This window comes from Microcoleus sp. Pol1C5, from assembly GCF_036701115.1.
Lineage (GTDB): Bacteria > Cyanobacteriota > Cyanobacteriia > Cyanobacteriales > Microcoleaceae > Microcoleus.
Genome location: NZ_JAUBQE010000047.1, coordinates 1 through 57,671, shown reverse-complemented (window position 1 = coordinate 57,671; position 57,671 = coordinate 1). Strand labels below are relative to the sequence as shown.

Sequence of the window (57,671 nt, the reverse complement as noted above, 5' to 3'; positions counted from 1 at the left end):
GTTGCGGCCCATTTTGAGCGGGAGTTCGATCGGCTTTACAAAGGTGCAATCTTGGGAATTCCCGCCCGAATTAAACAGAGAATTGATGCTAAGAAAAAAGAGTGCGATTCACTACAAGCAGCATCAAAATCTCCGAGTGCTAAACCTGAAATTGCTGCGGGTAAAAAATTAGTTAATTTAAATGCAGCGACTCAGGAAGAATTAGAAACTTTACCAGGGGTAGGCCCGAAGTTAGCTGAGAGAATTATTGCAGCGCGACAACAGCAACCTTTCACTTCTTTGGAGGATGTGGGACGGGTACAGGGAGTTGGGGACAAGATTTTAGAGAGATGGCGCGATCGAGTAACTTGGTAGTTAATTTAGGAGTCAGGACTCCCTTGCTGACATTATAAAGTTCGCACTCATGACTTCCGTCCTTCTTTTGGCAACTCAGGATCCAAGACTCAAGCCCTCACTAGAAACCTATTCGATCTACTTTGACAACACCTCAGATCGCAAGTTAAAATAACTCCTAAACAAAATGCTATCTATTCACATTAGAGGTAGAGAGAGATGGAACACGCCAAATTTCTTACGGGGAGGCAACAAATCAAATTTCTAGCTATTTTTATGGGAGCAATTTTTTTGACAATAGCAGCTTTTACAGTCAGCGCTCAGCAGACTGGCGAAGCACAATTTAGGGTCAAAAACGAAAACACTTTTAATATTAATTTGATTCAATTTAAGCGCATTGAATATGTAGGTTCATGTGCAGGTACTGTCTTCTCTCCTGATTCGCAAAGCGCTCGATTTGTTTCCAGCAAGACTCCCCCCGGCCCTAACAGGAGGGTGATAATTAAAAATGTGACTGAGGGAATGGAAACTAACCCATATCCTTACACAGACAGAGGTTACGACAAAGGTGAGTTTTCCGAGGATTTTGGATTTAAGTTGGGTAACAGTCACAAAACAAGAACTTTTTCGGTTTTAGAGGGAGAAAATAAGTTTCTCTATGAAATTAAAGAAAATGACCAAGTTATAGAACAGGGTGCGCTTACTGCTGAAGTTTCTATACAAAACTTAGGTACTTTTCCCCGTCAGCAAATTTGTGAAGATAAGGTCGAATGTCGGGATACTGCTGATTGTCGCGACCGTAAAGGCAGAAAAAGAAGTTGCAGACGAGAGTGTTTTCCTGTTCAACAGTGTCGCTGTCCGTAGCTACTTTCTGTCATCAAATTATTTGCTTTAATTAACGGCTGAAGAGACAGAGCAATAACAAACAAGAACAAAGAGAAGTTATTTTCCGGTGAAAAGGGGCAACCACAGGAGAGTGCCCCTCCAACAAAATTATTGGTTTAAGTAATCGGGTGAAAGTAAAATGCGGCTCCTAAGACGGTGTATGTTGCTAAAAGCAGCACTCCTTCGAGCCAATTCGAGCGGCCGTCGAGACTAATTAGATTAGCAATTGTCACGGCAATGGCAACTGCAACTACTTCAAATGGATTGAAGTTTAAATCCATCGGCTGGTGAATCACCAATCCGATAATCACCAACACCGGCGCTACCAGCAAAGCAACTAGCAAACTCGAACCCATCGCGACAGAAACTGACAAATCCATATTGTTTTTCATCGCAACTCCCACCGCAGTTACATATTCGGCTGCGCCGCCAACAATCGGCAACAGAATTACCCCTGTAAACAGCGGCGTCAATCCCAATCCTTTGGTAGTTTCTTCCACAACACCAACGAAAATTTCTGATTCAAAAGCAACGGCAACAGTTGAGGCAACTAGCACTCCTATCCACAGCCACAAATTCGGTTTGTGGGTCGTAGATTCCTCTTTGGTATTTTGAGGATTTTCTGACTCTAGTTCGAGTAACCCAACATCGTAAAGATAGCTGTGAGTTTTTAATGAAAATAGCAGAGTTAGAGCGTAAACTGCAATTAGGACGATCGCAGTTATTAAGGAAAGATTCTGAATGGCTGCGGGTTCTACTCCATTGGAGGTGTAAATTACCATTGTCGGCAGCAGGATTGCAATCACTGCTAGAGTCATTGTGGAACCGTTTACCCGCGCGATTATTGGCTTAAACTCCTGTTCTTTGTAGCGGATTCCTCCTAACAGCATGGAAAATCCCATGACTAAGAGCAAGTTGCTGATAATTGTACCGGTTATGCTGGCTTTCACAATGTCAATTAAGCCAGCTTTCAGAGCAACTATTGCAATAATTAATTCCGTAGCATTGCCGAAGACTGCATTTAATAAGCCGCCTATGGAGGGGCCTGTAACGATCGCCACTTCTTCTGTTGCGGTGCTCAACCAAATAGCCAGAGGTATAATGCCTAAAGCGGATGTGATGAAAACTGCGAGGGAACCCCAGTGCAAATACTCAGCGGCGATGGAAATGGGGATGAAAATTAACAGCGCTATGGAAAGAATCTTTTTGATTGACATAGGAACTCGGATGGTATATGGAAGGGTGAGGTCGAGTTGTCGGAGCGATCGTTAAGTTGATTTTACATTATTTAACTGTACTCTGACACCCAAATACGGATACAATCCCCGGACTTGAGTTGTTGAGATCAATCATGGTTTAGACAACAGTTCTAGCCGCCAGCGAGTGGCTGTGGAGTCCATCTAAAATCTAAAATCTAAAATTTTAACTCCACTGAATGTTGTCTATCTGAGAAAAATTGCGCCGTCATTCCGAATCCTTAAAGATGTTTTATCCAAACCTAAATCATTTGTCTCGTCTAATCTTACCTCTACTGTTCCTTCGCCACTAGGTTTCAAACTGGGTTTCAATAACGCACCATCTAGTCGCCTAAATACAATTGAGGCGGGTAATGTCAATGCTGGCAGCGCGACTGTTGCATTTTCCGCTAAACTCTGGCGGTTAGTCTGTCCAACCACCTGAAAAAATAGTCGATCGTTGGTTTTATTGGTTAATCTAACATTGACTTTGCCATTAACGGGAACTATCTTGCCGTCAGGAGCTCTTTCTGGTTCGTTAGTTTGAGATATTTGGCCAGCAAAACTCGCATCGTGGGTAAAAAGCAAAAAGCTGTTGCTTGCTACGGCTAAGCTGACCGCCAGTAGACTTACCACCCAGGTTTTATCGATCGCTAATTTGCACATTTATTTTGTTGACTTTTGATCTAAAAATTATCACAAGCGATTTTACCTGATCCTGCTATTTTCTGACAAGTTGCCTAGGAAGTAAATCCGAGCTTTTTATAGCTGATACATTTACGGTGAAGAGGAAAGTGAATATAATATTATGAAGTTATAGAGATATGGCAAATGTATGTCTTAGTCTGTAGTTCCAGTTGTTGAATAAAAGTAAGTGGATAAGTCGCCCAAATTAACTTTTTAATCGTACCTATTCTCTCAAAGTAATTTTTATCAAAAATACAAAGTATATATAAAGCTCTCTTAATCACCTGCCCACAGCAACAGTTTTATATAAAAATTTGCGATTATTTAGTTGACAAGTGGCAGCTTTATCCAGCAGCATACAATCTTGACTTATTAGTTTTCCCATCTGACATGATCGGTGGATGAAATACGGACTCTGCCATTAGTTGAAGAGTTGATGAAAGAAGAAAAAGCTCGGTTTCAGGACAGGAATAGGAATCAGGAAGAAGTAAGTTCGACAACGAAGCCGTGTAGGAGATTTAACGGCTCGAAGTTGAGGGAAGAAAGAACATTTTCTCAACTTCCCCACTCTCCTCCTCCCGCCGCAACTATTCAACCCAACGCACCCGAACAAAATGAGCTTCGCGTCCCCAGAAGTCGTGACTTACAGTAATATCAACAACACTCAAATTAAACGGAATAGCAGTTGTGACGTAACGCTGAGCCAGAGATCCCACATCAGGAGCTAACTGAGCCGCAGCAGCCGCCGCTGCACCCAAACCTAAAAGTTGCAGAATGGGCCCCCGGGGCAGGGCTAAATTGATGCCAACAGCAAGTCCAGCCGTTAGCAGCATTGCCACCGACAAATTCGTGCCACAGCGGGGATGTACAGCTAAATCCCACTCTCCGCTGCCAATCCGATGCAAAGCCTCGCGTACTGCCTGACGCAACTGTGCAATGTTAACGCGACCGTAAAGATAAAATCCTTGGTCTGTGGACATCCCGCCCAACAACTCATTATCGGTTCTTGCTGTGGCCTCGCCGCCAGATTGGCCCAGTACCCAAACAGTAGCGTGTTCCAAAGCATGAACTTGCCGCAAAGCCAATATTTCCTTCAAGCCGGGTACAAAACCGAGTTGTCGCAACAAATCAGCATCTTGAGTCCGCTGCGGGGCAAATTCGAAGGGAAACTGGCCGGTGCGGCCGGAAGCAGAAGCAGTAGTTGTCATATCAAAACGCCTCCATTAACTCCATTAAGTGGATATTTAACATTAGCAATTCCCTTGAGAAAAAGCCGGGCATAAATTATCAATAGTTTTGACTTTAAAACCTAGCAATGGCAGGTTTTGTGCAAAAAATATTAGCCGTCAACCTGCCCTTACTAACAGATCGCACTTATTCCCAGTTTATTGCTCTACCCGCTGGCCGTCCCGGAACACCCCCGGAAGTCGGCGGCCTCTAGTATCGATAATTGTGCCTTTGCCGTGAGGCAATCCCTTGCGTAACTCTCCCTGATAGCGGATACCGTTGGAGAACGAACAGTTACCCCTGCCATCAAGTTCTTGAGTATAGAACTGTCCCGAACACCGACTGCCGTCAGCCCGGGTGAACGCTCCCGTACCTAATGGCTTGCCCCCTAAAAATTGACCCACAAAGCGATCGCCATTAGCAAAAATGAATTGCCCTTGTCCCGTGGGAACTCCTACTTTTTGATCGAGAGAAAACGACCCTATATAGCGATCGCCATTAGTAAAAATAGCAGTCCCGGAACTAACTTTGCCATCTCGGAATATGCCCTCCACGCGGGCGTCGTCCTTAAATATAAATTGTCCTCGACCATTTGGTTTGCCCAGACGGAACTGCCCCTCATAGCGATCGCCGTTGGAATATACGTATACCCCACTGCCACTGGGCAAACCGTTAACGAACTGTCCGATGTAGCTATCACCGCTGTCATAATCGCATCTAACTCTACCTGTAGCTATAGCTGGCACGCAGCGACCGGTTCTAGCTTCTGTTCCTTGCGCCATTGAGGGAAAGGGATAAGTCGCGTAACTACCAATTAACACTGATGCAACTAATAGAGGGATTCCACTGGTTTTTAAACGGGAAATCATTAACTAAGTCTCTCCTATGCGCTTCTGGATATTATTTTCCTTCGTCATTTGTCTTTTGTCCGATTGCTGGTCAAAAGTTGCCTGAAAACCTCAATTTATCCTTTAGGAAACTCCGGGTTTGCCGTTGCGAAATACCCCCGGAAAGCGCCTACCGCTAGCATCGATCATCGTCCCGACACCGTGAGGTACTCCCTTTCGCAATTCTCCTTCATAGCGCGTACCGTTGGGGAAAGTGCAGGTGACACTAGCGTCAAGTTCTTGATTAAAAAATCTGCCGGAACAGCGAGTGCCGTCTACCCGAACCAATACCCCAGGACCAAAGGGTGAGCCTGCAAAGAATTGTCCTTCATAGCGATCGCCATTGGTATAAAAAAATTGACCCCGCCCTGAGGGTTGGCTGCTAATGGCATCAGTCTGAACGTTTCTGACGACTGCGAAGTTTCCGACATAGCGCTCGCCGTTGGCAAAAATGACCGTCCCCGATCTCATGGTGCCGTCTTGGAACACGCCTGTGTAGCGGGCATCATCTTTAAAAATGAATGTCCCTCTACCATTTGGCACTCCATTGCGAAATTGTCCTTCGTAGCGATCGCCATTAGCGTAGACGTAGACCCCACTGCCGTCTGGCAGGCCGTTAACGAAATTTCCCTCGTAATTATCGCCTCCCTCGTAATTGCATTTTACTCTTCCCGTAGGAGGGTTTCCTTGGCAGAAGGGAGAGCGTTTTCCTTCTTCGGGTTTTGGATCGGGTGTTGCTTGAGCCATTGATGGCTGGGGATTCAAGAGATTAGTAGCGCTGCCGATACAAGAAGCAACTAATATCACCATCCCTAATTTTTGAATTGAACCGAGCATGATCGATCTCCTTTAACTTCAATTACTAATAGGGATTTTCTAGAAGCTAATACTCGCTGAAAAGTCGTCTATTTTTTAATCCCTGTACTAATTTTACCTTCAGGTTTGAGATCTGCCCTAAATGCAAAAAGGCAAAAATTAGAGTTTTTGCCTTTAGCATTTTTCCTGCTTTACTGTCAATTTTTAGCGTCGCGTTGAGCTATTCGGATTTGGGAGACGGCTAATAACTGCATTGGCGGGTTGTGGTTGGCGACTGGCGGGTTTTTCGCCAACAGCTTTGGCTACCTCAACGCCGTTTTCCTCGAGAATCACGATCGGATCGGCTCCTTGCTTGAGATCGACCCGCTTCACCAACACTTGCCCGTTAGACAGACGCTGCCCGACTTTGACATATCGGCTGGTTGGTTCATTCGGTACTTTGACAATCACTTGCGTCTCGTTCCCGACTTTTACCACCCCGCTGACTTCAGTACCCGTAGCGAGGTCAGTAGAAGGCGGTGGCGGAACTACTGGGATGACAGGAGGTGGCGGCGGATTTGGGTCTACCCACTGAGGCGGGCGTTTGTCTACTGGCAGTTCCGGCAGATCCGGTACTCCTATAGGTCTAGCTGCTATTGGCTGGGGCGGGCGCGGGGGTGCTGGACGGCGAGTCTGGGGATTCCGCGCATCTTGGGGTCTATTTGCTATTGGCCCAGTAGTTCCAGGAGGGCGGGTGCCAGTACCTCTTCTGACCCTGGCATTGGGGTCTCTCCATTGGGGGGGGCGCTTGTCTACTGGCAGTTCCGGCAGATCCGGGACTCCTATGGGTCTAGCTGCAATGGGTTCGAGTCCAGGCGGGGATGTACGAGTACGACCTAACTGAGGAGGAGTGAGCCCCGGAACTTGGGGTGGCAAGCCAATTTGTCCCCCGGTGCCTCCGGGTAAGGAACCATTGCTGCCACCGCCACCTAACCGAGGAGTAGTTAGCCCTGGAACCTGGGGCGGCAAGCCAATTTGCCCCCCATCACCTCCGGGAAGTAAAGGACCTCCCGATCGACCTCGTAGTTGCTGAGTGCCTCCTCGACCGCCCGTGGGTGACCTGGGGATAGTCACCGTCTGATTAGGCCTGTTAAGTGGGGGGGGAGCCAATAACTCGGGAAGCTCGGGTAGCACGGCAACTTGTCGCTGTGGCAGTTTGGGAAGTTCTGAGGTAGTCCCACCCGCTCCGTTGGCTCCTGGAGGGATTTGTAATACGATCGGCGGCAGCGGCCCAAAGGGGTCTAACTGAGAAGGATTCGCTGTCACAGGGCCTTGGGGTACTGGCTGAAGCGGAAGCGTTGGATTCCTGTCCCTTTTGTTGCCGATTCCTGTTTGAGCCTGTCTTGCTCGTTCGTCTGGGTTGGTCGATCGAATTAACCCTGGAGGTTGGGCGGCTACTATTGGAGACGGGAAATTCTGAGTTGCTGGGGTGGGGCTGGCAGAGGCTGCCGGAGACGGAGAGGCTGCACTAGGGCTGGGGCTGGGGCTGGCTGTGTTGGTGCCTTCGTCGCCACCGCATCCTCCGATCGAGAAAGCTAGTAGTCCTATAGTCGCAAAATATAAAAGTTTGTGCATTGCCGATCGCCCCTAAATGCTTAATTTCAAGATCTCCAACAAGGCTCTGCAATTACAGCCTGTTGCCGTTTATCAGTTTATCTGTGTTCGATGTTATGCGATCGCTTGAAAATTGCCAAGTTTTCCTGACGATCCGATCTGGGGATCGGGCGATCGGTTTTTGGGAGCGGGTTAGGATATCAGTGGCGGTTGTTGTTCGACATATTGAATCAATTAAGGTATTTAGATTATGGCAAAAGTGATTCTCAAGCCAATTTGGCGATCGACCTTGGTTTGTGCGAGCGTTTTGGTTGGTCTGGGATCGGTGGGGGGCAGCCAGGTGTATTCTCATTCACATCAGCCAGAAACCCAGGTGATGACATTGGTGCCCGATGTGAGTTCCCAGCGGCTCGTGAAGCGGAGCTATCCCGAAGGGAATCGCACTATAACGGGATCGGGATTGACAACTGGAGAATTGTACTCTCAGTTTTGGAACCCGTCAAATTCTGGTGCCAAACCGCGAGCAAATCAACCGACGAAGCCACGGGGGAATCCACAGGTATTTCAAGCTAAAATCAAGCGTCGCGCTGGCGGGACGCCGGTGATTGATGTGGTATTTAACGGCAACAAGACTTTTGAGATGATTCTCGATACCGGGGCAAGTGGCACTTTGATTTCTCAGCGGATGGCTACTGCACTGGGAGTGAGGCCGGTGCGTACCGTGAGAGCGGGGATCGCTGACGGTAGCGTTGTCGAGTTCCCGATCGGCGTAGTGCGATCGATTCGGGTTGGGGGTGTTGCGATCCAAAATGTTGAAGTGGCGATCGCCAGACAAATGCCAATAGGTCTGCTCGGTCACGATTTCTTTGGCAATTACGATGTCAAAATTAAAAAAGATGTTGTAGAATTTTATATCCGCTGAAAGAGAGCGGAGTAGACAAGCGATTTTTGCTCAACTCGTATCCTATAAAGTTATTCGCAGCCCGGTCAAGGCTTTTCAAATTATTGGTTGAGGCGGTAGCAAAATGCAACCAAGTGTGGTATTGTTCTTAGTGTTTCAAGAGCCACCGACGGTTAAACTATCCGTGAAATCCGGCCACAAAAGCACGGCTGCTGTTGGTGAGATCGGTAACAGTCTCCGACAACGATTCACAGTACAAGCCAAGGCAATCAATTAAACAATTCGCCAAGCCGGTCGAAATAAGTTCCCAAAATGCTGGGGCTGAGGGAATTTTGGTTTGCCTTGTTCAGCCGGAGCTGAGAAAGTATGTAAACTGATTAGCGGCAGATGTTCCGCAAAATCGGAAATCATGACGATCGAGAAATTAATTATTGTAAATAAGGTATTCACATGGCACAAGCGTCTGTATCTCCTGTAGTGCTGATTATTCTAGACGGCTGGGGTTATCGTGAAGAACAAGACGGAAATGCGATCGCCGCTGCGAAAACACCCGTGATGGACAGTCTCTGGGCTGCTTATCCCAGAACTCTGATTAAAACATCGGGGCGGGCGGTAGGGCTGCCAGACGGGCAAATGGGTAACTCAGAGGTTGGTCACTTGAATCTGGGCGCGGGCCGCGTGGTTCCTCAAGAGTTGGTGCGGATCTCGGATGCAGTGGAAGATGGTTCTTTGCTCAACAACCGCGCGCTGGTTGGGCTTTGCGAGAAAGTCCGCGCCACCGGCGGCAAGTTGCACCTGACTGGTCTTTGTTCTGAAGGTGGGGTTCATTCCCATCTCAGTCATATTAAGGGTTTGCTGCAATTAGCAAAGGCACAGGGAATTTCTGAGGTTTGCATTCACGCGATTACAGACGGTCGTGATACTACTCCGAAAGAGGGTGTCGAAGCTCTAACAAAGATTGAAAGTTATATCGCAGAGGTAGGGGTCGGTCGGATTGCGACCATCAGCGGCCGCTACTACGCGATGGACAGGGACAAGCGCTGGGATCGGGTGCAGCGTGCTTACGAGGTGATGACGACTGAGGGTGCGCCTGACGGTCGATCGGCTGTGGATGTGTTGCAGGCCTCTTATGCTGAAGGAGTGACCGACGAGTTTGCTGTTCCGACTCGGATTTCTCCGGGGGCGGTGGCATCGGGGGATGGGGTAATTTTCTTTAATTTTCGCCCGGACAGGGCTAGAGAATTGACTCAGGCTTTTGTATCTCCCGATTTTAAGGGGTTTGAACGGCAGTTAATTGAGCCGCTGGCGTTTGCGACTTTTACTCAGTACGACCCGAAACTGTCGGTAATGGTGGCTTTTGAACCCCAGAATTTGAACAATATTCTGGGCGAGGTGATTTCTAAGCACGGTTTGCAGCAGTTGCGGACGGCGGAAACTGAAAAGTACGCTCATGTGACTTATTTTTTTAATGGGGGTCTGGAAGAGCCTTTTATCGGGGAACACCGGGAGTTGGTGCAGAGCCCGATGGTGGCGACTTACGATGAGGCGCCCCAGATGTCGGCGGACTTGGTGACGGATGGGGTGGTGACGGCTTTGGAAAAAGGCATCTATTCGTTTATGGTGATTAACTACGCTAACCCGGATATGGTTGGTCATACGGGGATGATGGATGCGACGATAATTGCGATCGAAACTGTGGATAAATGTTTGGGGCGGCTGTTGAGCGCCATTAGTAAAGCTGGGGGAACGGCAATTATTATTGCCGACCACGGAAATGCTGAGCAGATGTTTGACGAGGACGGGAATCCGTGGACGGCTCACACTACTAACCCGGTGCCTTTTATTCTGGTAGAAGGCGAAGGTCGGAAGATTCCGGGTCACGGAACGGATGTTCCTCTGAGGGCGGACGGTTGTTTGGCGGATATTGCGCCGACAATTCTGGAGCTGTTGAGGTTGCCTCAGCCCCCGGAGATGACGGGACGCTCTATGATCCGATCGGCTGAGTTTGAAGTTCGTGCCAATCGCACTCCGGTGCGAGTCCGATTGTAGTAGGGACGCAGCATTAGGGACAAAGGCTTTCGCCCTTGTTCGTGTCAATTTAACGTCAAACCCAGTCACAGAATGCTGTTTGACTATTAAGCCTAGATCCCCCCTAGCCCCCCTTAAGAAGGGGGGAACCGGAAATGGATCAAAGTCCCCCTTTTTAAGGGGGATTTAGGGGCTTCTGAACTCAGGTAAAAACGAGATTTATCAAGGCTTTCAGGCTTAAGTTGAGACCAATGGACTCTTGGAATGTCTCGGCATAAATTGTGTGAGACCGACCGAATTTGATATGATAATAAATTACCGATTACTAATTACCAATTACTCCAGATTATGAATATTGTTTCTGTGTTACAAGTTATCTGGTCTTTGTCTGCTTTAGGACTTGTGGTTTTTGTGTTGCTGCACAGTCCTAAAGGCGATGGTATTGGCGGGATTGGCGGACAAGCTCAATTGTTTACCAGCGCCAAGAGTGCAGAAACGAGTCTGAACCGGATTACTTGGGGTCTGTCTATTGTTTTTATGGGTTTGACTGTGATTTTGAGTGCCGGTTGGTTGGCGCCTAAGTTATAAGATTTGGATTTTTAACCGCAGATGAACGCAGATAGACGCAGATAATCTCAAGTTCATCTGCGTTTATTTGTGTCTATCTGCGGTTGCAAAAATGCGGTTGTGGAAAGTTACAGTAAAATCTCGATTGCTGGCTGGTTTGGGATTGGCTTTATGTTGTTTTAGCCTGATAATTTTTACTCAGGTTAATACTCCGGCGGCGAGTCTTTCTTCTCTCCCTAATAGTTTGCCGCATCCACAGGTTCACCCTTTGCCGCCAACGCTAGCGAATTGGCAAGATTCCACGGATAGTGGTGATTATTTTGACCAGGTTAAGCCACCGAATTTCGGTCATTTGCTATGGTCTAAGTTTCCGATTCAGGTTTATGTTGAGCGTCCAGTTGATGCTAATAAGTCTGAAGAATGGGTGGCGGCTGTGTTGGATGTTGTCCGGGAATGGGGGGTTTATTTGCCTTTGGAAGTGGTGGATAGTTCGGAGGTGGCTGATATTAGGATTTTACGTCGGGCTCCGCCTTTGCGTCAAGGGATTTTGCGATCGCGCTCTGGAGAGGCTACCTATGAATTGTACGCCCGTCGGGATGGGAATAAAACTGTGTTATCTCATCGGTTTTCGGTTTATTTGAATCCGAATCAAGTGGGTAAGTATATTCCGGCGACGGCGCGGCACGAGTTGGGTCACGCTTTGGGAATTTGGGGCCACAGTTTGATGGAAACTGATGTGCTTTATTTTTCTCAGGTGAGAAATCCTCCGCCTATTTCAGCGAGGGATGTTAATACTTTGAAGCGGGTTTATGAACAGCAGACTCGCTTGGGGTGGGAAATTAAGAGACTCGGCGATTGAAATCGCATCTACACCAATTTTAGTTCGCTTACGCGGACTAAAAAGACCTAATACTTAATAGGAAATATCACAACAATGAAAGATGAATGTTTTGGAATTGTGCCGATTTTTTCTCCTACTGAAGCTGATACTTTGTTTTTGTTGATTCAGCATCAAGCCGGACATTGGGCGTTTCCGAAAGGTCATGCGAATCCGGGGGAATCTCCTGCGGAAACGGCTAGGCGGGAATTTCTGGAGGAAACTGGTATATCGGATTTTGAAATGCTGGATGAGCCGAGTTTTACCGAACACTATTCTTTTGTTAAGGATGGGGAGCCGATTGAAAAGACTGTGACTTATTTTTTAGGTTTTGTCAATTCGATGGAAGTTGTTTTGCAAGAGGAGGAAGTTCAAAATTCTGCTTGGCTTGCTTTTGAGGAAGCGGTTAAACGGATTACTTTTGATGCAAATCGCCAAATGTTTGGGGAAGTTAAGGCATATTTGGATGGTAGGAAGTTAAGAGTCGGCGGTTGAAACCGCTACTAGACAAACGAGGTCACCCTGTAAGAGACTAAGAAAATTGAGGCAGGATTTGGTATAAGTCAATATGGTTCAGTTAAGCTCGATCCCCCCTAGCACCCCTTAAGAAGGGGGGGACAAAAAGTTACTCAAAGTCCCCCTTCTTAAGGGGGATTTAGGGGGATCTCCGGGGAATAAACAGTTTTAACCCAAGCGTATTGGGGTATAAGTTCTGATAGAAAAACCCGGTAACTTTTGCGATACCGGGTTTATTAAGTGTCAGATTTTATGGGCGACTCCTGCCGCCAATCTGAGGCTATTTGTTGATTTTCTGAGCTTCGGCGTGGTGTTGCAAGCGAGAAAAAACGTTGTAGGCGTCGGGGCCAGGAGTATCGTGTTCCAGAGCGCCGTCGATAGGGCCGTCAATGGCTTTCCAAGCAGGAATCCCGCCTTTTAGTTCGGCTACCTTTTGAAAGCCTGCTGCGCGGAGAAGATTGGCCGCTTCGGCGGTTTGTTGGTCGTTTTCGCCGTAGATGTAGATGTCGCGGATGGGTTCTAAACTCGATTGTGCTCTAGCGACTAATTCGTCCATTGGCATCATTACGGCGCCGGTAATGTGGCTTTTGGTGAAGCTTTCAAAGTCACGGGCGTCGATGATTGTGAGTCCGGGTTCGCCCCAATCTAAACGGGCTTTGAGGTCGTGGCTAGATGCTTGAGCTTTTAAACCGGGAGGGGTGGGAGTCAAATCGGGAAGTTTTTCTTTGATGTCGGAAATTTGGTCGGGAATATTTTTCATGGGTAAAGAGTTGTTGAATGTTTTGATTGCTATTGCAATGTAACAAGATGTTGAGGTTGAATTCGTCTTTCTAAAGGCTGAATCTGGCATTGAACTAAAGTCGCAGTTAAGCTGGGTTGCAGGTGGTTGACTAAGGTTGGGATCGCTAGATTTGTTGAGGTTGCTAGAGGAAAGCGGACTGTGCTTCAGATTGTTTCATCGCATTTCCTGTGGAGAATTTGAAGTGCGATCGCTCGTTAAATTAGGTATTTTATCAAACGATTTCCTTTTAGTCAATCACAATTATTTTCCAATGAAATTTGCCTAAGCTGTCTACAGCCTCGCGCGGGATTTTAGGGAAAAGTTGAAATGTTTGTCAGCAAGATTTATGATAAAGTTTGATACTAAGAACAAGTATTTAAAGGTATAGATATGTCTGAGAAAGATGAAATTGCGGTGTCTCAAACTTTGACACCTCAAGAGCAAGCGGTATGGGATGCGAAGGCAAAAGTTCGGGTACTGCTGAATTTGTGGGATTTGAGCGGCGGGAAGATGAAGGTGAAAAAGGGGGAGTTGACTAAGCGGATTGTGCGGACTAATGAGACGAGTCAGAGATATGTGGAAGTGCTCGGCGAGTTGCAGGCAACTGGGGCGATCGAGTATTCGCTGGTAAATCGGGTGACGCTGGTGGAATTGACGGCGAAAGGGAAAGAAGTTTTAGCGCAGGGGCTCAAAAGTAAGGATTCTTTGTTTGAGTTTGATGGTTCTCAAATTGGTACTCGGCTGGGAAATTCTTTGTTGAAGTGGATTCGCCATCAGGATGGTGCGGCAAGTGTTGCGGTTGAGAAAGGGAAGGGGGATGTAGGGACGATCGCATCCTATGAAGATTTTAAGGCTGTGGCGATCGATGTGTATGACAGCTTGAACCGGGATTATAACTTAGACGATTTAGTGCCGATTTATCGGATGCGTCGGGCGATCGGGGAAATGGTAGGGCGATCGGAGTTCAATGAGTGGCTGTTGGAAATGCAGGCTAATGACATTTTTCAGCTTATAGGTGGTGAAATGACAGACATCACGCCCGATAAAGCTGAAGATTCCATCAAAACTGCACTTGGTGCACTCCGTTACTATGTCAAACGGCTAAATCCTTAAAATTGGTCTAAATCCCTTTGTAAATTCGTTAACCTCACACAAAAAACCATGACTAATTCTTCTTTTTCTTCCATTGAAGACCTGAACGTGGCTCTTTTAAATCAAAATCCATTTGCTAAACCTCCTTTTCTCAATGCTGGTGATGTTTGGGGCCAGGAATTCTTCGATGTTGAGACAATAAATGCCCACGCCTCTGATGCTGTATTTCAGGCACTCGCTCAAATTCGTGCTGGTCACTACAAGACAAGTTCCATCGCTATAACTGCTCAGGATGGAACAGGCAAAACTCACATTATTAGCCGCATTCGCCATCGCCTACAGGAGCATGGCGGGGGCTTGTTTGTCTACGCTAATAAATATGGTAATATCAATCAAATTAAGCAAGGATTTCAGCGAATATTGGCTGAGAGCCTCGGAAAGATTGGTAGAGATGGGGTGAGACAGTGGCAAGAACTAGCAACGGCAATGGCTAACAATGCTTTAAAGGTTTCCAAACCCAATGCTAAAGTTTATTCTCCTCAAGAATTATTGGAAAAATTTAAGGCAGGCACGCCCAAGCAACTAAAGAAGTGGGTTAAGGATCTAACAAAAGCATTTCTGCAAGCGAAAAGTGTTAACGATCCTGATATTGTCAAGGCAATTTTTTGGACACTCTCCGACGAGCAATCACTTTATGCAATCAAATGGTTAGAGGGGCAAGAACTTGCTAAATACAAAGCCGATGAGTTGGAACTACCAACTCAATGCCAATCTTTTGAGGCGGTTTTGCAAATCTTAGATTTGATTAGTGAGTACAAGGAACTGGTCATTTGCTTTGATGAGTTAGACACGCCTGATGCCTACGACGATATTAGTGGCTTACACATCAGTCAGATTGTTGCAGGACTAATCAAAGATTTGTTCCAAAATCTAAACCGGGGTTTGATACTGAGTGTAATGATGCCTCCTCAATGGAGCAATAAAATAAAGCAGCTACCTGGTGGAGTGTTCACTAAGGTTTCGGTTCAGGGAAATCCGATTGACTTGAAATACATGGATTCAGAATCAATTATTAACTTAGTTAGCTTTTGGTTAGACAAATATTATGAACGGCAAAACTTAATTCCTCATGAGCCAATTTATCCATTCACTCAAATTCAACTTAGCGAGCTTGGCAAAGGAAAACCCACTGCTAGAGAGGTTTTGAAGTGGTGTAAAGAAAATTGTAATCCTCCTATTTTTACGGGTGAAGGCACTAAAAATCCAGAGATTTCTAATCCCGTTGAACTTGCTTTTGTCAAAGAGCTAGAGGAAGACATAGGAATTTATTTAGAAGATAATTATCTGCTTGCTGATGCTATTTTATTTGGCTTTCAGAGTTTGATTGGTCAGACGGTGGAAAGGGTAACAGTTCAGGAAGCCACAGATAAAGTTAAGAAACGTGGAGGCAAGGATGATTACATCAATTTCAAAGTAATTGGCAAAGACAACGGAAAAGATGTAATCATTGGAGTAGCAGTGCTTCAGTATGCTGGTGGAAAAGGGTTAGGCTCGGGTTTAAAAAGGTTAAATGATTACCAAACTTTTAATTTAACTCGCGGTTGTTTGGTTCGTTCCCAGAGCAAAAAGATTACTTCATACATGGAGCAAAAGTATCTTGTACCGCTCATTAAACAACAAGGTGGAGAATATGTCCCACTGAAAGAAGATGAAATCAAACCGCTGTTAGCTATTCGGGCTGTTTATCAGAAGCGCGAAGTAGATTATGGGGTTAGTGAGGAGCAGATTTTCAATTTTATTGCAGAAAAAGGTGCTGAGAAAATGCTAGGGGCTAGCAACCCCTTGCTTAGAGAGATTCTGAGCGATCCGTCCTATGAGGTTCCTACCGATCTGATTGAAGATGAACCCGTAGCTGTAGCGGAGTCTATTATGGATGACTTATCGGAGTCAGAAGAATTAGATAAGTCCTGCGATAATTTACTGAGCGAGTTTAATTAAGGCTTCCTAAACTATCAACTTCATATTGGGACAAATACTCTCATGTCGCTAGTCAATATTGACAGGGCTATCCGTTTGCCGGCCCCAGACGTAGAAGCTTTAATCCAAGGGCGAATGATTGCAGCAATAGTTTGGCGAAGCTTTGATGCTGGAGAAAAATATGCCCTCTATCCAGCCGATAATTCTAATATGCCCTTGATGAAACCTAAGCAAATGAGCTTGTTTCCAGAGTCAGGGCAATTAGAAGTCCCACTGGTAGTTTCCGATCAAGTTTCGATCAAAGCTTGGGGTAGGTGCGAATTGTGCCAAATGCTCAACGATTCTGAATCATTAGAAGCTTTGTCGCGATTAACCATCTGGACAACAGAGGCATTGCAGCAAATTCTCCAGCAGCGTCCTTTTATTTATTTAGCTTACCTGCGGGTTTATTTGCTACCTCAGCCGCTGGAAATGCCAGTGCATCCCAGCGGCAATTTTGTACCTTTGCCAAAATCCCTAAATGTTACTGATTCAACGCCAGTGTTGAGCGAGTCTATCTTTGCCAAACGCCGTCAAAAGCTGGAAAAACTAGAGCCGCCAGAACATCCAGAATTGGAAGAGTTGCAAAGTGCATTAGTGCATTTATCCACCACCAACCCAAAAGCCAAACAACTAGACGCAGAAATCAAAATATTTCTAGGTTGGAGTAGCGATAAGCCTGTAAAACCAATCAAACGGGATTTAGCTTGGATAAAGACTATAGCAGCTTTGGGAAATCGCACCAAAGAACTAGATAAAGACAAAAGCAACTATCAAGCAGGAACAGACTTTGAAATTGTAGTGCGCGATAGCCTTGAGTTTTTGGGATTTACCATAGATTATGCTCACAAAGGTGGTGCTGGCGGCTTAGATTTATTATGCTCAAAACCTTACCCCTTAGTTGGGGAGTGCAAAGCCGGTAAAAAAATCCCTAACGATACAGCAGTTCAATTGCTGAATTTAGGAACGCTACGGCTCAAAGATAAAGAAACACTCGCAAAAGCAACTAAGTTGATTATTGGCCCTGGCGTTCCAACTCCTCAACTTATGGATGCAGCAAAAGTACACGGTATGGCAATTATGAACCCTGAGACGCTGGAAAAACTGGTTAAACTTCAAAGCAAATATCCTAACTCGGTGGACTTATTTAAACTGAAAGAATACTTAAAACCGGGGCAATCTGATGATGAAGTTGCTAAATATATTGAGCAAGTTGAACAAGAAATTAAAGTGCGATCGCACGTTCTTTCTATTATGAAAAAGTATCACGAAAATTCTGGTTCTGAACGAGCAAGTGTGGATGCTCTTAGCGGTGCGTATTCAATGTCTAACCCACCCAAGAAGTTGTCCCGCGAAGAGTTGCACCAAATTTTAATAGAACTTTCCTCACCTTTGACCGGTTTCTTAGGGCGAATTAAAGGCGAAGATTTAGGGCGCGATCGCTTTTATTTCCTGCGCGACTTGCCGGTAGATGATTGAGATGCGTCAAGGGCGATTCCCTTCGGGATAGCTTCGGCGCGCGTACTCGATCCAATTTCCTACACAGCATCAGGATCTACGCCCAATTCCCGTAACCTCGCCGCCAATCTTTCAGCACGTTGATGCTCCTCTTGGGCACGTTGACCCTGCTCTTGGGCGCGTTGACGTTCCATTGCAGCTTCCTGTTCAAGTTGCCGCAATTGAGCGTTTTCTGCCTTAACTAACTCCTCTACCAATGGCGGGTTTAGTATTTCATTCACCGATAAAACCAGATCGGGAAATACTACAGACACCATTTCCTCCCCAGGCAATAAATCTGTATACGTGTAACCATCTTCACCTTCAATCAATGCAAAAAGCCTGATTTTTTGCTTACCAGCTTTAGGGTCAACTATGCAATATTCCGGCACATTAGCTAATTCGTACTCTCCGCGTTTAATCACGTAATCTTCGCGGCGATTTTCGCTAACTACTTCTACCAATAACAGCGGCTTTTCATCAAATTCTAGGATACCTGCACCGGGTCTAGCAGCAGCTTGTTCCAAAAGACTTTGAGTGCAGACAACTACATCGGGAATCCGAGATTTATCTTCATCGGTTCTCACTCCCAAGCCAGTTTTTACTACTAAGTCGAGATTGTGTTCAGCTAGGTAACGCTGCAATTGGTAAACTAAATATTCGCAAATTTTGATATGTAAAATTGTGGCTGTTGGCATCGGGATTAATTTGCCTTTGTACAGTTCATATTTTACATCAGATTCTCCTTGATAAACTCGGTATTCTTCAAAGGTCAATGTCGGCGAAGTATCGAGCTGTTTTTCTGCGACTGCTGGCACAATAGATTGAGACATATATTTTTACCCATCTCTATAGTTTGCTATTATACTCAATTGTAATTTTAACACTCAAGACATCGATTACCAAAAGATCGATCGCCCTTATTGAATCTCCAATAAGCACAGGCCGCAAGAGTTTTAATATTTTTCAAAATACAAATTAAATATTGGGTTCAGATCACCATTTAGGCGATCGCCTCAACAACGCTGTAGCTGCCTCACTGTCGAGAGGTTTAGAGAAAAAGTACCCCTGACCGTACTCGCAGCCGATCGCCCGCATTTGAGCCAATTGGACGGCGGTTTCGACCCCTTCTGCCACTACCTCCATCCCCAAACTGCGGGCCAGCATGACGATCGCCCGCACGATTTCCAAATTTTCGCCCATTTCCCCAATGCGACTCACAAAAGAGCGATCGACCTTCAAAATATTAATCGGGAACTTGTGCAAATAACTCAGAGACGAATAACCAGTACCGAAATCATCAATACACAGCCCGATACCCAACTCTCTCAACTGCGAAAGCATCGCCGCCGCCGCTTCCCCATCTTCCATCACCACACTCTCAGTAATCTCCAACTTCAAACAGCGAGCGTCAACACCCGTTTCCTGCAAAACTTGCTTAATTTGCTCGATCGACTCCGGTTGCGAAAACTGCCTCCCGGAAAGATTTACTGCGACTGTCAGCGGCGAATTTCCCACAGGTAAATTCAAACTCTGCCACTTAATAATTTGGCTGCAGCTTTCGTTCAAAACCCACAAACCCAAAGGCGTAATTAACCCTGTTTCCTCCGCCATCGCAATAAATTCCATCGGGGAAACTAAACCCCGTTCCGGGTGCAGCCAGCGCACCAGCGCCTCAAATCCGATAACTGAACCGCTTTTTAAACTAACTATCGGCTGATAATAAACAGTAAAAGGACATTCCAATTTATAAGGAGCCAATGGCGATTTCGGACGATCCAACTTCCGATCTATTTCACTCATCGGTGAGTTTTCCTCCACCGCCACACATCCGAAATCCACTATCGAATATTTCAAATTTAGTTCTTCAACCGACTCCCGCAAATCGTGTTCCAAGTGCATCAAAGCCACCGCCTGAGTGTGCATCGCACTGGTAAAAACTTCGTAGCGAGCTTTACCCAGAGCTTTGGCGCGGTACATGGCAATATCAGCATCGCGCAAAATATCTCCAGGCCACTGATATTTGTCGGTACTCAAAGCAATGCCGATGCTAGCAGTAATTAAAACTTTATTACCTTCCAAATAAAGCGGTCGTTCGATCGTTTTGAGAATTGCCTTTGCTTGGGCGATCGCCTCATCAACACCGTGAATTTCTTCTAGCAAAATCACAAACTCATCTCCCCCCAGACGAGCCACCGTATCGCCTGGCCGCAAACAAGTCAAGAGACGGCGAGCCACAGCCACCAACAGGCGATCGCCCATGCGGTGTCCCTGACTGTCATTAATCACCTTAAACCTGTCCAAATCCAGAAACAGCACCGCAAACTGATAGCTCGGATGCCGTTGGGCGCGGGCAAAAGCTTGCCCCAGCCTGTCAGTCAACAAAGCACGGTTCGGCAACTCTGTCAGCGCATCATGCAAAGCATCGTGCAACAATTGTTCTTCAGCCATCTTGCGCTCAGTCACGTCGTGACAGTTGACCACAATTCCCCGCACCGAAGGTTCGTTGAGCAAATTCGTCGCCACCGCTTCCAACACGCACCAGGAACCATCCTTGTGTTTCACGCGGTATTCCGCCATTCCCTGGCTAACTCTCGGCATTTGCATGACACCTTTGAACACTTGATCCACTATTAGCAATTCGTCAGGGTGAATCAAGTCAAATATAGATCTGCCGAGGACTTCCCCCGTCGGGTAGCCCAAAATCCGCTCTAGGGAAGGAGACACGTAGCGGCAAAAGCCTTTCTCGTCGAGAATCACAATAATGTCTCTAGCATTTTCAATCAACGATCGAAAGCGCTTCTCGCTTTGCCGCAGTTCTTGTTCCGTGCGCTTTTGGTCGGTAATATCGGTATTCATGTAAATCAGACCGACAATTTTCCCCGTGCGGTCTTTAATAGCATCGGCCCGCAGCAACACTTGCAAAGTTTTACCGCTTTTAGTGCGGTTGGTAATTTCACCAAACCAAGAATAACCCTGGGCGATCGTGTCGAGTACCTCCCTGGCGACTGGGGCGTCAGCAAAAACTGCCGATATACCTCCGGCTAGTTTAAATTCCTCTGCGGTGTCCCATTCAAATAGCTGAGAAAACGCTTGATTTTGATAAATGTGAGTGCCGTTCGCATCGCTGATGCCGATCGCGTCACTCGAACTTTCCACCGCCTTGCGAGTCAGCACCAGAGCTTCTTCTGCCCGCTTGCGCTCGGTAATGTCAATCCCTACCAGACAAGCTGCTTTGCCGCGATCGTACTTTTGAGCCACAATCAAATAGTATCCCTCCGACTCTCCCGCCTCGGTTTGTACCTTAACGTTGAGTTCTTTAACCGCTTCCGTAGCGTCGCTGCCAAAAAACTCCACCACAAAAGAGTTAAAATCCGAGCTAGCGCCCAGAAAACCAATATCTTGACCGACAAAAGCCGACGGCCGCAAACCATGCAGTTTGGCTAAGTGCTGGTTAACCCCCAAATAGCGCAAATCCGAGCTAATCCAAGATACTGTTCCCGGAACTGCTTCCAAAATCGTTTGTAGTTGGTCGTTAGCTTGCTGCAATGCTTCGTGCACTTCACAGATGCGTTCCGACAAGTCCGACTGAATCCCTACGAAATGAGTCAAATTAGCGCTGTCGTCTCGCACGGGAGATAGCGACAATTTGCTCCAAAAAGGAGTGCCGTCTTTGCGGTAATTTTTGATTGTTGTCTGGATTTCTTTACCTTGGCGCAAGGCCTCGCGGATCTTAGCTACGGTAGTTCGATCGGTATCCGGGCCTTGCAAAAATCGGCAATTGCGCCCCAAGATTTCATCGGCGCAGTAACCTGTCATCCGTTCAAAGGCCGGATTGCAATAAATTATGGGACAGTCGGGTGCATTGGCGTCAGCAATCACAATGCCGCTGCTAGTAGCTGCCAAAGCTCGATCGCGCAGCCACAGGGCTTCTGACGCAGAATGGCGATCGCCGACATCCCCCACTTCATCTAAATTAGAAATTGACTGGTTCTCCCGATCTCCCATCAGCCGAACTTTCAAGCAAACCTTTACAATTTCCGAGTTGTTTCTTACTCTAACGTTTTTCAGGACTCGCGCAACGTAAATTGTATCTGGGCATTTAACTAAGCGGGATTTCACCTTAGTGGTTAGTTGTATTTTCTACCCTTGCTGTTCGGCATTTAAAAAAAGCACATCTTCACTTCCGCAGTGAAAAACCGTCTATTCTTCTCCCCCTCAGACTCTCTCCCCCTCTTCCCTTCTCCCCGCGCCCTGGCAATCACGATCTGCTGCAGCTTATTTAGCAGGAGTTGCAGCTTGAGAACTGGGCGGCGCAATATTAATTAATGGCAAAGTTCCGCCTCCTCCCATTACTGTCGGAAACTGGCCGTTCCATTTTTCAATTGCTTGCTGCTGCAAAATTTCGGCTGTTAAAGTTTGCCGCTGCAAGCGTTGAGCTTCAGCTTTACCTTTAGCACGGTTAATTTCAGCTTGAGCATCTTGGGTGGCTTTTTGAACTGTAAATTCTGCTTGTTTAGCTTCTTGTTCTGCTATTTGTTTGGATTCGATGGCTTTGCTAAATTCTGGAGAGAAGCCAAAATTTATTAAAGAAACATCTCTAACAATGACGCCATAAGGTTCCAAGCGCTTTTTGAGGCTGTTGTCGATTTCTGTTTTTAGTTCGGTGCGCTTAGTGATAATTTCTTCTGCGGTTTTTTTAGAAGTTGCTGCTTTGAGAACTTCCGAAATTGCCGGACTCAGAATGCTGGTAACAATTTGTTCTTCGTCTCCCACTTGTTGGAAAACTTGATTTACTTTGGCGGGGTCAACATTCCAGTTGACTGCCAAATCTGTAGTAATGCTTTGCAAATCTTTGGATGCTGCATCTGCTTTCAAATCTGTTTTTTGTACGCGCACGCTGATAGTTTTTACAGAGGTGACGATCGGTAAAATCGGGTGGATGCCTTCATCTAAGATCGCGTCTTGAACTTTGCCGAAGCGCATCACGACGCCTCGTTCCCCTGCGCCCACGAGGGCAAAAGGTCTTAAAATTAAGGCGGCGATGATGAAGACGATGCCACCGACGATGTAGAGAGCTAGGTTATACTGAACATTTTGCATGGTTTTCATATGTTTATTCACCTATGCTGTGTTACTTGATGTTAGTTTTCTATCCGATATTATCTAAGATTATAACTTCATGTTAAGGGTGAAACAACTCATAAATTCATTGATTTTTTTTCATAAAAGTCATATAGTTGTGAGGGTCTGGGGACCTCTTAGCTCGATGAGCGCGGATGAAAAATGGCACTTGTAGCTGGGTGAGATTATTGATGAATAAATGTTTCAAGTATCTTGACAATGAGGATAAAATTAGATAAAGAAGTAAATAAATATCTGGATCGCTCTCAGACAACGAATAAAATGGCGATCGGAAAGAAAAAGCTTTCTAGAAAGCTAAAAAATCAGCATCAAATAGGTATTTTTTGTAAATTTTGAGTATAAAAGTGGAGGTGCGTGCCGATAAAACCTTGGGGGGTTGGTTCCAGCACAAGCGAAAGATAGAATTTCACTCTCCGACCTACAGACTCTATTGGTAGAATTGGCATCAGCCCGCATTTTTCAACCCTCCTGAGTAGAAAAAAAGACTCATTGGGCAAGCTAGTAATTTATAGCTACAAACGATAAAAATCTGAGTTTAAAAATGCCTGAAAATAAGTTAAGCTTAGATGAGAACGGTTGAAGAAAAATCAAAATGTTGCAGCGACACCCTTGGCCGCAGACAGTTGAAGAGGCGATCGCCATTCAAGAACAGCTTCGGTCAGAGGTAATTACCACAAATCAACTGGACACAGTTCGATACGTCGCAGGCGTAGATGTCGGCTACGACAGTGCAAACGACGTATCGCAGGCCGCTGTAACAGTTCTGAGCTTTCCAGACTTGCAATTGCAGCAGCAAGCTGTGGTTCGCAGTCCTACAACTTTTCCTTACGTTCCGGGTTTCCTGTCTTTTCGAGAAGTACCGGCAGTCCTTGAAGCTTTGGAAAATATCAGTTTGAGGCCAGACTTGATATTGTGCGACGGTCAAGGACTAGCCCATCCCCGCAGGTTCGGTCTTGCCTGCCATTTGGGGGTTTTGACAGGGATTGCTACAATCGGAGTTGCCAAAAATCGATTTATCGGAGAACATTTAGAAGTCGGACTTGACCGCGGCAGTTGGCAACCCTTGCTGCTGGAGGGATCAACGGTAGGAGCAGCGCTAAGGACGCAAACAGGAGTAAAACCGATTTATGTTTCGATAGGTCATAAGGTAAACTTGATAAGTGCGATCGAGTACGTCCTGCGCTGCGCCCCAAAATATCGCTTACCAGAAACAACTCGATCGGCAGACCAACTAACATCGGGATAACTGGCAAGCGCGGAAGACATCAAAAAAAAAGTAAAAAGACCAAAAAAGCATCCGTCTTTGGACTTTTAATTTTTTGAAGTAGCGCCGCCCCAGTCAAAAAATCCTCTGAGTCTACCGCCAATCAGCTTTCGGTTCCATCCTTCCAGCGAACTAAAGAATGACTATACCTGAGAAAGAGGTATAAACGTTGGGGGGGTTTATAGAATGATTGAAAGACAGTAACCAGCTAAAAACATTGGCGGCTCTAACTATAGTGCCCGGACGTGAACTATTTTTAGTTCACATTTGTAAATTATGAAAGAGTCATCCTGCGAGTTAAACCAAAAGCTGAGATTCGTGTGATGAGGTTTCATAATTTACCGTCGGATATCTCACCACTGACTGGAAGTAACCACGACAGTGGGAGGCGAAGGCGCGATCGAGCTAAAAAATCAGAAACAAACAAGGAGACAGTCATGGCTGAGAAAAGCAAACGCGGATTCGCTTCTATGGATGCAGAAAAACAGCGCGCAATTGCTAGCAAAGGCGGAAAAGCTGCACACGAGAAAGGAACTGCACACGAATTCACCCCTGAAGAAGCCAGACAAGCTGGTCAAAAAGGCGGTGAAGCTGTCAGTAGAAATCGCGAACACATGGCTCAAATTGGTCGCGAAGGCGGTCGGAAAAGCCGCAAGAGCGAAGCTTAAGTCTTTCAAGGCTGGCCCTGTAATGAAAGATTGCACAGTTGCAGCGTGAGAGATAGCACTAGGACAGTCAACGTTTGAGGAGGTGGGGCGATGGAATTTCCCAAGGTAGTTCGATCGTCCAACCTCCAAAATTCGTAACTAGCGCACCAAAGCTTGGCAAATAATGTGAAAACCCCACAGCAATTAGTTTTTAGCAATCGCTAGCAAATTTTTAACACCAAATTTTTAACGAAGCTAAATTGGGATTAATAATTTTGTGGGAAAGAAAAGCTGGTAAGCGCGAGTCAGTCTCTCAAAAAAAGCCAATACGAGCACTAAAAGCCCCGAATTCAGGGCTTTTTTGTATAGCTGCACATAATCTTTTTAGAAGTTCGATCGAGTCGGCCTCAATAATTATAATTAAGTTTTTTGGTGAGGAACTCCGTCCTCAAAATAAATCAGTTAATATTTTTTTATATTTTTGAGCAAACTATACGAATCATGACAAACCAGCTCACTTTAGCATGGACAGAAGCTGGGGTGCGTCAAACTCAGACAATTCAAAACGGACAGCCGAGCAAAAATCCGGGAAGCGTGAGGCTAGGGCGCGATCCGGCGAAGTGCGATATAGTATTTTCGCATCCGAGCGTATCGGGGCTGCACGTTGAAATATTTTTTAATCAGGAATTGCAGGAGTATGCAGTGCGGAATTTGCGCGAAAGCAATCCGCCCCTGGTAGATGGAAAAATTCTCGCCCTAGGCGAAGCAAAATTGAACTCAGGAAGCCACATCCATTTAGGGCAAGTGCAAATCGAGGTGGTGAATGTGACGGAGGTGCAGGTAGCCGCGCCCCAGACAGTTTTGCTGGGGCCTCCCGCACCTGGTAACTTTCAGCCGACGGGGCCTTCAAAATATGGTTTGCAGTGTCCCAAATGCAGCCGAATTTCGCCTTACGCGCAGTTGAATGCGGGGTGTCCGTGGTGCGGTACTTCTTTGGCGGCGGCGGCGAGTGTGGTCATCTCTCCGTGAGAGTGTAAAAAAGAGAAAATCGGGCTATCCGCTAAACACTCTCAACTTCAAAAATCTTTTTTTGCAGAAAGCTCAAAGCCGACGGCTGATGTTTAAAAAATAATCATGAATTCTCAACCCTTGCGCCTGCGACTGACTTGGACAGATACAGCTACGGGGGATTGTCGATCCCCCATACTCGACTTACCCATCGCTTTGGGACGAATTTTTGAAGCTATGCCCGCCACAATCAACGGGAAACGAGTTTCTCGAATTGCGCTCAGCAGCAGTCAAGTTTCTCGCTTTCACGCAGTGATGGGCACCGAAGGTAACAGTATTTTACTTACTGACACGGGCAGCCGCAACGGTACTTTTGTCAACGGCGTTCGCCAAACCCGTTGCGTGCTGGCAAACGGGGATATGCTGCAAGTTGGGCCCTACGCCATCGGCATTTCTTTTGCTGTGAATTCCCCTGAAATGCCCTCGGTCAATTTTCATATTTTCTTTAACCCGCAGACCAATGGGCCAGATCCCGCATTGGGGCAGCCAATAATGTTGCAGCTTCCTCAAACAAGTAGTAGGGAAGAATTTCCGCCGATCGCATTTTTGCAAGCTTCTCAAGTGTCAATGCGATCGCTCGAATCTAGGGGACTCCCTGTGACAGAAGTTGAGTGGGCTGCAGTTGGCGGCGGTTTGGGCAGCTTTATTTGGGTGGATTTGCTGAGAATTTGCGGCGTGAAAATCGATCGAATTGCGGTTTTGGGCATGGAAAAGCAGCCTTACGCCCGCTATCTGCGTCTGTGCCTCAATTCTCAAATTCCGCTGCGGGAACGCCTGCGATCGAATTCTGACTCTTGTCCAGACAACATTTGGGGGTGGCCTCCCTATGCTTTGCGGGAAGCTTGGCAGGAATTGCGGAAAGGGCGTTTGGGGATGTCGTTAAAGTTGATGTGGCAGGTGTTTGCTGAACCGACTTTTGCCGAAACTTATACGCCTCGCGCGGGTAATGTGTTTGATTCTATTGACAGGGAAGTCGATCGAATTGGGTGGAATCAGATGTTTCGCTACGGTAGAGTGCGGGGAATTCGCAAAACAGATGACGGCAGGTACGCGATCGCTTATTCTCGATCGGATGCGGATCACCGCGAGCACGCTTTTTTAATCGCCAAATACGTACACTTAGCCACCGGCTATCCCGCCATTCAATTTCTGCCCGACTTGCAAGCTTATCGCGAAAAAACCCAGGATTTTGAATCGGTTGTCAACGCTTACGAAAAGCACGACGGCGTTTACGAAAAATTGGAAGCCAGCGGAGGCAGCGTGTTAATTAGAGGCCGGGGAATTGTAGCTTCGCGGGTGGTGCAGCGAATTTACGAAGCGCGACAGCGGAACCGCAACATTCAAGTATTGCATTTGATGCGATCGCCCAAACCTCAAGGTAACAAATTTAAACTCGCTCAGCGAAGAGTGGAAAATCACTACGAATTTCAACCTTTCAACTGGCCGAAAGCTTGCTGGGGCGGGGAACTGCGAGTAATTTTGGAACAAGCCGCCCCCGAATTGCGCCCGCAGTTGCTCACAGACTGGGGTGGAACTACTACAGCCCAGCGCAGCGACTGGCGGCGGATTGTCAAAGAAGGTTTAAGTCAAGGATGGTATCAAATTACCTTCGGTGAAGTCGAGCGAGTCGAGCGCGACAGTCAAAACCGCACGGTGACGTACATTCAGGAGAAGGAACTCAAGGGGCAAATTAAGTTAGAGGCTGATTTTATTATTGACGCTACGGGTTTGGACGCTAAGGTAAAAACCAGTCCCCTGTTAAACGATTTGGTAGCTCAATACAATCTTCCCCTCAACGGTTTGGGCCGGCTGAGTGTTAACAACGATTTTGAAGTGCCCGAATTGCGGAATTCTTCTGCTAGCAACGGAGAAGGGCGGGTATACGCAGCCGGCGCAATTACTTTGGGAGGGCCTTACGCGCCCGTAGACAGCTTTTTGGGCTTGCAATACGCGGCCTTGCGTTCGGTTGAAAGTCTGGCCGCCAACCGAGTTGCTGGTGTGCGGAAATTGAGCGTTTGGCGATCGTTCGTGCAGTGGTTGAAGTGGATTTTAAATAAATCTCCCGACTAACTTGAAGGACGAAGTTCGGCAACAAGCAATGTACAGAATTTAATGGCTTTAAACGAGGTTCGCGTTCAATCTAAAATCTAAAATTTCAATTCAAAATCGAACTATTTTGCCATGTAATCTAAAATCTAAAATCGCATGACTCCCACCTTATTCGGCCGCTGGCAAACTCGGTTATTGCTATTTGCAACCGTAGGCGTTTTAGTAACGCTGCCCTTTTTTATAGGTTTAATGACCTCCAAATCAGGAGCAATTTTTTTCTGGATTTTAGGGTATGTAGCGATTTTTGGTCTCGGCTGGGATGCTTTATATATATACATCCAGCAGTTCCGCTGGGATCGAGATTGGCCCGGTGCATTTCAATTGCTCGCCGGGATTTGGGAAGCACTTTTTGTGTTATTTTTAATCAAAATTATCGGTTTGCCGGGGATACCTGCACAAGATTTTGACTTGGGAGCTTTTGCTTTGCATTATAGTTTAGTGTGGCTGGCTATTTATCTGGCGTCGCAAACACTGATGCGAATTTTCTTTCCCCACTGGCGTTTCCGAGGCGGTGAATGGTTTTAAGAATAGTTTGGAGTATAGTAAGGTGCGCAATGCGCACCAGTAGGGGAACGGCACTGCCATGTCCGGCGGGATCTGCGACTTTTAATAATAAAAGGTGCGCATTGCGCACCCTACAGAATTTATAGTAAGGTTCAGCGCTCCCTCCGCACCCGACAGAATTTATAGTAAGCTCAACTCAAAATTGCTGTGATCCTTCAATGCACCGTCCTCCTTGTATTTTCTCATTTTTTTCGGGTTCTGGCTTGCTCGATCTGGGTTTTGAGTCGATCGGCTTTAATGTAGCGTATGTCAATGAAATTTTCCCACCTTTCATGCAAGCATACCGCTATTCTCGGCAGTGCCTGAATTTGCCGCTACCAGAATACGGATATTGCGAAGGAGAGGAAGCAGATGTAACTCGACTTGTAGCGGGAGAACCAGCTTTTCGCCTGCGGGAATTGATGCAGGATGCCCGCAAGCATCACGACATTGTGGGATTTATCGCGGGGCCGCCTTGTCCTGACTTTTCTATTGGTGGCAAAAACCGGGGTGGGGAAGGAGATAAAGGCAAACTTTCAGCTTCCTACATTGAATTGATTTGCCAACAGCAGCCGGATTTCTTTTTGTTTGAAAATGTCAAAGGTTTGTGGAGAACCAAACAACATAAAATTTTTTATGATGCGCTCAAAAACCAGTTGGCGGATTCGGGATACGTTTTTGCGGAACGTTTAATTAATGCGATAGAATACGGTGTCCCGCAAGATAGGGATAGAATAATTTTGATTGGAATTAGAAAAAGCCTTATCAAAAATTTGGGCATTTCCCTAGAAGAAAAAAGCCAAATGTTAGCAGAAAGTTTATTTCCTTGGCAAAGTCAAGTATTATATCCTAAATCAGAAATTTTTTCTTATCCTTGGCCTGATAGAACAGCTTTTGCAGATGATTGTTTCATGCCTTGTCCTGATGGCATTCCCCAAGATTTAACGGTAGAATTTTGGTTCCAAAAAAATGACGTTCTCAACCATCCCAATGCCAAACACTATTTCCAACCCAAAGCAGGAATTAAGCGGTTTGCTTCCGTTGAGGAAGGAGATGATTCAAAAAAATCTTTCAAGCGATTGCACCGATGGCGTTATTCGCCAACAGCTTGTTACGGCAATAACGAAGTTCACTTGCACCCTTACAAACTTCGCCGGCTTTCTGTTGCAGAAACACTGGCTATTCAGTCACTGCCAAAAGATTTTGCACTGCCGGCTAAGATGACATTAACTAATATGTTTAAAACGGTTGGCAATGGGGTTCCTTATTTGGCGGCACAAGGTATTGCTAAAACAATTTTACAGTTTTTATATCACTAAAAAAACAGAATAGCTAAATACCCGACTTCGCAGATTTTGTCGGTATATAAAACTATTTGTAGCCATAAGGGGCATATTGCACACCCTATAATTATTAAAATTCCCAATTACCAGATCTATGTCGTTTAACAGAGAAGTGTTATAATAAAGTGTTAAGGTTGAAAACCTATATTTTTTATTTGCCTGCAATTCGCCATGACCGTTAAACCCCGCCGCTATCACATCACTACTTTCGGATGCCAGATGAATAAAGCCGACTCGGAACGGATGGCCGGCATTCTGGAAAATATGGGCTTTGAGTTCTCGGAAGACCCGAACGAAGCTAGCTTGATTCTCTACAATACTTGCACGATTCGCGACAATGCCGAACAAAGAGTTTATTCTAACCTCGGAAGGCAAGCTCATCGCAAACGCCAAGAACCGGGTTTAACTTTAATTGTAGCTGGATGTGTGGCGCAACAGGAAGGTGAAGCGCTGCTGCGGAGAGTGCCGGAATTAGACTTAGTAATGGGCCCGCAACACGCTAACAGGCTTGAAGATTTGCTGGAACAAGTTTTTGAGGGCAATCAAGTTGTGGCGACAGAAGCTGTTGAGATTATGGAGGATATTACTAAGCCGCGCCGCGACAGCAAGGTGACTGCTTGGGTGAATGTAATTTACGGCTGCAATGAACGCTGCACTTATTGTGTTGTACCCAATGTTCGCGGGGTTGAACAGTCGCGAATGCCGGAGGCAATTCGGGCGGAAATGGAGGATTTGGGCCGTCAAGGTTACAAGGAAGTAACTTTGTTGGGGCAAAATATTGATGCTTACGGACGCGATTTGCCGGGGACAAAACCGGACGGCAGCAACCAGCATACTTTGACGGATTTGCTTTATTTTGTTCAGGATGTGCCGGGAGTCGATCGCCTCAGATTTGCTACTAGCCACCCGCGCTATTTTACGGAGAGATTGATTAAGGCTTGTGCTGAATTACCGCAGGTTTGCGAACATTTTCACATTCCTTTTCAGTCCGGGGATAATGATATTTTGAAAGCGATGTCGCGAGGCTATACTCAGGAAAAATATCGCCGGATTATTGATACAATTCGCCGTTATATGCCGGATGCTTCGATTACTGCAGATGCGATTGTCGGTTTTCCTGGGGAGACGGAAGCACAGTTTGAGAAGACTTTGAAGTTAATCGAAGATGTTGGTTTCGATTTGGTGAATACTGCGGCTTATTCGCCTCGTCCGGGAACGCCGGCGGCTTTGTGGGAAAATCAGTTGAGTGAGGAGGTGAAAGCCGATCGCCTGCAACGAATCAATCATGTAGTCACAACAACGGCGATGGAACGATCGCAGCGCTATTTCGGACGCACTGAAGAGGTGTTGGTGGAAGTCCAAAATCTCAAAGATTCAACTCAGGTGATGGGACGCACTCGCGGCAATCGTCTCACATTTTTTAAGGGCGATATTGCAGAATTGGCGGGTAAAACTGTGCGGGTTAAAATTACAGATATTCGCGCTTTTAGTTTGACCGGAGAAATGCTGTAAGCTGTTGGGACCTTTAAATTGTATGTCAAGAAATAATCAAACAATGACTGGGGAGTTTCTTCGATGCCGCCCGCAATATACAATTTAAATTCGCAACACCTTATGCTTAATTCTTAGTTTCTGTCGCATACTTCCTGTGATAGCTGCGCTAACTGCGTGTATATTTGTCAAAAAGTACCGGGAGTATTGAAAAATGACAAAGATGCGGATCGGGCTATTGTTCGGGGGGCGATCGGGCGAACACGAAGTCTCAATTAGTTCAGCGCGGGCGATCGCCCGCGCCCTCGCTGCTGACGAAAATGCCTCTAAATACGAAGTTCTGCCCTTTTACATCCAAAAAGACGGCCGCTGGTTATCAGGAACTTTACCTCAACAAGTATTAGTAGCAGGAAAACCCCTAGAAATAGAGGGACAAGGAGAAGAAGGAGGAGAAACAGGACAACAAAACTCTTCTTTGTCTTCCCTATCTCCCCAATTTCCCAGTTTTAATGCCGTAGATGTTTGGTTCCCTGTTTTGCACGGCCCGAACGGCGAAGACGGTACGGTGCAAGGGTTGCTGAAATTAATGCAAGTTCCTTTTGTCGGTTCCGGGGTTTTAGGTTCGGCCCTGGGAATGGATAAAATTGCGATGAAAATGGCTTTTGCTCACGCTGGTTTACCGCAGGTAAAATACATCGCTGTCAACCGTTCCGAAATCTGGTCTAATCCTTGCGTTTTCCCCAAACTGTGCGACAAAATTGAAGCTGATTTGGGCTATCCTTGCTTTGTCAAACCAGCTAATTTGGGTTCATCTGTGGGAATTTCTAAAGCTCGATCGCGCGCTGAATTAGAAGCAGCACTCGACAGCGCCGCCAGCTACGATAGGCGGATAATTGTCGAAGCGGGTGTGGTTGCTAGAGAATTAGAATGTGCTGTTTTGGGTAACGACAACCCCCAAGCTTCAACGGTGGGAGAAATTAGTTTTCAAAGCGATTTCTACGACTACGAAACTAAATATACCCAGGGACAAGCCGACTGCTCAATCCCCGCAAAAGTCAGCGCTGCGATCGTCTCGCAAATCCAAGAAATGGCAGTAAAAGCATTTTTGGCTATAGACGCGGCAGGTTTAGCGCGAGTCGACTTTTTCTACATTGAATCAACCGGAGAAGTTTTGATTAATGAAATCAACACTTTTCCCGGCTTTACAGCTACCAGTATGTATCCGCAAATGTGGGCAGCGGACGGCATTTCTTTCCCGGAATTAGTAGACCGTTTAATTCAATTAGCTCTCGAACGGCACGGGGAAAAAGGTTGAATTACCCGCTGCAAACTGCTGCCTTGCCAACAGCAAAAAATATTTTTTTCGCAGGTGATATATCCATACCAGCGGAAACGATATAACATGGTTGTGGCAGGCACTGCCTGCCAGCAACCCCATTTCCGCTGCGGGTCGAGCAACTGGGAATTTTCAGCGGTCGGGTATAAATAAATGCAACATAAAATGGTTAACGGAGAAGGGCGAATAGCAGTGTCAATCTCACATCTTGCATCTCAAAATTTAACTCGGTTAACTTAGATGAGACGTTTCACTCAACTGCCGCAGTGGTGGACTTACGGACTGGTATTTCCCCTAGCGGTACTCAACTGCTGGTTAGCCCTCTTAGTCTTTGAATATTTTCGCGCCCTGATTACAGTTTTGGTCGTGGCTACAGTGCTGTCTTTTTTGCTAGATTATCCAGTGCGCTTTCTGCACAGATACGGCTTGAAGCGCGATCGAGCAGTTTTGTCGGTATTGTTTTTGACTTTACTGCTATTGGTGGTTTTAGGTCTGACTCTAGCCCCGATTCTGCTAAACCAAATTACTGAACTTGCCACCCGACTGCCGACTTGGATAGTTTCTGGCACAGAACAGATTGAAGCGTTCAACAAGTGGGCGGAAAATCGCAATCTCCGCATTGATGTCAGCGGTTTGACTACCCAATTGAGCGATCGACTTTCATCTCAATTGCAGTCTCTCACTGGCGAAATTCTCAAATTTGGCTTAGGTGCTGCCGACAGTCTGTTGAATTTCCTCCTCACAATAGTCGTAACATTCTACTTGCTCTTGCACGGCGATCGCGTATGGGAAGGATTGTTTAAATGGTTTCCTTCCAAGCTAAGCCTTCAATTGCGAGTGTTGCTGGCGCGAAGCTTCCACAACTACTTCGTCGGGCAAGCAACTTTGGCAGGTTTGATGGGACTGTCTATCACTGTTGCTTTTTTAATTTTGCGAGTTCCCTTCGGACTTCTGTTCGGTTTGGGTGTGGGTGTAATGACTATGATTCCCTTCGGGGCACCTTTCAGTATTTGCATTGTCAGTTTGCTGATCACATTAAACAATTTTTGGCTCGGCGTTACAGTTTTAGCTGTCGCTACAGTAATTGAGCAAATAATTGAAAGCGGGGTTGCTCCTCGGTTATTAGGCGGTTTTATCGGCCTCAATCCTGTGTGGATTTTAGTGGCGCTGCTGGTGGGGGTTAAGGTGGCGGGAGTCGCAGGTTTGTTAGTGGCTGTGCCGATGGCTGGTTTTATTAAGAATACTGTTGATGTTTTGGAGAGTTCGAGGAACAAGTCGAGGGAAATCGATTCGGTTAGTTCCATTGAACATATGGAGCCATAAAATTCCTCCCTAGGTTCAAATTTTAGATTAGAAGAGAGTTTTTGCAGGCTATTTTGACTTAGGTGTAGTTGGTACTTTAGCTTGAGGCTTTAGAGTTTTTTTACTTCCTGCTTTAGGGTGAGGCTTTGCGGTGCTTTAGCTGCTAGCCTTTCTAGATGCAGGCGGGGTCAAAAACCCCGTTTCTAGGTTAACGTCGATCGCTGACAACGAAGATTTTGCGTAGAAACCGGGTTTTTTTGAGTGCAAGCAAGATTGTTGTTGACTTCGGATATCAATCCTGTGAAAAATTTGCGGGAAATACGGAATATGCGAGCCGGCTAGCGTAGTTTGTATTATCGCACTCAGACACCAATTCGCCAGTGCAGACCCAGTTCGATGGCACTCAAAAGCTCGATTTCACAAACAAGTTGCCTGCGACTGTCCGGTTTCTACCCCAGCTTGTAGGGTAAACCCCACCAGTCAACCAGACATCACAAATGCTTGAATTAAAATTAAAGAGCCTTTACTTCTAACTTAATTACAGTAGGTGCTAAAAATGCAAAACCATAATTATAACTCTCGCTCTAACTCCCACCAAATCAACACTATGTCAACTCAAAATATGCCTGCATCTCAGCGTTCTCGCACTTTTACTTTGCCGAAAAAAATTGCTTTTTTATCTCTCCTTTTACTCGGCTCCACTGCAACTGTTGGCTGCAACGCCCTAACTTCTCAAGTTCCTGGAAGTTCTAACGCCATTCAAGCTGAACCTTCAACTACAGCGCCAATCTCAGCATTGCCCGCGAATATACTGCCCTCTCAAGACTCTAATTTTGTCACTAAAGTTGTGCAGGAAGTCGGCCCGGCAGTAGTGCGGATCAATTCGTCTCGCACGGTGACGAACCAAGTTCCAGATGAGATACCCGAGCAATTCCGCCGCTTCTTCGGCTCGGAATCTCCCATTCAACCGGGAAATCGGGTAGAAAGGGGTTCGGGTTCGGGTTTTGTTTTTGGTTCCGACGGCCGCATTTTGACTAACGCTCACGTCGTTAACGGGGCGGATACGGTGACGGTAAAACTGAAGGATGGCCGCGAATTTGTCGGCAAAGTTTTAGGCGTAGATACAGTTACTGATGTGGCTGTTGTTAAAATAGAAGCTAACAATTTGCCTGTGGTGAATTTGGGCAAATCTGAAGAGTTACAGCCGGGAGAATGGGCGATCGCGATCGGCAATCCCCTCGGTTTGGACAATACTGTGACTGTGGGCATTATTAGCGCTACAGGCCGTTCTAGCGCCGATGTCGGTGTTCCCGACAAGCGCGTCAGCTTTATTCAAACCGATGCTGCGATTAATCCCGGCAATTCCGGTGGCCCGCTGCTGAACCAGCGCGGTCAAGTTATCGGCATGAATACGGCGATTATTCAAGGCGCTCAAGGATTGGGTTTTGCGATTCCGATCGATCGAGCACAACAAATTGCCGACCAATTAGTAACAACCGGAAAAGCCGAACATCCTTATCTCGGCGTTCGGATGTTGAGCATTACTCCCGAAATCAAGAGAGAATTTAATCAAAATCCCAACACCAAATTGAGGCTGACTGAAGATAAAGGCGTGTTAGTTTTGGGAGTTGCGAAAGATTCTCCGGCAGCACAAGCTGGAGTTCGCCTTGCCGATGTCATCAAGAAAATCAACGGTAAAGAAGTCAGCGATGCTGGCAGCGTACAGCAAATTGTTGAGAAAAGTACCGTGGGCAGCGATCTGCAGCTTGAATTGAGCCGCGGCGGACAACCTGTCACTGTGGCAGTGAAAGCCGGTGCTTTTCCAGCGGACCAGGAGCGGTAGAATTGTTGATTGAAACTTAGATATTGCACCATTGTCAATAATCCTTTTATGGACAGGCAAGATGCCTGTTTCACAAGAAAATTAATCTCTTGTGGAACGGGCATCTTGACCGTTCTTGAGAATGGTGCAAGAGGTGAGTGTTAACCGGATTGTGCTGTGAGACGGTTTCAACCTCCGGCGGGATGTGGGGGGGTACTCATTGTCACCATAATTTATATGGGTTATTAAGAGGTAGAAAAATGGCTAACATTAATCGGAGGCGTACTGAAAATATTAACGGTAACTTTTATGTAGACAGTACCTGCATTGACTGTGATACTTGTCGGTGGATGGCACCTGAAGTATTTGCTCAAGCGGGAGAACAGTCTGCAGTTTACCACCAGCCAACTAATGAAACTGAAGAAATACGATCGCTCGCGGCTCTGTTGTCTTGTCCCACAAGTTCGATCGGCACTGTTGAAAAACCCAAAAACATCAAAGAAGTTCAGCAACAGTTGCCCGCACTCGTAACAGAAAATGTTTACCACTGCGGCTACCATTCAGAGAAATCCTACGGTGCTGCTAGCTATTTAATTGTCCGTCCAGAGGGCAATGTTTTAGTTGATTCTCCCCGTTTTGTGCCGCCGCTAGTCAAAAACATAGAAGCAATGGGTGGCATTCGCTATCTGTACTTGACTCACCGCGACGACGTAGCAGACCATCAACAATACCGCGATCATTTTGGGTGCGATCGCATTCTCCATGCTGACGAAATTAACGCGGGTACTCGCAGTGTAGAAATTCAATTGTCGGGCAGCGAACCGCATCAAATAGCAGATGATTTGTTGATTATACCTGTGCCAGGTCACACGAAAGGTCACACAGTTTTGCTTTACAATAACAAATTTTTGTTCACCGGCGATCATCTTGCTTGGTCGGAAAGTTTGCAGCAGCTAGTTGGCTTTCACGAAGTCTGTTGGTATTCTTGGCCGGAACAAATCAAATCTATGCAGAATTTGGCTAATTACTCGTTTGAATGGGTGTTGCCGGGACACGGCCGCAGGTATAATGCCGATCGACAAACAATGAGCAATCAAATGCAAAAGTGTGTTGGTTGGATGCTCAATGCTTAGTGCGATCGGGTTCATAACTCCGACTCAGCCAGATTCATTTGACCCCGGTATCCTGTGAAAATCCGACTGCCATCTTTGAGAATATGAATCTCCATCTGATCGCTCGCCCAAGTGAGTCGATCCTGAAGCGCAGGATTGAAAAGATGTACGCGCTGGTTGCTGGAAGAAACGAGAGAATCGGGTGAGTGGACGGCCAAAGACTGCACGTAGGCTCCATCGATTAAAATATCGAGTTGTTCCAGCAACTCCTCAACACCGGCGGGCTTCTGTTGCGATCGCAATTTTTCTAAGGTGAAGCCAGTAAACGACATGACATTTAATCCCGCTGCTTTCACTTGGCGTGCCAAATCTGCCAAAGCAGGAGCTTGCCAAAAAGGTTCTCCGCCCGAAAAAGTGACACCCCGATTGCGAGGATTGCTGAGAATCTGCTGAGCAAGAACATCAACCGCAATTAATTGATTAATCTCAAAAAACCAAGAAGCAGGATTAAAGCAGCCTGGACACTCCCGCAGGCATCCTTGCACCCAGATCACGGCTCGACAACCCGGCCCATTCACTTCCGACTCGTCTACATATCCCATGATGTTGAGATAGCCAGGGGGAATTTCTAAAAGCTGAAAATATGGGTTTGTTTTCTGAGGTTTCATCGGTTCTTTGCTTCTTGTTTTAATGATGGGTAACGCGCTGGAATTCCTGTGACACGTTCAATGCGATCGGCAAAAACCTGTAGCACTTCAGCCTTGACTTGCTTGAGTTGCCTTGTCGGATATAAACAGGCATTGGGCGGATTGTTCCCTCGTGCTTCTAACTGATGCGTCAGGGGGCAAAGTCTCGTCGGCGTGTTGAGTTGGATTTCGTCCGGCAATAATGCTTGCATCCGCCGGATGTACTCTCCCCGATCCTGTTCGTTCCACTCGGTTAGTAGCATCGTCTGAATTGCCAGGTGTCCTGAATAGAGTTGGCGAAATTGGAGGAGACCGGCCCAAATGTCCTGGAGGTTGATGGTTGGCATGGGGCGATTGATGCGACGGAATGAGTCAGCAGCAATGGCATCAACTTTGACAGCTACCCAATCGGCGATCGCCACTTCGTCACACACCGCGCGATCGCCCAGCAAACTGCCGTTGGTCAATACGCCAACCGGCTTCCCGGTCATCTCCTTCGCCACAACCAGAATTTCGCCTAAATTCAGCGCCAGAGTTGGCTCACCGCTACCGCTGAGGGTGATGGTGTTCACCTCGCCGACAGGGAAGGATTGCAGATCCTGTTGAATTTTCTGAGTCGGGACAAAAATCTGGCGGTTGCTACTCTGGTGTTCAATCTCACCTAACTGGCAATACACACAGTTAAATGAGCAAGTAGAATCAGGCCCGATCGGATCGATCCCTAGCGATCGCCCAAAGCGCCAGGATTGCACTGGGCCGTAAACAGACGTGAAGGGTTTAGTGACAGTAGACATGGCTTCAGGTCAATCTCCAATTTTATGAAGCTGTACTACTTTGAGCCGGTGGGTGGCATCACCACTTTTCTGGCGACACCCAATTTCTTTAACAGCCAAATTGCCCACCAAGTCGGATCGTACTCCCACCAGCGCCAGCCTGCTTTGGCAACGTTAGGATGGGCGTGGTGGTTATTGTGCCAACCTTCGCCATAGGTGAGAATGGCCGCCCACCAAAGATTGCGGGAGTTGTCGTTTGTGTCAAAGGTACGGTATCCCCACAGGTGAGTGACCGAGTTAATAAACCAGGTGCTATGCCAGAGCAAAACAGATCGGACAAACATACCCCAGATGACAAATGACCATCCCCCCAGTGCATACAGCAGTAGCCCCAAGGGGATTTGCAGCAGCAAAAAGTTTCGATTCAGCCAGCAATAAAATCGATCGCGTGTCAGGTCAGGGGCAAACCGCTGGTACTGTTGATAGTCGAAGAATTCTGAATGCGGGTAGAAAATCCACAGCATATGGCTCCACCAGAACCCCCGACGGGCTGAGTAAGGATCTTTATCCACATCCTCGGTATAGGCGTGGTGTAGCCGATGACCCGCCACCCAGAAAATTGGTCCTCCTTGTAAAGCAGTGGCACCGATCAGGGCGATCGCATATTCCAGCCATTTAGGAACCTGAAAACTGCGATGGCTCAATAGGCGGTGATAGCCCAAACAAATGCCAATACTGCCAAATAACCAATGCAAAAAGAGGGTCATACCCAGGGCAGACCAGGAGAAGCACCAGGGGGCTAAGAGCGCCAGGGCATGAACAGTCGTGAAAAAGAAGACCGCAGTCCAATCCAGCGGAGTTCGAGTCGGAGTTGTTGGCAACAGTTTAGCGGTCATCAATTACCTCAGAAAACAACAAATTACGCAGATGGGTACATCCATCGCCAGCAAGACTGGAAATAAACATTTAGAAAAACTCAACATCGATCGATTCCAGCAAGACTCAGCCTGTTGTTCCATTTGTGGCTTCACTTGCTACTTCGATCCCAAGCTGCGATCGCTGAAAGCGCGGCAGGTGGCGATCGCAACGCCACCCGCAGCGCCACCCACGTCTGTTCGTCGGTTTCAATCAGAATTGTTTCGATATCATTCACGGCTAAACCCACCAGGGTTTTTGTCCCGTGCGGGGATCGGTTTCTTTCCACGGAGAAATCCAAATCGCCTCTTCTGCGACAGCAACGCGGACGAGTTTAAGGGGAAGAGGTGCTGGACCGCGTACTACTGTGCCCTCTGGGTCATATCGAGAACCGTGACAGGGACATTGAAATTGATTGTCATTGGGATTCCAAGGGAAAGTACAGCCCAAGTGGGTGCAGTTATCGACAATCCCCCAAGGATGGAGCGTACCATCTTCTCTGAGGGTGAGGTAAGTAGGTTCCCCAGCCAATCCGGCAACTAAGGCGCGAGTTCCAGGGGGTGCTGCTAAAATCTGGCTAGCCGGAATCAGATTCCCATGAATATCTTTAGCGAGGAGCGAACCATCTTCACTCCCCTCTGCTGGCGGGACAAAGAATTTGGCGGCAGGATAAAGAGCAGCAGTAGCTGTGGTGGCGACAGCGGCTCCTGTGAGAAAGTTGAGTAGCTGCCTTCTGGACATTAAAGGATTTTCGAGTGGGATACTTTCTTCCATTTCTCATCTCCGGGTGCAGACTTAATGTTTTTGGGGATGCGGGCTTTTAGTATTAATGCGTAGCAAACTATAAAGTGGACAAGTTCCAATTAAAGCTGTCAGGGCAGGAATAATTGAAATAATTCCTAATCCGATTCCTAATGCCGAACCTCCATAAACACCAAAGCCGAGGTAAAGTAGTACGCCTGCTAAACTAAAGCGGATGAGGCGATCGATCGTACCAACATTATTAAACATGGGTATCCTCCTTGAGAGACTCGAATTTTTTTTACTTTTGAGTTGGTTCATCGGGTCGGTTGTGAATACGAAAAAAATATTTTCTGATGTGCGATCGTTGTTCAAACAAGTCAGGATGCTGATGATAATTGAGCAGGTAACGGAGATATCCACGCAAGATTCGCCAGTCTAGCAATACACGATCCTTAAACTGGTCATAGCCTTCAGGCGTGGGATGAGCTTAACTCAGGCTCTGTTCCACCACCATATAATCAACAATCTTACATATCTCAATTCTGCTGAAAAGATAGTTACGTTCAAGCCCCTATAGTTACGGCGAGTAAAAGATTGGGAACGGCTAATAGATTCAAGATATTCTGAAAAAATTGTTAAATGTTTGCTAGCACGATTGCAATGACTTATTAACCCATTCAACACTGATTAGGATGCACTAGCGAGTTGCTGATGCGGTCTAATGTTCTAGCGTTCTTTCGATGGCCAAAAACAACACCGTAATATTTTTTTATAATTGTCTCAACTTCAGAATTTGAGCCAATGCTTTACCCCAAGCAACTATGAGACAGCAGCGGTAACTGACTTGTAGACTATTGAGGATTCAAGTAAAAATGTTTTTGAAGGAGCGCGAATTAAATAGCTTCCAAAAATCGATGTTATTTAATTCTTGTTTCTGAGCCAGATTGCAATATCACTTGTCCTAATTTTTTTGAAATCATGACAGCAATCTTAAAACAGCACGATCGCGCTAATGTTTGGGAGCGATTCTGCAACTGGATCGCCAGTACAGACAATCGAATTTATATTGGCTGGTTTGGAGTCCTCTTAATTCCGACAGCACTAACCGCAGCCATTGTCTTTGTCCTCGCCATGATTGCGGCTCCCCCCGTGGATATCGACGGCTTGCGGGAACCTGTATCCGGTTCGCTGCTCTACGGTAACAACATCATCACCGCGACGGTGGTTCCTAGCTCCAATGCCATTGGCTTGCACATTTACCCAATGTGGGAAGCCGCTTCCCTGGATGAATGGCTTTATAATGGCGGTCCCTGGCAACTAATCGTGTTCCATTTTCTGATTGCGATCTATGCCTACATGGGTCGGCAATGGGAACTGAGCTATCGGTTAGGAATGCGTCCCTGGATTGCAGTTGCCTACTCTGCTCCTGTGGCAGCAGCAACATCCGTGTTATTGATCTACCCGATCGGACAGGGCAGTTTCTCAGACGGTCTAATGCTGGGGATTTCTGGAACCTTTAACTTCATGATTGTGTTCTCTGCCGAGCACAATATTCTCATGCATCCCTTCCATATGTTGGGTGTAATAGGCGTGTTTGGCGGTGCGTTGTTTAGTGCCATGCACGGGTCTTTAGTAACCTCCAGTCTGGTGCGCGAAACGACAGAACAAGAGTCTCCAAACTATGGCTATAAATTTGGTCAAGAGGAGGAAACCTACAACATTAATGCAGCCCACGGCTACTTTGGACGGCTGATCTTCCAGTATGCCAGTTTCAATAATTCCCGCTCTTTGCACTTTTTCCTGGCTGCCTGGCCAGTAGTCGGAATTTGGTTTGCGGCACTGGGAATTAGCACCATGTCTTTCAACCTGAATGGACTCAATTTCAATAATTCCATCCTAGACAGCCAGGGACGACCGATTGCCACCTGGGCCGATATCCTCAACCGTGCCAATCTAGGGATTGAGGTCATGCACGAGCGCAATGCCCATAACTTCCCCCTGGATTTAGCTTCAGCAGAAGCTCAACCGATCGCCCTAGTGACTCCTGCCATTAAGAGCTAAGCGGTTGAACGACAAGTTTTCTATAAGTGCAATAGCACCCCATAAGGGATGCTATTGCACTTATAGAAGAGATATAAATGGCAAAGATCGCGGCTACACAAACAAAGCCCCAAAGGTGGGCAAAGGTGTGAATACTAGGACTCTAGATCGGCTCAAGCAAGCTGCCAGATCGGCATCGGGGGTGGTAATGGGCTGCAAGTTGTATTGCTCCGACAGAAGCTTGAATACATTCGGGGAAATAAACGCCGGTAATGTCGGCCCTAGGCGAATGTTTTTAATCCCCAAATGCAAGAGAGTTAGCAAGACGGCTACTGCCTTCTGTTCGTACCAGGACAGAATCATGGATAGGGGTATATCGTTGACACCTACCTCAAAGGCATTGGCTAGTGCTACAGCAATCTGAATCGCGGAGTAGGCATCGTTGCACTGACCGACATCCATCAGGCGGGGCAGACCGTCAATTTCGCCCATTTGTCGATCGAAGAACCGAAACTTGCCGCAAGCCAGGGTGAGCACGACACAATCATCAGGCACTTTTTCGACGAACTCAGTGTAGTAGTTGCGATCGGGTTTGGCTCCATCACAGCCCCCCACCAAGAAGAAATGGCGGATTTTACGCTGTTTCACAGCCTCAATGATTTTATCTGCCACCCCTAGGACTGTATTGCGGGCAAAACCAACTGTGACTTCCCTGGGGGGTGCATCTTCAGTAAAGCCGGGAAGTGCCAGTGCTTTCTCAATAACGGGAGTAAAATCGGGTGTACCATTCTCGGCGATCGCACTCAAGTTAATCAGGCCGGGATAGCCGACTGGGCCAACGCTAAAGAGTTTATCTTCATAATAGGAATGGGTTGGCATTAAGCAGTTGGTCGTAATCACGATCGCACCGGGGAACTTGGCAAAATCCTTGGTTTGGTTCTGCCAAGCAGTGCCGTAGTGACCGTAGAGATGGGGGTACTGCTGTTTGAGTTTGGGATAGCCGTGGGCTGGTAGAAGTTCGCCGTGGGTGTAAACAGTAATTCCAGTGTCTGCTGTTTGCTTCAGTAAGCCTTCGAGTTGTTTGATGTCATGTCCTGAAACCAGAATCGCCTTCCCTTGCCGTGGATTGAGGGGAACAGGCGTGGGAATTGGGTGCCCGTAGGTAGCGGTATGTCCGGCATCCAACAGTTCCATAGATCGCAGATTGATGGCTCCCACCTCAAGAGCAAGATTCACCCACTCCTGCAAGCTCAAGGTCTGGTTATCGAGGGCGACCAGTGCCTCGTAAATGAAACGATACACCCGCTCGTCTTCCCGGCCAACTTCGTATGCGTGGAAGGCATACGAAGCAAGACCCTTAACCCCATATAGCACCGTGAGTTTGAGTGAGAAAATATCCACATTCCAGGCAGACTGACTCATGAACTGGATGGAAATCAGCTCACCCTGCTCAACCAGGCTGCCGTCAAAGTTGGGTTCAAAGTCGGAAATTGCAGCCCAAGTCGGTGGATTGTCTGTTGCTTGCTGTACTTGAGCCTTGAGGTTGGCGCGATGGGCGATCGCTTCATGGAGATAGTCAACAAACCGCTTTTCGGAAAAGTTGACATTCGTCATCGTGGCAAAAATCGCTTCGCAGGTGAAGGCATCCACTGCATGAGTATCAATGCCTAATTCCTTGGCTTTCAGGGCAATCGGAGCCAACCCGCGCAGATAATAAATCAGCAAATCTTGGATAGCATTCACCTGGGGACTTTTCCCACAAGCGCCAAACTGATGAAACCCCTGTCCGCTTGCTGTTTGTTCGCATTGTTCGCAAAACATTGTTTTTTTCCTTGTTCTATTAGTGTTAAAAACCTTCACACGGACTTGGAAAACCGTTTGTTGGATTCGGGGATGAGATAGGTATCAAACACGGAGGCAACATTGCGAATTAGCAATCGTCCGATCGCAGTTACTTCAATGCCATCGCCCCAACGTTTGATTAACCCATCGGCTTCTAAAGCATCAAGTTGGGGCAAAACCTGAGCGAAATAGTCATTGAAATCGAGATCGAATCCGAGATGGTATTTTTCTTCCAAATCTTGCACCGACAGTTGGAATTGACACATCAATTCCATGATGACCGTGCGCCGAATCAGATCGTCCTGGTTGAGTCGAACGCCTTTTTCGATCGGTAATTCATTCACATCGATCGCCCGATAAAAGTCTTTTAATCCCTTGTGGTTTTGGGTATATACATCCTGCAACATACTGATGGAAGTGATGCCAAAGCCCAACAGATCGGATTCGGGCTTAGTGGTATAACCCTGAAAATTCCGATGTAGTTGCCCAGCTTGTTGCGCGATCGCTAGTTCATCATTGGGCTTGGCAAAGTGATCCATACCAATAAACACATAGCCATTTTGCGTCAGTTGGGCGATCGTACTTTGCAGAATCTTCAGCTTTTCGCGAGCATTTGGCAAAGTAGATTCCGGCATTCGTTTCTGAATAGGCTTGATCCAGGGAACATAGGCAAAATTAAAGACGGCAATGCGATCGGGATTTAATTGCAAGGTCTTCTGTACCGTTTCCTGGAACGTTGCTTGTGTCTGGAAAGGTAAGCCGTAAATCAAATCCACATTGACACTTTCAAACCCTGCTTCCCGAATCCAATCCATCACATCAAACAACATCGCTTCGGGCTGCACCCGATTGATCGCTTCCTGCACGGTGGGATTAAAATCCTGAATACCAAAGCTAATCCGATTGAAGCCTAATTGTCGAAGAAATAGAATGTATTCGCGATCGATATAGCTAGGATTGACTTCGATCGATATTTCTGCCGCGTCATCGAACCGAAAATATCGATTGAACTGGTTCCAGAGAAACTCTACCTGACTGCGATCAAGATAATTGGGAGTGCCACCGCCCCAGTGCAACTGATGCACCAGCCGATCGGCATCCACCAAACTGGCAACTTGGCGAATTTGGCGACCGAGATAGCCTAAATAGGGTTCTACCACCTCCTTGCGCTGGGTAATGATGGTATTGCAGCCGCAGAAATAACAGGGCGTTTCACAAAAGGGGATGTGGCAGTAAAGCGATAAGGGGGTTTGTTTGTGATTGCCGACGGCGATCGCGGTTTTAAATGCGTTGCGATCGAAGTCAGTGCTTAATTCTGTGGCGGGTGGATAGCTGGTATAGCGGGGTAAAGGCTGGTTGTATTTATTCAACAATGCAGTATCAAATTCAACCGTTTGTGATAATTGTTTCATTAACTAATGTGTCCTTTTGTTGTTGTGTAAGTTCAGATTCGCGGCATATTTTAGAGATACGATCGATCTTGTTTTCGTGGGGCGATTTATTTCGCAACAGATTCTCGCTTGGCCCCAGGGCTGCGGCCTTCTGTGCTGCCGGGGCGATCTTGCCGAGTCAGCAAATCAAAGGTATGGTCTCCAATCGCGGCTTTTACATCGGCTTCGAGTTCGTGCATTACATCCTGGTTAAGGGTAAATGCCAGATTTGCTTCGGCGACAATTCGCTCGATCGTGTCAGCATCCACCGGAAACTCATCCAGGGTTTGGCGATAGCGTTCCTTAAATACTCGCCTTGCTTCTGGTGTCGAGATTTGGGAAAATTCATAGAAATTTGTTCCTCGATCCGGCGGCAGAGACAACGCCAATCGAATTACGTTTTTCAAGCTTTGTCCGCCGGATAAATCACCCATGTAGCGGGTGTAGGCATGGGCAATCAGCAGGACTGGATCGGTTTTTGAGAGGGTTTGAATGCGATCGCGATACACACAACCCGCTGGCGAAGCCGTAATTTCCTCCAGCCAATTTGCACCGTAATAAAAAGCTAGATCGCAAGCCAGATTCTCAGTGCGATTTAACTCAGGGAAATAGAGAGTCCCGATAATCGGGTGGTTGACATGGTTCTGCAAAGCCGTTTCTAGGGTGCTGTAAACAAAGTACAAATCGACAAATAGTTTACGCAAAGGTTCCCGTTCCACAATGCCTTTCATAAAGCATTTCATAAATGCCGTATTTTCGGCTGTGGTGTGGGATTGCATCGTGCCTTCTCGGAGGCGTGTGGATAGATTAGTCATGGCAATATCTCCTAATTAATAGCGGTTCTGGACGATTCAGCATTAATCGAGGGCAGTAAATAAAGGCGCAACAACTGCCAGACGATCGCAGCAATCCAGGGTAATTTTTGGCAAAATTTGATGGCAGCAGGGCGCTGGTTACTTGAGATTTCTGCTAGCTTCTGATTGGCGATCGCGCATCGATCCAAACGGGGAAAGAATTCGGGATGGTGGGTATCTAAAATACTGGGAAACGCCCGTTTTGCCGTTTCATTGGTGTGATGAATCACCTGCTTGTTGTATTCCTGGGGGTCGATCCCGATCGAGTCATAAAATGTGGAGCGTTCCAACACCGTCATTGTGTGGGTGGCAAACACCGTCAGTAGGAAAAAGCGGGCCCAGAGTCTTGCCTTCCAGTTATTCCAGAGTTGAGGTTGCGATCGCAACAATGCCTTAAAGAAATCCCCATGCCGATTTTCGTCTTGACACCAATTCTCGAAGTAGCGAAACAGGGGATAAATTTGATGTTCGGGATGTTGTTCGAGATGGCGATACACCAAAATATAGCGCCAGTAGCCAATTTTTTCCGACAGATAAACCGTATAAATTACCCATTCAGGAGGGAAGAATGTGTAGGTACGATTTTTTGTTAAATAGCCCAGATCAAGAGACAACCCAAAATCTGCCATCGCCTTGTTCAAGAAACCGGCATGACGCGCTTCATCCCGTGCCAGTAAGCTAAAGGCTTCCGATAACAACGGTTGGCGATTCTTAAGTTTGCGGGAAAGTTCTTTGAACAACAGAAAACCCGAAAATTCAGAGGTACAGGAGCGCTCTAGAAAGTCAATAAATGCCTTTCGCGTTTCGCCATCAATGTTGTCCCAGGATTGCTCAAACTCCTGATTGCGGACAAAATGGTGGCGGTTATAGTCCGCGCGCAATTCTGCTACAACTGCTTCTAATTCCGCTTGTTGCCCGGACAGATCCATTTCGGCAACGGCATCAAAATTAGTGGTGTAAAAGCGTGGTGTTAACAGGGTTTCTTGAACGGGTGCTTTAATGCCGGATGACAGACCAGCCGACTCCGATTTAGTAGTTGAACTGACCATAGACTGGATTATTCAGGATTGATGACTGTCTACCAATTGTTCCTGAATCCGCGATCGCCCACAAGTCAGTTACCAGTGCTATCCTATAGTTACTTTAGGTAAAGCATTGAAGCAAATAGGACGCTTGAGCCATTTCTAAAGAAATATTAATTTTCGGGTTTTGCAGATCAAAAAACGTTACAAACATTTTAGAAGTCCAACCCAGCTTGAGATTGCGATCGCGCAGTTATCTACCCCTGGAATATCCATTGTGAAGGGAGTTTATTGTGGAAGCAAGTCAGTGCATAGAAATTAAATGTCCGATTCAATTTGTACTGGATTTGTTGGACAATAAATGGTCAATTTTGGTTCTACGCGAACTGTTTGGAGGCGATCGGCGTACCCACGAATTACTCGCGGCACTTCCTGGCATTAGCACCAAAACCCTCACCCAACGCCTACGAGAGTTGGAATCTCAAGGGTTAGTAGATCGCCGTGTTTATGCCGAGATTCCGCCCCGTGTAGAATATTCCCTCACGCCCAAGGGTCGCCAAATTCAACCGGTGATGGTAGCCCTGCATCAAGTAGGATCGCAGTGGCTGGGACAGGAGAGTTGTATTTGTCCACTAACACACTCGGATGCTGAGGACGATCGCATGGGCGCTTCAGGTCTAATTTCAGATTAAAAATGTCAGAATTATTCATCTCTCTCTTCTCTTCCTCAGTGTCCTCTGCGGTTTAATCATTCCGGTTCTGGCAGGTGAATTCCATGGGTTAATATCAAATCTGTTACCATCGGAATTATTCCTATCTCTCTTCTCTTTATCTGCGTGAATCAGCGTCCATCCATTGTCATCTGCGGTTCATAAATTCTCTTTTTTTGACCGCAGATGAGGGCAGATCAAAACAGATGAATTCTGGTTGCGCCATCTGGAATAGTTGACTGTTGACTGGATTTTACTATTCCGATGCTACCGGCATTGAGATAAGTTAAGTCGCGCTAAGAATTAGCCTTGGGAAGAGCCACCAAAGTCATAGAATTAGCGGGGTAAGTTGCCTGAAATCCAGTATCACTGACACCTAAATCGCTCTGACGGACGATCGCCTGCAAATTCGCCTCGCTGTAAGTGTAAAATTCAGCTTTTCCCCCCGGTTTAAATCCTGTCAAACTCAAGTTGCTGGTCAAATTTTTGTTGGTTTTATTAATAATTACCAGCGTCAGAGTACCATCACTGCTGCGATCGGCTCCGTAGATTGACAAAAGTCCTTGATCTGTGCTAACCGCTCGCACCCAAGTATCGCCATACTTACCGCCTTTTCCGTCGTAATTCATGTACATTCGGAAAGCATAGGCCCCCGGCTCAGAAGACTTCGGAGGCCCCCACAGCGTCGCTAAATCGAGTTGTTCTCGCCCAAAAATTCCCAGTACGTCGGCTTGGGCTAAGGCGCCGTTCATCGACTCCAAACCGCCCCAATTGTATTCAGTAATGGCAATTTTTGTACCGGGATAATCCTGTTTAACCCACTCTCGAAACCGGGGAATAATTGTTAGCGGCGGATTGTATTTTCCTATCCAACTTTCATCAGTATAGGTAGCATCCCAGAGAGAACGAGTCGAGCGCAACCTTACTGCTTGCGTTTTGGCATCGCCGGCGGGACAAAGGGCCAAACAGGTATCGTCCGCCGCAGGATAGTAGTGTTCGTCGAAATAATCGAGAATCCGAACACCTTTTTGCTGTTCGTAAGCGCGCATTTGTTGCAAGTACCACCGCGCAAACCAGACACCGCCGTGTTTTTCGCGATCGCCCTTAACCCCCGAATCCACATATACAGGCCAGCCAAAATCCGACGGCCCAAGTACCTTAGCAGTGGGATCTGTAGCTTTTACCATTGAGGCATATTGGTAAGTGCGATCGCGCAATTCCTCGTAACTTGTGGCTTCTGGATGAACATCGCGGTGAGTATTTGCCCAGCCGCTTGGTTCGTTGTCCATTTGATAAATTTGCACACCCCCGTTAGCAGCAGTACCGTGGGTTTTAATTAAGTGTTGAACCCAAGGTTTCTGGAAAGCTGCATCGCTAACAATACTGACATCAAGGCGATTATTATCAGTTATCAAAGTACCGTCGGGACGCTTACCGTTACCGCACTTATCTCCTTCTGGAAAAATGTAGGGATTTGTTTTTTCTTGCGGGCCGTATTTGGATACTCTAAAGCCACAGTTCCAAGTGCTAAATTTATTTACATACCCAATCATCGGAATTGTAACGATGCTTTTGCTGCCGTTTTGGCCGTTGGTTTTGACAATTTTATCTATAGAATCGCCGGGAACAGGATTTTTATTGTCGCCGCCACCCACGAAAAAGAAGTCATCGCCCCTGTTGGAAGAATCGACTAACCAGTTGTAGCGGCTGGTGTGATTAGCCCCCCAGCGTTCTACCGGAATGCGTAACTCTTTGGCGAGTGTGGGATCGATCGCATAATCATTCATACCATAGATATCGGGACTTATGGAATGTCGATCGGCTGTAACGTCTATAGATAAAGCCGGACCGATAGTTTGGGCGATCGCCATTTTGATGTAAGCTGTTGTTGCCACTACCCCAAAAGTAGCCAAAACACCTAACAATAATAGGATAATCCAACGCGATTTATTTTTAGGACCCAACCACAAAAATCGTCTATTCATTTTTTATTTTACCTGGGAATGTTTGGATTCTTGTATTACATTGTTTTCGGCGCGTTTATCTAGCTTGATAAGCTGTTATACATTTAAATTTTATTTTTTGGGCTGGCTAGAAGCACCCCACAAGAGTATACGTGTAAGGTGCCCCTTGCCTACCCGGAGAGACTTATTTAACCTTGACTGTAAGCCTCCATTGGCAAACAAGAACAGACAAAATTGCGATCGCCAAACGCATTATCTATCCGGCCCACCGCAGGCCAAAACTTATGTTCGCGAGTCCAAGGTGCCGGATAAGCCGCTTGCGCGCGAGTATAAGGACGATTCCACTCATCAACCATCAGAGATTCGGCGGTGTGCGGCGCATTTTTTAACACATTATTTTGCGCGTCAACCTTGCCTTTTTCAATTTCCGCAATTTCCGATCGAATCGCAATCATCGCATTGCAAAAACGGTCTAATTCCTGCTTCGATTCGCTTTCAGTAGGTTCCACCATTACCGTACCAGCGACCGGCCAAGAAACCGTCGGCGCGTGATAGCCGTAATCCATCAACCGTTTAGCAATATCTTCAACTTCAATAGCCGCAGATTTTTTGAGCGATCGCAAATCTAGAATACACTCGTGCGCCACCAAACCAGCTTTCCCTTTGTACAAAACCGGATAGTAAGATTCTAAGCGTTTTGCCATGTAATTAGCATTAAGAATTGCTACTTTTGTCGCTTCAGTTAAACCCACTCCTCCCATCATCCGAATGTACATCCAAGAAATAGGCAAAATGCTAGCACTTCCCCAAGGCGCGGCGGAAACAGCACCAACTGATATTTGTTGACTGTTGACTGTTGACTGTTGACTGTTAAGAATAGAATGACTGGGCAAAAATTCTACTAAATGAGACATTACCCCAATCGGCCCCATTCCCGGACCGCCACCACCGTGGGGAATACAGAAAGTTTTGTGCAGATTCAAGTGACAAACATCAGCACCAAAATCACCGGGGCGGCACAAACCCACTTGAGCATTCATATTTGCGCCGTCCATATAAACTTGTCCACCGCAGTTGTGGACAATATCGCAAATCTCTTTAATTTCTTCCTCAAAAACGCCGTGAGTTGATGGATATGTCACCATCAAAGCCGCCAGTTCATTTTTGTGCTTTTCGGCTTTTTTATGTAAATCTGCAACATCAATATTACCCTGGGAATCGCACTCGACCGCAACTACTTTCATTCCCGCCATCACCGCGCTAGCCGGATTTGTACCGTGGGCTGACTGGGGAATCAAACAGATATTTCGGTGAGACTCGCCTCGGTGTTCGTGGTATTGACGAATAACTAACAAACCCGCGTATTCGCCTTGGGAACCGGCGTTTGGCTGCAAAGAAATTCCCGCGAAACCCGTGATTTCTGCCAGCCACTGTTCTAGTTGCACGAACATCATTTGATACCCGCGAGTTTGATCGTGGGGTGCAAAGGGATGTATCTTGCCAAATTCCGCCCAAGTCACCGGCATCATCTCTGCTGTTGCATTCAATTTCATGGTGCAAGAACCCAAGGGAATCATCGATGTATTTAGCGATAAATCCTTGGCTTCTAAACGGTGCAAATAGCGCAAAAGTTCTGTTTCTGAATGGTAGCTGTTGAAAACTGGGTGGGCGAGATAGCTGCTGGTGCGATCGCAAAAATCTGGTAATGTCAGATATAAGCTCAATGCGTCTGCATCCAGCGGAATGTTGAGAGCATTCTGCCCGTCCGCCCTGATATAATCTTTATCCTGTGCAAAAATTTTCCACAACTCTTGCACATCTTCAACGGTGACAGTTTCATCTAAAGTGATTCCCACTGTCGAATCATCGAAAACTCGGAGATTAATTTTGCGAATTTTAGCAGCTTCTAGAAGTTCTGACAGCGGTTTGTCTCCCAATTCTACCCGCAAAGTATCGAAGAAATGTTGAGAACCAATTTTGTATCCGAAACTTCTTAAACCGGATGCCAAAAGTGCCGTTAAACTCCATACTTTCTCAGCAATGTCTTTCAGTCCAGACGGGCCGTGATAAACAGCATACATACTCGCCATCACTGCCAGCAAAACTTGAGCAGTACAAATATTGCTAGTAGCTTTTTCGCGGCGGATGTGCTGTTCGCGAGTTTGCAAAGCCAAGCGCAAAGCAGATTTGCCGTTGGCATCTTTAGAAACGCCGACAATTCGCCCCGGAACTTGCCGTTTAAACTCTTCTCGCGTGGCGAAATAGGCTGCGTGGGGCCCTCCGAATCCCATCGGCACTCCGAAGCGCTGAGTGCTTCCTACGGCTATATCCGCGCCGAATTCGCCGGGGGGTGTGAGCAAGCAAAGGCTCAAAATGTCGGCGGCTACTGTGACTAATGCGCCGACTTCGTGTGCCGATCGAATAAAATCGGTATAGTCGTAAATTGCGCCGTCTGTGGCGGGGTATTGCAGGAGAGCGCCGAAGATTGTACGATCGAACTCAAAGCTTTGATGGTCCCCGACAATTACCTCAATTCCCAGCGGCTTAGCGCGAGTTTGCACAACTTCAATAGTTTGAGGGTGGCAATCTTGGGCAACAAAAAACGCTTTTGCCCCCTTTTTGCTGGCGCCGTAACTCACCGCCATCGCTTCCGCCGCCGCTGTCCCTTCATCTAGCAAAGAAGCGTTGGCAATTTCCAAACCTGTAAGGTCAATTATCATGCTTTGGAAGTTCAGTAAAGCTTCCAATCGCCCTTGAGCAATTTCGGCTTGGTAGGGAGTGTAAGCTGTATACCAGCCGGGATTTTCTAGGATATTCCGCTGGATGACGGGGGGAGTGATGCAGTCGTGATATCCAGTGCCGATGTACGATCGAAATACCTGATTTTTTGCCGCAATTTCTTTCAATTCTGCCAAAGCGCTGTACTCGCTTTGCGCTGCGGGAAGTTGTAGGGGTGCAGAAATGCGAATCGCCGCTGGAACCGTTTTGTCAATCAACTCATCGAGGCTGGAAATGCCCAAAACATTGAGCATTTGCTGGATTTCGCTGGGTGTCGGGCCAATGTGCCGGCCCGCAAAACCATTGATGGAGGAAAGGTTTTGCTGCTGACTGGGTTCAAGTTGAGGGCTGTAGAGTACCAAGGCGGATTCTCCTGAATAGACTTTTGCTTCTTTGTTTGTAACATTTTGCTAAGAAAACCAGGAAGATTTTCTGCGTCTATCAAAGTGCGACAGTCCGACAGGGGGTGAAACCCCTGTCTCATAGCTAAAGTCGTCTTCAGACGACTTTAGATTAAGGCGCACTTATCGCCACTCCCCGCGCAACTGGTTAGTCTTTCAGTCGTCTAAAGACGACTTGTGCTAAAAGCCCCGTGGGTTTCAACCCCTGGCGGATTGTGGAGGAATCAACGAGCCCTAGGCCCAAATTCCCACTCAAAACTCCCAACTCAAAACTATTCCCCTTCGACCATTTGGCGATACTTCTCGGCGGATAAAGCGTCATCGACTTCGCTGGTGTTGTCAACGCGCACTTTCAGCAGCCACCCGTCCCTGTAGGGGTCTTCGGCCAAATTTTCGGGAGACTCTACAATGTCATCATTGCGTTCTACGACGATACCGGTAACTGGTGCTTTCAAGTCTTCAACCGCTTTGACTGACTCGACTGTACCGAAAGCTTCGCCCTTTTCCAACCCTGCACCGACTTCTGGTAAATCTAGAAAAACGATATCGCCGAGTTGGTCAACTGCAAAGGCACTAATGCCGATGGTGGCAATTTCGCCTTCGAGTCGGATGTATTCGTGAGTGTCTAGGTATTTCAGGTCATCGGGGTATGTTAGTGCCATGTCTTTTCTCGCAATAAAAAAGTATTAGTTAAATCTTATTCAACTATGAGCCTTTAGTGATGGCTAACTGGAACAAAAAAAATATTAAACGCTTGCTTTTCGGAGACTTTTCTGTCAAACGACTGATGCGATCTATAATTTTTATTTACGCATTTCTGTGTTTTTACGGTTTCTTTTTTTCAGAACGGCTAATTTTTCAACCTCCGCCATCTAGCCAGAGTGATAGCAGGGAATTTATCAAAGTTAGCTCAGCTAATGGCGTGAAAATTTCTGCTGTTCATTTTCCTAACCCGCAAGCTAAATATACTATACTTTACAGTCACGGGAATGCGGAAGACTTGGGCGGGATTTTGTGGCTACTCAGAGAGATTCGAGATAGCGGGTTTGCTGTGTTTGCCTATGATTATCAAGGTTACGGCACGAGTCAGGGAAATTCTTCTGAGTATAATACTTATCGTGATATTGATGCTGTTTACAATTATTTAACGCAACAGTTGGCAGTACCTGCACAGCAAATTATTCTTTACGGGCGTTCGGTGGGGGGTGGGCCGGCAATTGATTTGGCGTCGCGGCAAAAAGTCGGCGGTTTGGTGGTTGAAAGTTCCTTTGTTTCGGCTTTTCGGGTGTTGACGCGGATTCCGATTTTACCCTTTGACAAGTTTGTGAATATTGATAAAATTGGCAAAGTGCGATCGCCTGTTTTGGTGATCCATGGTAAGGCTGATGAGGTGGTTCATTTTTGGCATGGAGAGCAGTTGTTTGCAGCGGCGAAGCAGCCGAAATTAAATTTTTGGGTTGATGGGGCCGGTCATAATGATTTGATGGATGTGGCGGGCGATCGCTATGCTGAAACTTTGCGACAATTTGCTAAGCTTGTAGATGAGTCTTCTTGACAAAGATGAGCAACGGGCTAGAAGCCCGTTCCACAACAACACATACACTTATACTTTATTGTGAACCGTTGCTATGAGCAAAGACCCTGAATTAAGGCTTACCTACTTAATTTAACTGGGGCGGTTTGGCGATCGATAAAATGGTTTTTTTACCACACTAGCCGGATAGTTTTTCCCGCGAATTTCGATTTCTAATTGCTGACCGATTTTCGCTAATTTTGCCGGAACAACCGCGAGGGCTACTGCCCGATTCAATGTAGGGGATAATGTACCGCTAGTAACTTCTCCTAATGTTTCGCCTTCAAATATTACCGGGTAGCCGTGGCGCGCAATGTGCCGCCCCTGCATTTCTAGCCCTACCAACCTCTTTGATACTCCACTCGCTTTCTGCTGTTCCAAAACCTCGCGACCAATAAAATCGCCTTTGGTGTCGAGGTGAACTACCCAACCCAATCCCGCCTCTAAAGGTGTGATATTGTCGTCGATATCTTGACCGTAAAGAGCCATTGCTGCTTCTAAACGCAAGGTATCTCTGGCACCCAATCCGCAAGGAACAACGCCAGCAGCTAACAATTTTTGCCACAGTTCTTTTCCTACTTCGGCATCCACCATAATTTCAAACCCATCTTCGCCGGTGTAACCAGTTCTGGCGATAAAACTCGGCTGTCCCAACAGATTTGTTTCTAAGTGACCGAATGCCTTAATGGGTGCGAGGCTGTCTTCCACAAAAGGCTGGAGATAGTTAACAGCTTCCGGTCCTTGAATTGCAATTAAAACTTTATCTTCGGAGAGGTCTGTAAAACTGAGTTCGCTCAATTCTAAGTGAGTGGCGATCCATGCTTTGTCGGCGAGGCGAGTGGCGGCGTTGACAATAATTACTGCACGTTCTTCGCTAGTGATAGCGTCGGGTTCTTGGCAGTAGAAAATAATGTCGTCTAAGATGCAGCCTTTGGCATTTAGCAAGACTGTATATTGAGCTTGACCGGGTTGCAAGCGGCTCAAGTCTGAGGGTACTAAGGGTTGAAATTTTTCTATTATTTGTTTCCCTCTCAAACCAAATTTTCCCATGTGGGAAATGTCGAACATTCCTGCTTGCTGGCGTACTGCTTGGTGTTCGCTGCTGATGCCTGCGTACTGTACTGCCATCTCCCACCCGGAAAAGGGCACCATTCGGGGTTTGAGTTCTAATAATAGGTCGTACAGAGGCGTGCGGGCAAGTTGGCTCGGACTCTCTGGATTGCTGGGTTCAGTTGACTTTGCCACAGGTAGCGCTTTGGTTGCGGGTAGACTGTTTTGATTTTACGGGAAAATTGGTTTTGGCGGTGTGTAGCCCGATCGAATTTAACGACACGCCAATGCTGTTTAGGTACAAGTCGCGATCGAATTTAAGCACGCGGTGGTAATGTTTCGGTACAAATTAGGACACAGCAGTGATGTATCGCTAATCTTGATTTATGGAGAATAGCGGGCTCGAACCGCTGACCCCTACAATGCCATTGCTAGCCGAAATAGGAAGTCACGAGAATAAAGGGGTTGCGGACACTTGAAAAAGTGTTTTATAACAAATCGGGTACGGACTAAGCAAAATGGGTAATTCTTTGGTTGTTAAGAAATTTGGAAATGTTTCGATCGAATTAGTCTCCGGTAATTACCGGTTGAGGTGGCGGGCCCTCGGTCAGCGATTTTGTTTAGCGATCGGGAAGGCCGACACCGACGCAGCAAGAATTGCTTCTGAAGCGCGGGCCCAAGAAATTAACTCAGATATTTTATTCGGTCGGTTCGACGAAAGCTTGGCTCGCTACTCTCAGGCGCACGCCGAACGCATTGCCGCTGCAAAGCAGGGATTAGACTTGCGGGAGGTTTGGGAAAAGTACAAAATTCACCAGAAGCGGCGGGCGGCCAAAACGACACAAAAAGATAACTGGAAAACAGTCGATCGCTGTTTGGACAAATTGACGCCAGAACAATTGCTGCTCGACCGATCGGAATTAGTTTTGCCCAAGCTGCTGCAAACCTACGCAGCCGGAACAATTAGGCGCGCGCTTGCTGAAATTAACGCCGCGTGCAATTGGGCAGTGGAAGCAAAATTAATTAAAGGCAACCCCTACAGTAAATTAGTAAAGCAATTACCCAAGCAGCAACAGGGCGATCGAGCGCGAGAGATTTTCAGTGTTGGTGAAATTAAAAAAATTCTGGCAGCTTTCCAAGTTGATAAAGCTGCTGCATTTTATGCGAATTACGTCGAGTTTTTGGCGTTGACCGGGTTCAGACCGGAAGAAGCGATCGCCTTGACCTGGGATGACTTGACCGTGGCAGAAACTGGCAAACTTTCGATTCGGGTAAATAAAGCCTACAGCAAGGGCGAACTCAAAGGAACTAAAACCAATGAGAGACGGGATTTTCCATGTAACTTGCAATTAACTAAATTCTTGTCAGGATTGCCAAAAATTCCTAACTCTCACAATCTAATTTTCCCTTCGCCCAAAGGCATTTATATAGATCAACATAATTTTGCCAATCGCTATTGGCTGCCCATTGGTCGAGAGTTGGCAGCTAATAAAAAAATTAAGCAGTATCTCCCCTGCTACAATTTGCGCCACAGCTTTATTACGCGGCTGGTTCGGGAAGGACTCGACGTGGCAACGATCGCAAAGTTGGTCGGCAACAGCCCCAAAATGATTTTGGAGCATTACCTGTCAGCCAATACTAATTTAGAGTTGCCTGATTTTTAGGCGATCGCAAAACCCGACCGTTCGATTGCGAATCATTGGGTTACCTCAAGCTACGCGCTTGCCGCCCCAGCTAACACCAATGAGCTGGGGTTCACCGGCAATTGA

At 46.7% G+C, this 57,671-nt stretch carries 48 protein-coding genes and 1 pseudogene (1 of these 49 running past the window's edge); 25 read left to right on the top strand and 24 right to left on the bottom strand.

Translation table 11 applies throughout. The annotated features are described in order from the left end of the window. Positions 1 to 354 (top strand): annotated as a pseudogene (locus tag QUA23_RS23270) (DUF655 domain-containing protein) (it extends 1,311 nt beyond the left edge of the window). 198 nt (positions 355 to 552) lie between these two features. Continuing rightward, entirely contained in the window at positions 553 to 1,197 is a 645-nt protein-coding gene (locus QUA23_RS23265) for a hypothetical protein (protein WP_333072822.1), read from the top strand. A gap of 137 nt (positions 1,198 to 1,334) precedes the next feature. Here QUA23_RS23265 and cax read toward each other — a convergent pair whose 3' ends face one another. The 6 genes from cax to QUA23_RS23235 all read right to left on the bottom strand — a co-directional run bounded on the left by cax (position 1,335) and on the right by QUA23_RS23235 (position 7,684). Further along, entirely contained in the window at positions 1,335 to 2,435 is a 1,101-nt protein-coding gene (gene cax, locus QUA23_RS23260; RefSeq protein WP_333067675.1) for a calcium/proton exchanger, read from the bottom strand. 225 nt (positions 2,436 to 2,660) lie between these two features. Then, positions 2,661 to 3,119, bottom strand: coding sequence for a hypothetical protein (locus tag QUA23_RS23255; RefSeq protein ID WP_333072823.1), 459 nt, complete (start codon positions 3,117 to 3,119; stop codon positions 2,661 to 2,663). 608 nt (positions 3,120 to 3,727) lie between these two features. Further along, positions 3,728 to 4,348, bottom strand: a complete 621-nt coding sequence (locus tag QUA23_RS23250) for a DUF6391 domain-containing protein (protein WP_333072824.1) — start codon at positions 4,346 to 4,348, stop codon at positions 3,728 to 3,730. 177 nt (positions 4,349 to 4,525) lie between these two features. Next, entirely contained in the window at positions 4,526 to 5,236 is a 711-nt protein-coding gene (locus QUA23_RS23245; protein WP_333072826.1) for an MORN motif-containing protein, read from the bottom strand. Positions 5,237 to 5,338: 102 nt separating this feature from the next. Continuing rightward, on the bottom strand, positions 5,339 to 6,091 hold the full coding sequence (locus tag QUA23_RS23240; protein WP_333072827.1) for an MORN motif-containing protein: 753 nt from the start codon (positions 6,089 to 6,091) through the stop codon (positions 5,339 to 5,341). Between the two features lie 183 nt (positions 6,092 to 6,274). Further along, a complete protein-coding gene (locus QUA23_RS23235; RefSeq protein ID WP_333072828.1) occupies positions 6,275 to 7,684 on the bottom strand; it encodes a hypothetical protein in 1,410 nt (469 codons plus the stop codon). Between the two features lie 229 nt (positions 7,685 to 7,913). Between QUA23_RS23235 and QUA23_RS23230 the strand changes: the two genes are divergently transcribed. From QUA23_RS23230 to QUA23_RS23210, 5 genes are all read left to right on the top strand, one after another. Further along, complete coding sequence (locus QUA23_RS23230; RefSeq protein ID WP_333072829.1) at positions 7,914 to 8,585, top strand: retropepsin-like aspartic protease; 672 nt, start codon at positions 7,914 to 7,916, stop codon at positions 8,583 to 8,585. Between the two features lie 429 nt (positions 8,586 to 9,014). Further along, on the top strand, positions 9,015 to 10,613 hold the full coding sequence (gene gpmI / locus QUA23_RS23225; protein ID WP_333072830.1) for a 2,3-bisphosphoglycerate-independent phosphoglycerate mutase: 1,599 nt from the start codon (positions 9,015 to 9,017) through the stop codon (positions 10,611 to 10,613). Between the two features lie 327 nt (positions 10,614 to 10,940). After that, positions 10,941 to 11,180, top strand: a complete 240-nt coding sequence (gene secG, locus QUA23_RS23220; protein ID WP_015175238.1) for a preprotein translocase subunit SecG — start codon at positions 10,941 to 10,943, stop codon at positions 11,178 to 11,180. Positions 11,181 to 11,271: 91 nt separating this feature from the next. Next, entirely contained in the window at positions 11,272 to 12,018 is a 747-nt protein-coding gene (locus QUA23_RS23215) for a peptidase (protein ID WP_333072831.1), read from the top strand. A gap of 75 nt (positions 12,019 to 12,093) precedes the next feature. Continuing rightward, positions 12,094 to 12,531 (top strand): NUDIX domain-containing protein, encoded by a 438-nt coding sequence (locus QUA23_RS23210; RefSeq protein ID WP_333072832.1) that lies wholly within the window; start codon positions 12,094 to 12,096, stop codon positions 12,529 to 12,531. A gap of 301 nt (positions 12,532 to 12,832) precedes the next feature. Here the strand turns inward: QUA23_RS23210 and QUA23_RS23205 are convergent, their stop codons facing one another. Continuing rightward, a complete protein-coding gene (locus QUA23_RS23205) occupies positions 12,833 to 13,312 on the bottom strand; it encodes a rhodanese-like domain-containing protein (protein WP_333072833.1) in 480 nt (159 codons plus the stop codon). 411 nt (positions 13,313 to 13,723) lie between these two features. Between QUA23_RS23205 and QUA23_RS23200 the strand changes: the two genes are divergently transcribed. From QUA23_RS23200 to QUA23_RS23190, 3 genes are read left to right on the top strand one after another with little or no spacing between them, the layout of a single operon-like run. Next, positions 13,724 to 14,446 (top strand): hypothetical protein, encoded by a 723-nt coding sequence (locus tag QUA23_RS23200; RefSeq protein ID WP_333072834.1) that lies wholly within the window; start codon positions 13,724 to 13,726, stop codon positions 14,444 to 14,446. A gap of 48 nt (positions 14,447 to 14,494) precedes the next feature. Next, positions 14,495 to 16,423: a P-loop NTPase fold protein gene (locus QUA23_RS23195; protein WP_333072835.1), complete on the top strand. Its 1,929-nt coding sequence runs from the start codon at positions 14,495 to 14,497 to the stop codon at positions 16,421 to 16,423. A 42-nt stretch (positions 16,424 to 16,465) separates the two neighbouring features. After that, positions 16,466 to 17,920, top strand: a complete 1,455-nt coding sequence (locus tag QUA23_RS23190; RefSeq protein WP_333072836.1) for a DUF1802 family protein — start codon at positions 16,466 to 16,468, stop codon at positions 17,918 to 17,920. 59 nt (positions 17,921 to 17,979) lie between these two features. On the opposite strand, the gene QUA23_RS23185 is transcribed toward QUA23_RS23190, so the two are convergent. From QUA23_RS23185 to QUA23_RS23175, 3 genes are all read right to left on the bottom strand, one after another. Beyond that, positions 17,980 to 18,771 (bottom strand): Uma2 family endonuclease, encoded by a 792-nt coding sequence (locus tag QUA23_RS23185; RefSeq protein ID WP_333072838.1) that lies wholly within the window; start codon positions 18,769 to 18,771, stop codon positions 17,980 to 17,982. Positions 18,772 to 18,934: 163 nt separating this feature from the next. Continuing rightward, positions 18,935 to 21,946: an EAL domain-containing protein gene (locus QUA23_RS23180; RefSeq protein ID WP_333072839.1), complete on the bottom strand. Its 3,012-nt coding sequence runs from the start codon at positions 21,944 to 21,946 to the stop codon at positions 18,935 to 18,937. A gap of 270 nt (positions 21,947 to 22,216) precedes the next feature. After that, positions 22,217 to 23,050, bottom strand: coding sequence for a prohibitin family protein (locus QUA23_RS23175; protein WP_333072841.1), 834 nt, complete (start codon positions 23,048 to 23,050; stop codon positions 22,217 to 22,219). Between the two features lie 625 nt (positions 23,051 to 23,675). On the opposite strand from QUA23_RS23175, the gene nfi reads away from it, so the two are divergent. The 11 genes from nfi (at position 23,676) to QUA23_RS23120 (ending at position 37,141) form a co-directional block, all read left to right on the top strand. Then, the gene (nfi, locus tag QUA23_RS23170; RefSeq protein WP_333072842.1) at positions 23,676 to 24,329 is read left to right on the top strand and encodes a deoxyribonuclease V; all 654 of its coding nucleotides are present in this window, start codon (positions 23,676 to 23,678) and stop codon (positions 24,327 to 24,329) included. Between the two features lie 455 nt (positions 24,330 to 24,784). Next, complete coding sequence (locus QUA23_RS23165; protein ID WP_006631632.1) at positions 24,785 to 25,015, top strand: KGG domain-containing protein; 231 nt, start codon at positions 24,785 to 24,787, stop codon at positions 25,013 to 25,015. A 480-nt stretch (positions 25,016 to 25,495) separates the two neighbouring features. After that, positions 25,496 to 26,023, top strand: coding sequence for an FHA domain-containing protein (locus QUA23_RS23160; RefSeq protein WP_333072843.1), 528 nt, complete (start codon positions 25,496 to 25,498; stop codon positions 26,021 to 26,023). A 105-nt stretch (positions 26,024 to 26,128) separates the two neighbouring features. Further along, on the top strand, positions 26,129 to 28,132 hold the full coding sequence (locus QUA23_RS23155) for an FHA domain-containing protein (RefSeq protein WP_333072844.1): 2,004 nt from the start codon (positions 26,129 to 26,131) through the stop codon (positions 28,130 to 28,132). Between the two features lie 135 nt (positions 28,133 to 28,267). After that, a complete protein-coding gene (locus tag QUA23_RS23150; RefSeq protein WP_333072845.1) occupies positions 28,268 to 28,696 on the top strand; it encodes a hypothetical protein in 429 nt (142 codons plus the stop codon). Between the two features lie 197 nt (positions 28,697 to 28,893). Next, complete coding sequence (locus tag QUA23_RS23145; RefSeq protein WP_333072846.1) at positions 28,894 to 30,033, top strand: DNA cytosine methyltransferase; 1,140 nt, start codon at positions 28,894 to 28,896, stop codon at positions 30,031 to 30,033. A 195-nt stretch (positions 30,034 to 30,228) separates the two neighbouring features. After that, positions 30,229 to 31,569, top strand: a complete 1,341-nt coding sequence (gene miaB, locus QUA23_RS23140) for a tRNA (N6-isopentenyl adenosine(37)-C2)-methylthiotransferase MiaB (RefSeq protein ID WP_333072847.1) — start codon at positions 30,229 to 30,231, stop codon at positions 31,567 to 31,569. A gap of 193 nt (positions 31,570 to 31,762) precedes the next feature. Next, the gene (locus QUA23_RS23135; protein WP_333072849.1) at positions 31,763 to 32,863 is read left to right on the top strand and encodes a D-alanine--D-alanine ligase family protein; all 1,101 of its coding nucleotides are present in this window, start codon (positions 31,763 to 31,765) and stop codon (positions 32,861 to 32,863) included. Between the two features lie 261 nt (positions 32,864 to 33,124). Then, positions 33,125 to 34,207, top strand: a complete 1,083-nt coding sequence (locus QUA23_RS23130; RefSeq protein ID WP_333072850.1) for an AI-2E family transporter — start codon at positions 33,125 to 33,127, stop codon at positions 34,205 to 34,207. Between the two features lie 535 nt (positions 34,208 to 34,742). Then, positions 34,743 to 36,029, top strand: a complete 1,287-nt coding sequence (locus QUA23_RS23125; RefSeq protein ID WP_333110533.1) for an HhoA/HhoB/HtrA family serine endopeptidase — start codon at positions 34,743 to 34,745, stop codon at positions 36,027 to 36,029. Positions 36,030 to 36,268: 239 nt separating this feature from the next. Further along, positions 36,269 to 37,141, top strand: coding sequence for an MBL fold metallo-hydrolase (locus tag QUA23_RS23120; protein ID WP_333072852.1), 873 nt, complete (start codon positions 36,269 to 36,271; stop codon positions 37,139 to 37,141). An 11-nt stretch (positions 37,142 to 37,152) separates the two neighbouring features. Here the strand turns inward: QUA23_RS23120 and QUA23_RS23115 are convergent, their stop codons facing one another. The 6 genes from QUA23_RS23115 to QUA23_RS23090 form a co-directional block, all read right to left on the bottom strand. After that, a complete protein-coding gene (locus QUA23_RS23115) occupies positions 37,153 to 37,788 on the bottom strand; it encodes a 4Fe-4S single cluster domain-containing protein (RefSeq protein ID WP_333072853.1) in 636 nt (211 codons plus the stop codon). Further along, positions 37,785 to 38,600, bottom strand: a complete 816-nt coding sequence (locus QUA23_RS23110) for a radical SAM protein (protein WP_333072854.1) — start codon at positions 38,598 to 38,600, stop codon at positions 37,785 to 37,787. The genes QUA23_RS23115 and QUA23_RS23110 overlap by 4 nt, the downstream gene beginning before the upstream one ends. Positions 38,601 to 38,635: 35 nt before the next feature. Continuing rightward, positions 38,636 to 39,475 carry a fatty acid desaturase gene (locus QUA23_RS23105; RefSeq protein ID WP_333072856.1) on the bottom strand — a complete coding sequence of 280 codons (840 nt, stop codon included), beginning with the start codon at positions 39,473 to 39,475 and terminating at the stop codon, positions 38,636 to 38,638. Between the two features lie 131 nt (positions 39,476 to 39,606). Further along, positions 39,607 to 39,732: a hypothetical protein gene (locus QUA23_RS23100; protein ID WP_333072857.1), complete on the bottom strand. Its 126-nt coding sequence runs from the start codon at positions 39,730 to 39,732 to the stop codon at positions 39,607 to 39,609. Between the two features lie 2 nt (positions 39,733 to 39,734). Continuing rightward, positions 39,735 to 40,268, bottom strand: a complete 534-nt coding sequence (petC, locus tag QUA23_RS23095) for a cytochrome b6-f complex iron-sulfur subunit (RefSeq protein WP_333072858.1) — start codon at positions 40,266 to 40,268, stop codon at positions 39,735 to 39,737. Positions 40,269 to 40,289: 21 nt separating this feature from the next. Then, positions 40,290 to 40,505, bottom strand: coding sequence for a DUF2892 domain-containing protein (locus QUA23_RS23090; protein ID WP_333072859.1), 216 nt, complete (start codon positions 40,503 to 40,505; stop codon positions 40,290 to 40,292). 711 nt (positions 40,506 to 41,216) lie between these two features. Here QUA23_RS23090 and psbA point away from each other — a divergent pair. Further along, positions 41,217 to 42,299 (top strand): photosystem II q(b) protein, encoded by a 1,083-nt coding sequence (gene psbA / locus QUA23_RS23085; protein WP_333072860.1) that lies wholly within the window; start codon positions 41,217 to 41,219, stop codon positions 42,297 to 42,299. A gap of 93 nt (positions 42,300 to 42,392) precedes the next feature. On the opposite strand, the gene hcp is transcribed toward psbA, so the two are convergent. From hcp to acsF, 4 genes are all read right to left on the bottom strand, one after another. Next, positions 42,393 to 44,099 carry a hydroxylamine reductase gene (gene hcp / locus QUA23_RS23080; RefSeq protein ID WP_333072861.1) on the bottom strand — a complete coding sequence of 569 codons (1,707 nt, stop codon included), beginning with the start codon at positions 44,097 to 44,099 and terminating at the stop codon, positions 42,393 to 42,395. A gap of 35 nt (positions 44,100 to 44,134) precedes the next feature. Continuing rightward, positions 44,135 to 45,532 carry an oxygen-independent coproporphyrinogen III oxidase gene (gene hemN, locus QUA23_RS23075; protein WP_333072862.1) on the bottom strand — a complete coding sequence of 466 codons (1,398 nt, stop codon included), beginning with the start codon at positions 45,530 to 45,532 and terminating at the stop codon, positions 44,135 to 44,137. Positions 45,533 to 45,618: 86 nt separating this feature from the next. Then, complete coding sequence (locus QUA23_RS23070; protein WP_333072863.1) at positions 45,619 to 46,365, bottom strand: heme oxygenase (biliverdin-producing); 747 nt, start codon at positions 46,363 to 46,365, stop codon at positions 45,619 to 45,621. 11 nt (positions 46,366 to 46,376) lie between these two features. Further along, on the bottom strand, positions 46,377 to 47,453 hold the full coding sequence (gene acsF, locus QUA23_RS23065; RefSeq protein ID WP_333072864.1) for a magnesium-protoporphyrin IX monomethyl ester (oxidative) cyclase: 1,077 nt from the start codon (positions 47,451 to 47,453) through the stop codon (positions 46,377 to 46,379). Between the two features lie 263 nt (positions 47,454 to 47,716). On the opposite strand from acsF, the gene QUA23_RS23060 reads away from it, so the two are divergent. After that, entirely contained in the window at positions 47,717 to 48,118 is a 402-nt protein-coding gene (locus tag QUA23_RS23060; RefSeq protein ID WP_333072873.1) for a helix-turn-helix domain-containing protein, read from the top strand. 314 nt (positions 48,119 to 48,432) lie between these two features. Here the strand turns inward: QUA23_RS23060 and QUA23_RS23055 are convergent, their stop codons facing one another. From QUA23_RS23055 to gcvH, 3 genes are all read right to left on the bottom strand, one after another. Continuing rightward, on the bottom strand, positions 48,433 to 50,121 hold the full coding sequence (locus QUA23_RS23055; protein ID WP_333072865.1) for a glycoside hydrolase family 44 protein: 1,689 nt from the start codon (positions 50,119 to 50,121) through the stop codon (positions 48,433 to 48,435). Positions 50,122 to 50,288: 167 nt separating this feature from the next. Next, the gene (gcvP, locus tag QUA23_RS23050) at positions 50,289 to 53,240 is read right to left on the bottom strand and encodes an aminomethyl-transferring glycine dehydrogenase (protein WP_333072866.1); all 2,952 of its coding nucleotides are present in this window, start codon (positions 53,238 to 53,240) and stop codon (positions 50,289 to 50,291) included. A 311-nt stretch (positions 53,241 to 53,551) separates the two neighbouring features. Continuing rightward, positions 53,552 to 53,941: a glycine cleavage system protein GcvH gene (gene gcvH / locus QUA23_RS23045; RefSeq protein ID WP_333067642.1), complete on the bottom strand. Its 390-nt coding sequence runs from the start codon at positions 53,939 to 53,941 to the stop codon at positions 53,552 to 53,554. Positions 53,942 to 54,000: 59 nt separating this feature from the next. Here gcvH and QUA23_RS23040 point away from each other — a divergent pair, with 59 nt between their 5' ends. Further along, positions 54,001 to 54,834, top strand: coding sequence for an alpha/beta hydrolase (locus QUA23_RS23040; RefSeq protein ID WP_333072867.1), 834 nt, complete (start codon positions 54,001 to 54,003; stop codon positions 54,832 to 54,834). A gap of 111 nt (positions 54,835 to 54,945) precedes the next feature. Here QUA23_RS23040 and gcvT read toward each other — a convergent pair whose 3' ends face one another. Further along, positions 54,946 to 56,097, bottom strand: coding sequence for a glycine cleavage system aminomethyltransferase GcvT (gcvT, locus tag QUA23_RS23035; RefSeq protein ID WP_333072868.1), 1,152 nt, complete (start codon positions 56,095 to 56,097; stop codon positions 54,946 to 54,948). A gap of 323 nt (positions 56,098 to 56,420) precedes the next feature. On the opposite strand from gcvT, the gene QUA23_RS23030 reads away from it, so the two are divergent. Then, complete coding sequence (locus QUA23_RS23030) at positions 56,421 to 57,566, top strand: tyrosine-type recombinase/integrase (protein WP_333072869.1); 1,146 nt, start codon at positions 56,421 to 56,423, stop codon at positions 57,564 to 57,566. Positions 57,567 to 57,671 lie beyond the last annotated feature (105 nt).

Excerpts from the sequence above, each read along its gene's own strand:
- QUA23_RS23265 (WP_333072822.1), top strand. The coding sequence starts at position 553 with ATGGAACACGCCAAATTTCTTACGGGGAGGCAACAAATCAAATTTCTA.
- cax (WP_333067675.1), bottom strand. The coding sequence starts at position 2,435 with ATGTCAATCAAAAAGATTCTTTCCATAGCGCTGTTAATTTTCATCCCC.
- QUA23_RS23255 (WP_333072823.1), bottom strand. The coding sequence starts at position 3,119 with ATGTGCAAATTAGCGATCGATAAAACCTGGGTGGTAAGTCTACTGGCG.
- QUA23_RS23250 (WP_333072824.1), bottom strand. The coding sequence starts at position 4,348 with ATGACAACTACTGCTTCTGCTTCCGGCCGCACCGGCCAGTTTCCCTTC.
- QUA23_RS23245 (WP_333072826.1), bottom strand. The coding sequence starts at position 5,236 with ATGATTTCCCGTTTAAAAACCAGTGGAATCCCTCTATTAGTTGCATCA.
- QUA23_RS23240 (WP_333072827.1), bottom strand. The coding sequence starts at position 6,091 with ATGCTCGGTTCAATTCAAAAATTAGGGATGGTGATATTAGTTGCTTCT.
- QUA23_RS23235 (WP_333072828.1), bottom strand. The coding sequence starts at position 7,684 with ATGCACAAACTTTTATATTTTGCGACTATAGGACTACTAGCTTTCTCG.
- QUA23_RS23230 (WP_333072829.1), top strand. The coding sequence starts at position 7,914 with ATGGCAAAAGTGATTCTCAAGCCAATTTGGCGATCGACCTTGGTTTGT.
- gpmI (WP_333072830.1), top strand. The coding sequence starts at position 9,015 with ATGGCACAAGCGTCTGTATCTCCTGTAGTGCTGATTATTCTAGACGGC.
- secG (WP_015175238.1), top strand. The coding sequence starts at position 10,941 with ATGAATATTGTTTCTGTGTTACAAGTTATCTGGTCTTTGTCTGCTTTA.
- QUA23_RS23215 (WP_333072831.1), top strand. The coding sequence starts at position 11,272 with ATGCGGTTGTGGAAAGTTACAGTAAAATCTCGATTGCTGGCTGGTTTG.
- QUA23_RS23210 (WP_333072832.1), top strand. The coding sequence starts at position 12,094 with ATGAAAGATGAATGTTTTGGAATTGTGCCGATTTTTTCTCCTACTGAA.
- QUA23_RS23205 (WP_333072833.1), bottom strand. The coding sequence starts at position 13,312 with ATGAAAAATATTCCCGACCAAATTTCCGACATCAAAGAAAAACTTCCC.
- QUA23_RS23200 (WP_333072834.1), top strand. The coding sequence starts at position 13,724 with ATGTCTGAGAAAGATGAAATTGCGGTGTCTCAAACTTTGACACCTCAA.
- QUA23_RS23195 (WP_333072835.1), top strand. The coding sequence starts at position 14,495 with ATGACTAATTCTTCTTTTTCTTCCATTGAAGACCTGAACGTGGCTCTT.
- QUA23_RS23190 (WP_333072836.1), top strand. The coding sequence starts at position 16,466 with ATGTCGCTAGTCAATATTGACAGGGCTATCCGTTTGCCGGCCCCAGAC.
- QUA23_RS23185 (WP_333072838.1), bottom strand. The coding sequence starts at position 18,771 with ATGTCTCAATCTATTGTGCCAGCAGTCGCAGAAAAACAGCTCGATACT.
- QUA23_RS23180 (WP_333072839.1), bottom strand. The coding sequence starts at position 21,946 with ATGGGAGATCGGGAGAACCAGTCAATTTCTAATTTAGATGAAGTGGGG.
- QUA23_RS23175 (WP_333072841.1), bottom strand. The coding sequence starts at position 23,050 with ATGAAAACCATGCAAAATGTTCAGTATAACCTAGCTCTCTACATCGTC.
- nfi (WP_333072842.1), top strand. The coding sequence starts at position 23,676 with ATGTTGCAGCGACACCCTTGGCCGCAGACAGTTGAAGAGGCGATCGCC.
- QUA23_RS23165 (WP_006631632.1), top strand. The coding sequence starts at position 24,785 with ATGGCTGAGAAAAGCAAACGCGGATTCGCTTCTATGGATGCAGAAAAA.
- QUA23_RS23160 (WP_333072843.1), top strand. The coding sequence starts at position 25,496 with ATGACAAACCAGCTCACTTTAGCATGGACAGAAGCTGGGGTGCGTCAA.
- QUA23_RS23155 (WP_333072844.1), top strand. The coding sequence starts at position 26,129 with ATGAATTCTCAACCCTTGCGCCTGCGACTGACTTGGACAGATACAGCT.
- QUA23_RS23150 (WP_333072845.1), top strand. The coding sequence starts at position 28,268 with ATGACTCCCACCTTATTCGGCCGCTGGCAAACTCGGTTATTGCTATTT.
- QUA23_RS23145 (WP_333072846.1), top strand. The coding sequence starts at position 28,894 with ATGCACCGTCCTCCTTGTATTTTCTCATTTTTTTCGGGTTCTGGCTTG.
- miaB (WP_333072847.1), top strand. The coding sequence starts at position 30,229 with ATGACCGTTAAACCCCGCCGCTATCACATCACTACTTTCGGATGCCAG.
- QUA23_RS23135 (WP_333072849.1), top strand. The coding sequence starts at position 31,763 with ATGACAAAGATGCGGATCGGGCTATTGTTCGGGGGGCGATCGGGCGAA.
- QUA23_RS23130 (WP_333072850.1), top strand. The coding sequence starts at position 33,125 with ATGAGACGTTTCACTCAACTGCCGCAGTGGTGGACTTACGGACTGGTA.
- QUA23_RS23125 (WP_333110533.1), top strand. The coding sequence starts at position 34,743 with ATGCAAAACCATAATTATAACTCTCGCTCTAACTCCCACCAAATCAAC.
- QUA23_RS23120 (WP_333072852.1), top strand. The coding sequence starts at position 36,269 with ATGGCTAACATTAATCGGAGGCGTACTGAAAATATTAACGGTAACTTT.
- QUA23_RS23115 (WP_333072853.1), bottom strand. The coding sequence starts at position 37,788 with ATGAAACCTCAGAAAACAAACCCATATTTTCAGCTTTTAGAAATTCCC.
- QUA23_RS23110 (WP_333072854.1), bottom strand. The coding sequence starts at position 38,600 with ATGTCTACTGTCACTAAACCCTTCACGTCTGTTTACGGCCCAGTGCAA.
- QUA23_RS23105 (WP_333072856.1), bottom strand. The coding sequence starts at position 39,475 with ATGACCGCTAAACTGTTGCCAACAACTCCGACTCGAACTCCGCTGGAT.
- petC (WP_333072858.1), bottom strand. The coding sequence starts at position 40,268 with ATGGAAGAAAGTATCCCACTCGAAAATCCTTTAATGTCCAGAAGGCAG.
- QUA23_RS23090 (WP_333072859.1), bottom strand. The coding sequence starts at position 40,505 with ATGTTTAATAATGTTGGTACGATCGATCGCCTCATCCGCTTTAGTTTA.
- psbA (WP_333072860.1), top strand. The coding sequence starts at position 41,217 with ATGACAGCAATCTTAAAACAGCACGATCGCGCTAATGTTTGGGAGCGA.
- hcp (WP_333072861.1), bottom strand. The coding sequence starts at position 44,099 with ATGTTTTGCGAACAATGCGAACAAACAGCAAGCGGACAGGGGTTTCAT.
- hemN (WP_333072862.1), bottom strand. The coding sequence starts at position 45,532 with ATGAAACAATTATCACAAACGGTTGAATTTGATACTGCATTGTTGAAT.
- QUA23_RS23070 (WP_333072863.1), bottom strand. The coding sequence starts at position 46,365 with ATGACTAATCTATCCACACGCCTCCGAGAAGGCACGATGCAATCCCAC.
- acsF (WP_333072864.1), bottom strand. The coding sequence starts at position 47,453 with ATGGTCAGTTCAACTACTAAATCGGAGTCGGCTGGTCTGTCATCCGGC.
- QUA23_RS23055 (WP_333072865.1), bottom strand. The coding sequence starts at position 50,121 with ATGAATAGACGATTTTTGTGGTTGGGTCCTAAAAATAAATCGCGTTGG.
- gcvH (WP_333067642.1), bottom strand. The coding sequence starts at position 53,941 with ATGGCACTAACATACCCCGATGACCTGAAATACCTAGACACTCACGAA.
- QUA23_RS23040 (WP_333072867.1), top strand. The coding sequence starts at position 54,001 with ATGGCTAACTGGAACAAAAAAAATATTAAACGCTTGCTTTTCGGAGAC.
- QUA23_RS23030 (WP_333072869.1), top strand. The coding sequence starts at position 56,421 with ATGGGTAATTCTTTGGTTGTTAAGAAATTTGGAAATGTTTCGATCGAA.